Genomic DNA, 57,671 nt, shown 5'->3' on the forward strand with positions numbered 1-57,671 from the left:
AGTAGTCATATTATATCATAAATTTTGCGCAGCTATTCAGCGCATATAAAGTTCCGTAAGGAACTTTTAAGATGAGCACATTAGTGCTCATTATACCTGCATATATCAGTTGGAATGGTTTTGAATATTTCGGACATAAGTCTGTTATTGATTGCTAATAAGTGGTGTAATATATTATAATTCAGGTAATTATTATATCGGCAGAGGAGATGTGCTGTGAAAGTACTATTTTTTCAATGGGATGCATTTATGCAGAAGGGCATAGAGGCAGCATTAAAGGAACTTAATATAGAATATGATACATTTTATTACACGATGAAAGACTGGGATAATGACAGTGAACTTGAGAGTAGTCTTGACAGATATATAGCGGTGTCCAAGAATGTATACGACTGTGTGTTTTCAGTTAATTTCTCGCCGGTTATCTCGGACTTGTGTAATAGATTAAAGCTTCCTTATATTTCGTGGGTGTATGACTGCCCTATCAATATAAGAAGGACAGAGGTATTAAAGAATAAGTGTAATACAATTTATTTCTTTGACAGAATACAGGCACAGCATTATATGGAAAATGGAGTAGCAGGGGCGAAGCATTTGCCGCTGGCGGCTGATATAGATACATTTCGGCCGGCTTTAGCTAAAGATGATAATTATGCGTGTGATGTTGCATTTGTTGGAAAATTGTATAAATCGGACTATTCTTATATAAGTAATTATCAGGATGTATATATGAAAGGTTATCTTGAAGGTATTGTTGAAACACAGCAAAAGCTGTATGGAGGATATATTATAGATGACTGCATTAATGATAATATAATGAAGCATATTAATGAGAATTTTGCCAATGTATCCAATGGCAGTTATTCGGTTATTAAGCCGGAGGTTACATATGCACTGGCAACAGAGGTTACAAGCAGGGAGAGGGTTATGGCACTTGCACTTTTGCAGAACAGGTGCAATGTTAATCTATATTCTACAGATGTGGATGAAAGATTAAATAATGTCAATAATAGGGGATATATTGATTATTATTCCCAGATGCCCAAAGCATTTTATAATGCAAAGATTAACCTTAATATATCGCTTAAGATAATACAGTCAGGAATTCCACTGCGTGTGCTTGACGTACTTGCCTGCAAGGGATTTCTTATAACTAACTACCAGGCAGAGATAATGGAATATTTTACGCCGGGAAAAGATCTTGTGGTATATGAGGATATTAAAGACCTTATAGCGAAAGTACAGTATTATCTTGATAATGAAGATGAAAGATTATGGATTGCGGATAATGGCTATAAAAAGGTTAAAGAGAACTTTAAGGTGAAAGACAGAATTGATAGTATATTAAGAAATTAGATATACATTTTTGCATATGTGCATTGTTTGTGCTTGCGGCTTATGTCACCTAAAGAGTATAATATCAATGTGACACCAATATTATGCGATTGGAGAAATTATATGGATAAGATTAATTCATTTTATAAGATGTTAAAATACAATGCTGAGAAGTATCCGGATAAAGAGGCGATTATATATGACACGATGACGGTTACTTATCAGAAGCTTTTTGAGGACTCATATAAGAAAGCACTTCATCTTATGAGGTTTGAGGGCAGCAGGATTGCAATATATGGACCAGCTTCATACAGATGGATAGTTAATATGTTTGGAACAATCCTTGCTGGTAAGGACGTTATGCTTGTTGATTTTTTTCTTCCCCAGAATACAAGAAATGATATATTAAAGAAGGTTGGTGTTGATTATATTTTATCATCTACTAACCAGTATATACTTGCAGACAATGAGGCAATTATAATAACTGATGCGGAGAAGGATGAGGTAAATGGCCTTATATATAATGAAGAAAATGTAAAAGAGGGCAATATTCTTATGCTTACAGCCGTTCCACAGGAGTGTGACAAGGCGGTTGTGCTTACAGTTTCCAATATACTTAATACAGTAAGTGCAGTTAATGAATGTTGTATGTGTGCACCAGAGGATAAGGTGCTTGCACAGATTGCACTTCATCATATATTTGGATATATATACAGTCTTATATGGCCAATCCATAATGGTGCGTGTGTATGTATTGGAAGAGGCTTAAGACATATAGATGCAGATACTTATTATTACAATCCTACAATCCTGCCTGGAACACCATCTATGATTGAATATCTGAAGAGAATAAAAGCACTTAATGAAAATCTTAAGACTATAATTATAGGAGGTGCAAGCTGTCCGTTCAGATTATTTGAGGCGTTAAAGGACAGGGATTTGAAGGTATACAATGTATTTGGAATGACAGAGGTGTCAGGATGTATTGGAATTAATGATACTATGGATGGCACTTACAAGATATTTGCTAGTTCTAAGGTTGCAATTGAAGCTGATGGTGAGATTGTGGTAAGTGGTGACTGCGTTATGAAAGGTTACGATAAAGATGAGGCATATACTAAGCGTGTCATCAGGGGCGGAGTATATCATACAGGTGATATAGGAAGAATTAATGATAAAGGGCGTCTTGTACTTTTAAAACGTAACCCTGAGATTATTCTTCTTCCAACAGGAGAGAAGATAAGCAGGACGGTTACAATAAGGCAGATTAGTGCACTGGATGGAGTTGCAGAAAGCTATGTTACTTTATATGATGACAAGCTTACAGCAGTTATTGTGCCAATAGATAAAGATGTAAGAGAAGAAAGATTTGTGAGGCTTATTAATAAATATAACGAAAAGAAGGGTTACCGTTGGGAAATCCAGAAGACAATCATAAGCAAAGCACCACTTCCAAGAATGGATAATGGAGATATTGACCAGAATTCAATAGAAACACTTATTGCTAATGAAAAGTAAGGTGTTAAGTAAATGCGGTGAGTGCCGATATATTTATTAGACTAATTAAGGATGAGAGGTAATGTCATGGAGGATATGAAGAAAGAACAGTTAGAAGTATTAAATGAAGCAAAAGGATATTGCACAAATGTACTTCACTGTATAGATACAGTTGTTCCAGAACTTAAAGGCGACAAGAAGGATGATACAGATGAGTATCTTAGAATGACTGTTGACGGAGTTAATGTAGCTCTTGAGATGTATAATGCAACAAGAGATTTAACAGCAGGTGTGCAGCCGGCAGTAGATGAGGCTGATGGTAATAATGCTGTTAAAGAGTTATCAGCTGCATTAAAGTTAAGTGATGATTCAGCTAAGGCTGATGCTCTTGTAAAGGTAAGAGCATTCATTGCACAGTTTAAGGACTGTGCTGAGGCTGTCTGCAAGTAATAGAATATATTGATGGATTATGTATTGATAGATTAATCCAGTTCAATACGCCCTGATATATAATATATGTAATTTAATAAAAGATAAAACCCCTGTTATAGAAGAAAACAGCAGATAATGAATTGTTGTTTTCTTCTATAACAGGGGTTATTTATATGTTCTTCCAGATATGGTTTCTATCAACACATTTTGTCCTATAACAATTTTTGTCAAACACGGTTGCTGTAAACACATCTTGTCTTATAAGTCTAAATATATCCGTTAAACATCATTCCGGTATAAGCCGAAAGGTTATAAGGATCAGGGAATGACCTTAATGGATTCTTGTATGCAATAATCTTATTGTTGACATAGTCCATAGGGTTGAGTGCAATATTCTCAGCCTTTTCTTTAATGGAATTCTTAAACGAATTAAGGCTTTCATAAATGTGGCTTAAGGCGTCTTTATTATCAGCGTTAATAATAACTTCCTTGTCAGCACTTATAGTTCCGTCTTTATTAAGCGAAAGTCCGCTGTCTGCAAGCTGCTTCTTGTATGAGCGTGCAATTGATGCGATTTCATTCTGGAGCTTTTCTGTTCCCTGAAAATGATTATTATTCTCATCATTAGTAACAGAGATAAGGTTGTTGTAACCAGCTACAAGTTCGTTAAGACTTTCCACAATAGAGTCTGCATCTGCCTTGAGGCTTATTGTTACAGGTTCTTCGGTTACCTTTGATAATTTGACATCATAGGCTTTGTTGATTGTTATTGAATTGCTCATAGATGAGCGTTCATCACCATCAACATCAAATATGGCGTTGGATGGATATTGTGTAACCCTGTCAAGTCCAAGAGTATCAATGAGCAGCTGGTTGTTAGCATCATCTGACTTTATGGAGAATATAACAGGAGTTGTTCCATTAATGCCGGTTGATTCTGATTCAATATTAATAGCTGTATTGCCTAGACTATCTTCCTTGATATTAGCTGTAAGTCCGATGTTGGAGCGGTTGATAAGTCTTGCAATCTTGTTCTGTATATTATTAGTTGTCTCGGAGTTGTCCACTTTAAACTGGAACTCATATATAACATCATTGATTGATAAATCAAAAGAATATTCGCCAGGTTTTATATGCTTTGAACGTGGCTGTAGGTAGTTACCTGTATTAAGCTGTGAACAGGCTAACTGTTTAACATTTATATCAAAGCTTTCATCATCTGATGCTGCACCAAAGTCGGTAATGTAACTGGCATTGACGGCAGAAGCATTGCTTGATACAGCAGACTTCTTAAATGTCATTGTACCATCAGCACCGTCAGATAAATCCTCAGTAATATTCTCTAACGCTCTTGCATGTTCTTTTAAATCAATGGCGTATTTCTGGGCAGCAGTTGATAAGTCTAATTTGTACACAGGAGTCTGGCTGTTAATCTTAACAACCTTGCTATATGTGTTCTTAAGCTGAGTTCTTGTATGTGAGTCATACTTGGAATTAGATTTGTTCCCGTACTGGGATAAATAATAGCTGTATACACTACTAATCATAACAGTCACCTCCCTGTCTGTATGTATAATTGGTATAATGTGTATCGTCACAAAATATTTAATATATTACTATAATTACATATAAAACACATAAATATATAACTTTAACTGTCATCAGTTGCAGATACAGTAACTCCATTTGCTATATCCATAAACTTTATTATATTTTATAAGGAATGGCTTGATTTTGCAATATACATATAGTAGAATGTTTAAGGTTTTTTGAAAATATTTATATAAATAATGTATAAATTATAAAAATCTGGTTGACGAAATATCAAAAAATATGTTATATTAGGCTGGCTATGGAAGCGGTCTTTTTTTTATGCCCGAAACTTACCCAACAGTTCAGGTATTAAAGAAAAACCAATTGGTGTTAATAACACCTGCAAAATAAATAATTGGAGGTGGAAGTTGTGCGAGTAAAGATAACATTGGCATGTACTGAGTGTAAACAGCGCAATTACAACATGACTAAGGAAAAGAAAGCTCATCCGGACAGAATGGAAACAAAGAAATATTGCAAGTTCTGTAAGTCACACACATTACACAAGGAAACAAAGTAATTGGTATCAGTGAGGTATTAAGATGAGTGAAGCTGTTAAGACAAAAAAACAGAAAAAGAGCTGGTTCAAGGGCTTAAAGGCAGAGTTCTCTAAGATTATTTGGCCAGACCAGAAGTCACTTACAAAGGAAACCATCGCTGTATTGGTTGTATCCGTATTATTAGGTGTAATTATTTCAGTTGTGGACTTGATTGTTCGCTTTGGAATTGAATTCATTGTAAAGTAAGGAAAAGGTGATCAGATGGACGAAGCAAAATGGTATGTTGCCCATACTTATTCAGGATATGAGAATAAGGTTAAGGCTAATATCGAGAAAACTGTTGAAAACAGAAATCTTCAGGACCAGATTTTTGAAGTTCTTGTTCCGCTTGAAACAGTAGTGGAAGTTAAGGACGGCAAGAAGAAGACGGTTCAGAGGAAGACGTTTCCTGGATATGTCTTTGTAAAGATGGTGATGAATGATGACAGCTGGTATGTTGTCAGAAACACCAGGGGCGTAACAGGGTTTGTTGGTCCTGGATCTAAACCAGTACCATTATCTCCAGCTGAGATAAGATCATTCGGAATCAGCTCTGATGATGAAGAAGCTAAGCCAGTAGTTGAGTTTGCTGGTAAGGTAGGCGATCAAATCAAGATTCTTTCAGGTGCCTGGGAGGATACAGTAGGAGAAATTGTCAGCATTAATGAAGGCAAGCAGTGTGTTACAATTAATGTTGAGATGTTCGGTCGTGAAACACCGGTCGAGATTGATTTCACAGACGTGAAATTACTGTAAGATTTAGGTCTTACAAGAAGTGGGAGGCTTTAAAGCCGCCATAAACCACATTATATTTAGGAGGTGCCACAATGGCAAAGAAAGTAACAGGTTATATTAAATTACAGATTCCTGCCGGCAAGGCTACACCAGCTCCACCAGTTGGTCCAGCACTTGGTCAGCATGGTGTTAACATTGTAGAATTTACAAAGCAGTTTAATGCAAAGACAGCAGATCAGGGCGACTTAATTATCCCTGTAGTAATCACAGTTTATGCTGATAGAAGTTTCAGCTTCATCACAAAGACTCCACCTGCTGCAGTTCTTCTTAAGAAGGCTTGCAATATTAAGTCAGGTTCAGGCGTGCCTAACAAGAATAAGGTTGCTACAATTAAGAGAGCAGAAGTTCAGAAGATTGCTGAACTTAAGATGCCAGACTTAAATGCAGCTACAATCGAAGCAGCTACTTCAATGATCGAAGGTACTGCTAAGAGTATGGGTATTGTTGTAGAAGACTAATTCTATAACGAGGCTTTGAATAAAGATTGCTAAAGGTCTTTAAAGACATTTAGACAAGATTTTATTTTATAATTTGTTGATTTTCATAGAAGAACATGTGGCTGAGAATTAATCTCGGGATTGTTCAATATGTGGGAGGAAAGATGAAATCCTTCCGATAATACCACTAGGAGGTTTATATAATGAAAAGAGGAAAGAAATACGTTGAGGCAGCCAAGAACATTGACCGCCAGACATTATATGAAGCAACTGAAGCTGTTTCTTTAGTTAAGAAGAGTGCAGTTGCAAAGTTCGACGAGACAATTGAAGCTCATATCAGAACAGGTTGTGATGGACGTCACGCTGAGCAGCAGATCAGAGGAGCTGTTGTTCTTCCACACGGAACAGGTAAGACTGTAAAGGTATTAGTATTTGCTAAGGGTGCTAAGGCTGAAGAAGCTGAAGCAGCAGGAGCAGATTTCGTTGGTGGCGAGGAATTAATTCCTAAGATCCAGAATGATAACTGGTTTGATTTTGATGTAGTAGTTGCTACACCTGATATGATGGGCGTTGTTGGTCGTTTAGGACGTGTACTCGGACCTAAGGGCTTAATGCCAAACCCTAAGGCTGGTACAGTTACAATGGATGTAACAAAAGCTGTTAATGATATCAAGGCTGGTAAGATCGAATACAGACTTGATAAGACAAATATCATTCATGTGCCAATTGGTAAGGCTTCATTTACAGAGGAGCAGTTATCAGACAACTTCCAGGCTATTATGGATGCAATCGTTAAGGCTAAACCAACTTCACTTAAGGGACAGTATTTAAAGAGTGTTGTTCTTACAGCTACTATGGGTCCTGGTGTAAAGGTTAGCACAGCTAAGTACGTTGGTTAATTATAATTAATTAATCATATGTAAGCTGATGAATGGATTAGCTTATTGCAGGATTTGGGTTATACAACGCAATATTACGAAGAATTAATATATTCTTTGTGAATAACGGTTGACAACCAATATATTATGATAGTATACTATCAATGTTTGTGTTACTATCTGGTTGATTTGGATATAGATTTATAATCTTTATCAGATTGATGCGATGGTTTCATAATATAATTAAAGTGAAAGTGATTTCACATTTTGCCTAAGACAGCAGGTCCCGAAAGGGTTAAAGGTAATACGCCTACCGAGGACAGACTTAATGCGTAAAGCATTGATTATCAGTTTATTCAGTCCTTCTGTCTTATAGATAGAAGGACTTTTTTGTTAGAGCAATGAAGCATAATACTTAAAGTGTTATGGTTGTTGTTGAATGAGCCTGATACATGTACGTCTGGGCAGAATATTATCTGGCGACAGATATAATCTAACAGGAGGTAAATATTCATGGCAAAAGTAGAACTTAAGCAGCCTATCGTAGACGAAATCAAAGCAAGCTTAGAAGGCGCTCAGGGCGTTGTGGTAGTTGACTACCGTGGCTTAACTGTTGAGCAGGATACACAGCTTCGTAAGCAGTTAAGAGAAGCTGGTGTCGTTTACAAGGTTTATAAGAATACTTTAGTAAAGAGAGCAATTGCAGGTACAGAGTTCGAGCCAATGGCAGAAGTTCTTGAAGGACCTAACGCTATTGCAATCTGCAAGGAAGATGCTACAGCTCCAGCAAGAGTTTTAGCTAACTTTGCTAAGACAGCAGATGCGCTTGAACTTAAGTGTGGTGTTGTTGAAGGTACTTACTATGATGCTACTGGAATCGCAGCTATTGCTAACATTCCTTCAAGAGATGAACTTCTTGCTAAGTTCCTTGGAAGCATCCAGTCACCTATTACAAACTTTGCTCGTGTTATTAAGCAGATTGCTGAGAAGAACGAAGAGGTTGCATAATTACGCGGCATAATCAGTATGATTATTGACGGACAGGTGTGACTATGTCAGCCTGCCACGAAACTTAATTAAAAGACTATTAAAAAGGAGATTATAATAATGACTACTCAGGAAATTATCGAAGTTATTAAAGGTTTATCAGTATTAGAATTAAATGATTTAGTTAAAGCATGTGAAGAAGAATTTGGTGTTTCTGCAGCAGCAGGTGTTGTTGTAGCAGCAGGTGCAGCAGCAGGTGCAGCAGCTGAAGAAAAGACAGAATTTGACGTAGAACTTACAGAAGCTGGTGCTAACAAGGTTAAGGTTATCAAGGTTGTTCGTGAAATCACAGGTCTTGGATTAAAGGAAGCTAAGGAAGTTGTTGATGGCGCTCCTAAGGTTGTTAAGGAAGGTGCTTCTAAGGAAGAAGCTGAAGAAATCCAGAAGAAGCTTGAAGCTGAAGGTGCTAAGGTTACTCTTAAGTAATTCAGATTGTCAGTTTGATACTTGCTTGACATATATATGCCGTATGGCATAGCATATATGAACAGAATTTTTAATATATTGCGGTATGCTGAATAATCACTTGATTTTTTAAAGCATATTTGGTATATTATATAAAATATGAAAAAGTTCCAGTTGTTGTATTGACAGCTGGAACTTTTTTTGTTACTATGAATAATGCACTATTATGGTATGGTGTGCATAGTATTTGCACGCATATCGATAATGTAATAAATTAATGTAAAGTAAAGAAAACTAAGGGGTGAAACGTCAATGGAGAAAAACAGAATACGTCCAGTAAAGTCAGGCAAATCGATGCGTATGAGTTACTCAAGACAGAAAGAAGTTCTTGAGATGCCTAACCTTATTGAAGTACAAAAAGATTCTTACCAGTGGTTTTTAAATGAAGGCTTAAAGGAAGTCTTTAGCGACATCTCTCCAATTGCAGATTATAACGGAAGGCTCAGTCTTGAATTCGTTGATTTTGCATTATGTGAGGAAGAGAGAAAGTACTCTATAGAAGAGTGCAAGGAAAGGGATGCTACATATGCAGCTCCACTTAAGGTACGTGTAAGACTTCATAATAAAGAGAGCGAAGATATAAGCGAACATGAAATCTTTATGGGTGACCTTCCTTTAATGACTAAGACCGGTACATTTGTGATTAATGGTGCAGAACGAGTTATTGTCAGCCAGCTGGTACGTTCACCTGGTATTTATTATGATATACAGAAGGATAAGTATGGAAAGATATTCCTCTACAGTTCAACAGTAATTCCTAACAGAGGTGCGTGGTTAGAGTATGAAACAGATGCTAACGATGTATTCTATGTTAAGGTTGATCGTAATAAGAAAGTACCTATTACAGTTCTTATAAGAGCACTTGGTTTTGGTACTAACGCAGAGATTCTTGACATATTTGGTGAAGAGCCTAAGCTTCTTGCAACAATGGAGAAGGATACATCTACTAACTATCAGGAAGGTGTACTTGAACTTTATAAGAAGTTAAGACCAGGAGAACCATTATCAGTAGAGAGTGCAGAAGCACTTATTTCTGGTATGTTCTTTGATCCTAGAAGATATGACCTTGCAAGAGTAGGCCGTTATAAATTTAATAAGAAGCTTTCATTCAGAAACAGAATTGCAGGACACATTCTTGCAGAAGACGTTGTAGATGGCAATGGTGAAATTCTTGCTAATGCTGGTGATAAGCTTACAAGAGAAACAGCTGAGAAGATTCAGAATGCAGCTGTTTCAGCGGTATTTATTGCTGCTGAATTAAAGGGTGCAGAAGGTGCGGTTACTAAGAGAACAGTTAAGGTTCTTTCTAATCTTGCTGTAGATATCACTAAGTGGGTAGATATCACAACAGAAGAAGCTAAGGAATTAGGAATTAACGAAGCTGTTTATTATCCGGTCCTTGCACAGATTTTAGCTGATAATGAGTCACTTGATGATATCAAGGATGCTATTGCTAAGAATACAGCAGACCTTATGCCGAAGCATATTACAGTAGAAGACATTCTTGCTTCTATTAATTATAATATGCATCTTGAGTATGGCATTGGATACAAGGATGATATCGATCACCTTGGTAACAGAAGAATAAGAGCTGTTGGTGAATTATTACAGAACCAGTTCAGAATTGGTATTTCAAGAATGGAAAGAGTTGTTCGTGAAAGAATGTCAACTCAGGACTTAAGCGGTATTTCACCACAGTCATTAATTAATATCAAGCCTGTAACAGCAGCTATCAAGGAATTCTTTGGTAGTTCACAGCTTTCTCAGTTTATGGATCAGAATAACCCATTATCTGAGATTACACATAAGAGACGTCTTTCAGCACTTGGTCCTGGTGGTCTTTCGAGAGATCGTGCAGGTTTCGAGGTTCGAGATGTACATTATACACACTATGGTAGAATGTGTCCTATCGAAACACCTGAAGGTCCTAATATCGGTCTTATTAACTCACTTGCTTCATATGCAAGAATTAATGAGTACGGATTTGTCGAAGCACCTTATCGTATAATCGATAAGACAGACCCTAAGAATCCTAGAGTTACAGATGAAGTACATTACTTCACAGCAGATGAGGAAGATGATTTCCATGTAGCACAGGCTAATGCAGAGATAGATGAGAATGGTTACTTCGTTAAGAATACAGTATCAGGACGTTACAGAGAAGAAACATCAGAATTCGATAAGAGTATGATTGATCTTATGGACGTATCTCCTAAGATGGTGTTCTCAGTGGCTACATCTATGATACCTTTCCTTCAGAATGATGACTGTACACGTGCCCTTATGGGTTCTAACATGCAGCGTCAGGCGGTGCCTCTTCTTATGACAGAAGCACCAGTAATCGGTACAGGTATAGAGAATAAGACAGCATGTGACTCAGGTGTATGTGTAGTTGCAGAAGAAGATGGTGTTGTACTTTCATCAGAATCTAACAGAATTCTTGTAAAAGAGACAAGTGGAAAGGTTCACGAGTACAAGCTTACAAAGTTCTCAAGAAGTAACCAGAGTAACTGCTATAACCAGAGACCTATCGTATTTAAGGGTGATGAGGTTAAGGCAGGAGATGTTATCGCAGATGGTCCTTCAACATCTAATGGTGAGATTGCCCTTGGTAAGAACCCTCTTATCGGTTTTATGACTTGGGAAGGTTACAACTACGAGGATGCTGTACTTCTTAGTGAGAGATTAGTAAGAGATGATGTTTATACATCAATTCATATAGAAGAATATGATACAGAAGCAAGAGATACTAAGTTAGGACCAGAAGAAATCACAAGAGATTTACCTTCTACAGGTTCAGATGCAGTTAAGGATCTTGATGAAGATGGTATCATCCGTATCGGTGCTGAGGTAAGAGCCGGTGATATCCTTGTTGGTAAGGTTACTCCAAAGGGTGAGACAGAGCTTACAGCAGAAGAAAGACTTCTTAGAGCTATCTTTGGTGAGAAGGCAAGAGAAGTAAGAGATACATCACTTAAAGTTCCACACGGTGCTTATGGTATCGTTGTAGGCGTTAAGGTATTTACAAGAGAAAATGGAGATGAATTAGCTCCAGGTGTTAACAAGAATGTCCGTATCTATATCGCACAGAAGAGAAAGATTTCTGTAGGTGATAAGATGGCTGGTCGTCACGGTAACAAGGGTGTCGTTTCAAGAGTTCTTCCAGTAGAAGATATGCCATTTCTTCCTAATGGCCGTCCACTTGATATTGTACTTAATCCTCTTGGTGTGCCTTCGCGTATGAATATTGGACAGGTGCTTGAAATTCACTTAAGCCTTGCTGCCAAAGTATTAGGTTTTAACGTAGCGACACCTATCTTTGATGGAGCTAACGAGAATGATATTATGGATACACTTGATATGGCCAATGCTTATGCTAATCATCCATTTGATGATGAAGAGCTTGCACGCGAAAAGGCAGATGCAGAAGCTAATGGTGAAGAATATCCTGCTGATATGACAACATTTACTGCTGAATACAAGGATCTTTTAAGAGATGACGTATTCCAGTTCCTTTCAGATAACAGAGCTCACAGAGCTGAATGGAAGGGCGTTCCAATCGGAAGAGATGGTAAAGTAAGACTTCGCGATGGTAGAACAGGTGAATACTTCGATAGTCCGGTTACTATCGGTTTCATGCACTACTTAAAGCTCCATCACCTTGTTGATGATAAGATCCATGCTCGTTCAACTGGTCCTTACTCACTTGTAACTCAGCAGCCACTTGGTGGTAAAGCCCAGTTTGGTGGACAGAGATTCGGAGAAATGGAAGTATGGGCTCTTGAAGCTTATGGTGCATCTTATACACTTCAGGAAATCCTTACTGTTAAATCTGATGATGTTGTTGGTCGAGTTAAGACATATGAAGCTATTATTAAGGGTGAGAACATTCCTGAACCAGGAATTCCTGAATCATTCAAGGTTCTCCTTAAGGAACTTCAGTCACTTGCTCTTGATGTAAGAGTTCTTGATCAGGACAATAACGAAGTTAAGCTTCTTGAAAGTTCAGAATATGAAGTTACAGATTTCAAGAAGGTTCTTGATGATGGTGGTTATAAGAGAAGTAGCCGTGATGAAGAAAATGAATTAAAGAACGCAGGTTATCACGCAGAAAAGCAGGGTGATGACGGTGAGGCAACCATAGAAGAACTCGGATCAGAATATGACGATTTCGATTATGACAGCTTAGATGATGACTATGATGATTACGGTGACGGAAATATAGAAGAATAATAGAAGGGAGCACTATAATGGCAGAAGAGATTAAGTCAAATAAATCAATGAAATTTGATAAAATTCAGATAAAGCTTGCTTCTCCTGAGAGTATTTTAGAGTGGTCTCACGGCGAGGTAACTAAGCCTGAGACTATCAATTACAGAACTTTAAAGCCAGAAAGAGATGGTCTGTTCTGTGAAAGAATATTCGGACCTAGCAAAGACTGGGAGTGTCATTGCGGTAAGTATAAGAAGATTAAAGATAAAGGCATCGTATGTGATAAGTGTGGTGTTGAGGTTACTAAGGCAAGTGTACGTAGAGATCGTATGGGTCATATCCACCTTGCTGCTCCAGTTTCACATATCTGGTATTTCAAGGGAATACCTAGCCGTATGGACCTTATCCTTGATATAGGTCCTAAGAATCTTGAGAAGGTACTTTACTTCGCTTCTTATATCGTAATTGATCCAGGCGAAACAGATATACCATTCAAGAAGATTCTTACAGAAACTGAGTACAGAGATCTTTATGATCAGTATGGTAATACATTCAGAGTTGGAATGGGTGCTGAGGCTATTTTAGAGCTTCTTCACAACGTCAACCTTGAAGAAGAAGTAGCTAAGCTCAAGGAAGAGCTTGCTACTACTACTTCACAGAAGGCTGCAAGACTTATTAAGAGAATTGAAGTTATGGATGCGTTCATTGCTGCTGGTACTAAGCCAGAATGGATGATTCTTACAGAAATTCCAGTTATCCCTCCAGATTTAAGACCTATGGTTCAGTTAGAGGGTGGACGTTTTGCAACATCTGATCTTAATGATCTTTATAGAAGAATTATCAACAGAAATAACCGTCTTGCAAGACTTATTGATCTTGGAGCACCAGAAATCATTGTTCGTAACGAGAAGAGAATGCTTCAGGAAGCTGTTGATGCACTTATAGATAATGGACGTAGAAATGGCCGTCCTGTAACAGGACCTGGTAACAGAGCTCTCAAGTCTTTATCAGACTTATTAAAGGGTAAGCAGGGACGTTTCAGACAGAACCTTCTTGGTAAGCGAGTTGACTACTCAGGACGTTCAGTTATCGTTGTTGGACCAGAACTTAAGATTTATCAGTGTGGTCTTCCTAAGGAAATGGCTATTGAGTTATTCAAGCCATTTGTTATGAGAGAATTAGTAAGGCGTGGTCTTGCTGAGAACATAAAGAAAGCCAAGAAGAGCGTAGAGCATCTTGAGACAGAAGTATGGGATGTACTTGAAGATGTTATCAAAGAGCATCCAGTTATGCTTAACCGTGCTCCTACACTTCACAGACTTGGTATTCAGGCATTTGAGCCAATCCTTGTAGAAGGTAAGGCTATTAAGCTTCATCCACTTGTTTGTACAGCTTTCAATGCCGATTTCGATGGTGACCAGATGGCGGTACATCTTCCATTGTCTGTAGAAGCTCAGGCAGAGTGTAGATTTATGCTTCTTTCACCTAACAACTTACTTAAGCCATCTGATGGTGGCCCTGTTGCTGTTCCTTCACAGGATATGGTACTTGGTATCTACTACCTTACACAGGAAAGACCTGGTGTTAAGGGGGAAGGTAAGATATTCAAGAGTGTTAATGAAGCGCTTCTTGCTTATGAGAATGGAATTATAACACTTCATTCTAAGATTAAAGTTAAGATGACTAAGACTAATGCAGCTGGAGAAGAGATTTCAGGTGTTGTAGAGTCTACACTTGGTAGATTTATTTTCAATGAAATACTTCCTCAGGATTTAGGATATGTAGATAGAAGCAAGGAAGAGAATTTACTTCTTCCAGAAGTTGATTTCCATGTAGGAAAGAAACAGTTAAAGGATATTTTACAGCACGTTATCAATACGCATGGTACAACAAGAACTGCTGAAGTTCTTGATGATATTAAGGCTATGGGTTACAAGTATTCTACTAGAGCGGCTATGACAGTTTCTATTTCGGAGATGACAGTGCCACCGGTTAAGAAGCAGCTTATAGCTGATGCTGAAAAGAAGGTTGAACAGATTAACATTAACTACAACAGAGGTCGTTCAACTGATGAAGAAAGATATAAGAATGTTATCAGAGTATGGCAGGAAACAGATAAGACATTGCTTGATGCACTTCTTTCTGGTCTTGATAAGTATAATAACATCTTTATGATGGCTGACTCTGGTGCCCGTGGTTCTAACCAGCAGATTAAGCAGCTTGCAGGTATGCGTGGTCTTATGGCAGATACTTCAGGTCATACAATCGAACTTCCAATCAAGTCTAACTTCCGTGAAGGTCTTGATGTACTGGAATACTTCATTTCAGCCCATGGTGCTCGTAAGGGTCTTTCAGATACAGCCCTTAGAACAGCCGATTCAGGTTACCTTACAAGACGTCTTGTAGATGTTTCTCAGGATCTTATTATAAGAGAGACTGATTGCAGCGTTGGTAAGATAATACCTGGTATGTATGTTTATTCATTTGTTAACGATAGAGCTACTAATTCAAGTGATGCCAAGGAAGATATTCTTGAGCCATTACAGGAACGTATTACTGGAAGATATCTTGCAGAAGATATCAAAGACCCGGCTACAGGAGAGATTATCGTTGCAGCTAACCACCTTGTAACTCCTAAGAGAGCTGCAGCTATCATTAAGACTGGTGTAACACAGGTTAAGATAAGAACTATTCTTACTTGCCGTTCACATATCGGTGTATGTGCTAAGTGTTATGGTTCTAACCTTGCAACAGGTCAGGCAGTTCAGATTGGTGAAGCAGTTGGTATTATCGCTGCCCAGTCTATCGGTGAGCCTGGTACACAGCTTACTATGAGAACTTTCCATACTGGTGGTGTTGCCGGTGATAACATTACTCAGGGTCTTCCTAGAGTAGAGGAACTTTTCGAGGCAAGAAAGCCAAAGAGCCTTGCAGTCCTTGCAGAATTCGGTGGTGTTGTTAGCTTCTCTAAGACAGAGAAGAAGACAGATATTGTAATTACTGATGATGAGGGTAACTCAAAAGCTTATCCTGTATCAAGAGATACAAGGGTTAAGGTTCAGGAAGGACAGGTTGTTGTTAAGGGTGAAGAAATCACAGAAGGTTCAGAGAATCCACATGATATCGTTAGAATCCTTGGTGTAAGAGCTGTTCAGGATTATATGCTTCGTGAAGTTCAGAAGGTTTATCGTATTCAGGGTGTTGATATTAATGATAAGCATATTGAACTTATTGTTAGACAGATGCTTAAGAAGATAGTTATTGAATCTGCTGGTGATTCAGATTTCTTACCTGGTTCACAGGTTGATACTCTTGAATTCACAGAGGTTAACGAAAAGCTTGAAGAAGAAGGTAAGAGAAAAGCAACTGGTACACCAATTATTCTTGGTATTACTAAGGCATCACTTGCTACTAATTCATTCCTTTCAGCTGCTTCATTCCAGGAGACAACAAAGGTTCTTACTGATGCAGCTATTAATGGTAAGGTTGACCCACTTATCGGTCTTAAAGAAAATGTTATCATTGGTAAGCTTATACCTGCTGGTACAGGTATGAAGAGATACCAGAATGTTGAACTTGACACAGCAGCAGCTTATGATGAGATTGAAGAGTCAGATGATGAAGTGTTAAGCTTTACTGAGGATTCAGATGAAACACTTGATTTTACAGAAAATGTAGATACATTAGATGCTGATGTCGAAGTTAGCGATGATGCTGATGTAACAGAAGATACAGAAGCGTAAGATAATAAATATAGAAGCCGTTATCCTTAGGAAAGCGGCTTCTTTTTTGTTTTATAAAATATCAATAACAAGGACAGCATAGTAATGTGATATTTTAGTAATATTTCTAATAATAAATTTTTGAAAAACTCTTGACGAATTTATTCTAAAAATATATACTAAATAAGCGTGCGAATAAGCAAGTTCTTATTTATGTACGCTGATTATATAAATGAGCAGTTTAATATGACAGGCTCACGCATTTTTCTTAGTGATTATACTAAGTGCAACCATTCATTATTCTAATTCCGGGAGGTGAAAAAGGAATGCCAACATTTAACCAGTTAGTAAGACAGGGAAGAAAGTCAACAGTTAAGAAGTCTACAGCACCAGCTCTTCAGAAGGGATATAACTCACTTCAGAAGAAGGCTACAGACGTATCTGCACCACAGAAGAGAGGTGTTTGTACAGCTGTTAAGACTGCAACACCTAAGAAGCCTAACTCAGCTCTTAGAAAGATCGCCAGAGTACGTCTTTCTAATGGAATCGAAGTTACTTCATATATTCCAGGTGAGGGCCACAATCTTCAGGAACATAGCGTTGTTCTTATCAGAGGTGGTAGAGTTAAGGATTTACCAGGTACAAGATATCATATCATCAGAGGTACACTTGATACAGCAGGTGTAGCAAAGAGAAGACAGGCACGTTCTAAGTACGGTGCTAAGAGACCTAAGGATGCTAAATAATTCATAAAGAATTAAGCATCATAAGTCTGTGATTGATTTACATGGTAAGTCAGAATATTTGCAGATTATTGCATACAATAATTTACGAACAATTAAATTAATTAGTGCCGGAGTTAGATTAATCCGAAGGTTGCAGGTTTAAGATATACGGCGCGAACACAATTTAATTTGTGAGTACCGATGAATTAATGAAACGTCGTGATGTGTCAGGCTGATGAAGCTGTAAGGCGTTCATTAGTGCTAACAATGACGACAATACAATGTTAAGGAGGGAAGAACCGTGCCACGTAAAGGACATACTCAGAAGAGAGATGTATTAGCAGATCCTATTTACAATAACAAGGTGGTTACTAAGCTTATCAACAACATTATGCTTGATGGTAAGAGAGGAGTAGCACAGAAGATTGTATACGGAGCATTTGACAGAGTCGCAGCTAAGACTGAAAGACCTGCTTTAGAAGTATTCGAAGAGGCTATGAACAATATTATGCCAGTTCTCGAAGTAAAGGCTAGACGTATCGGTGGAGCAACATACCAGGTACCTATCGAAGTTAAGCCAGATAGAAGACAGGCTTTAGCTCTTCGTTGGATGACAACATTCTCAAGAGCAAGAGGCGAGAAGACTATGGAAGAAAGACTCGCTAATGAGATTCTTGATGCAGCTAATAACACAGGTGCATCTGTAAAGAGAAAAGAAGATATGCACAAGATGGCAGAAGCAAACAAGGCTTTTGCTCATTACAGATTCTAATAATAATTATAGGAGGTTTTATCCATGGCTGGAAGAGAATATCCATTGGAGAGAACCAGAAATATCGGAATTATGGCTCATATTGATGCTGGTAAGACAACATTAACAGAGCGTATCCTTTATTATACTGGTGTTAACCACAAGATTGGTGATACTCATGAAGGTACTGCTACTATGGACTGGATGGCCCAGGAGCAGGAAAGAGGTATCACAATCACTTCAGCTGCTACAACATGTCACTGGACACCTGAAAAAGAAGGTAAGCCAGATAAGACACAGCCAGAGTACCGTATTAATATTATTGATACTCCTGGTCACGTTGATTTCACAGTTGAAGTTGAGCGTTCACTTAGAGTACTTGATGGTGCTGTAGGTGTATTCGATGCACAGAACGGTGTTGAACCACAGTCAGAGAACGTATGGCGTCAGGCTGATAAGTACAACGTACCACGTATGGCATTTATGAACAAGATGGATAAGATGGGTGCAGATTTCTTCGGATCATGCAACCAGCTTATTACTAAGCTTGGAAAGAACCCTGTACTTGTACAGATTCCTATCGGTAAGGAAGACGAGTTCAAGGGTATCATCGACTTATTTGAAATGAAGGCTTATATCTTCAATGGCGATAAGGGTGATGATATTGAAGTTGGTGAAATTCCAGCTGATTTAAAGGATCAGGCAGAAGAATACCACGATAAGCTTATCGAGCAGTGTGCTGAACTTGATGAAGACCTTATGGAGAAGTTCTTTAATGATGAAGAGCTTACAGTTCCAGAATTAAAGGCAGCTTTAAGAAAGGGTACTATCGAAGGTACAGCTATTCCTTGTCTTTGCGGTACAGCTTACAAGAACAAGGGTGTTCAGAAGCTTCTTGATGCAGTTATCGAATATATGCCAGCTCCTACAGATATCCCAGATATCACAGGTGTTGATGAAGACGGTAATGAAGTGACTAGAAAGTCATCTGATGATGAACCTTTCTCAGCTCTTGCATTCAAGATTATGACAGATCCATTCGTTGGTAAGTTAGCATTCTTCAGAGTTTACTCAGGTACATTAAACGGTGGTTCATATGTACTTAATGCTAATAAGAACAAGAAGGAAAGAGTTGGACGTATTCTTCAGATGCACGCCAACCAGAGAAAAGAAATAGATAAGGTTTACTCAGGAGATATCGCTGCTGCAGTAGGTCTTAAGATAACAGTTACAGGTGATACAATCTGTGATGAGCAGCATCCAGTTATCTTAGAGTCTATGGAATTCCCAGAGCCAGTTATCGAACTTGCTATTGAGCCAAAGACTAAGAATGACCAGGGTAAGATGGGTGAAGCTTTAGCAAAGCTTGCTGAAGAAGATCCTACATTCCGTGCTCATACAGATCAGGAAACAGGTCAGACAATCATCGCTGGTATGGGTGAGCTTCACCTTGATATCATCGTTGACAGACTTCTTCGTGAATTCAAGGTAGAAGCTAATGTAGGTGCACCTCAGGTTGCTTACAGAGAATGCTTTACAAAGCCAGTTGATATCGATAGCAAATATGCTAAGCAGTCAGGTGGACGTGGTCAGTATGGTCACTGTAAAGTACGTTTCTCACCACTTGAAGCTAACGTTGATAAGTTTGATGTTGAGACAAAGAATACAGTATTAATTAATGAACCTCCAGTTCTCTTCTGTGAGTCTTCAGTAGTTGGTGGTGCTATTCCTAAGGAATACATTCCTTCAGTTGCTGATGGTATCAGAGAAGCTGCTAACTCAGGTATCTTAGCTGGATTCCCAGTTCTCGGACTTAGAGCAGATATCTATGATGGATCTTACCATGAAGTCGATTCATCAGAAATGGCATTCCACATTGCTGGTTCTATGGCATTTAAGGATGCTATGGCTAAGGCAGCTCCAGCACTTCTTGAGCCTATTATGAAGGTTGAAGTTACAATGCCAGAAGAATATATGGGTGATGTTATCGGTGATATCAACTCACGTAGAGGACGTATTGAAGGTATGGAAGACATCAGTGGTGGTAAGATGGTTAAGGCTTTCGTTCCACTTTCAGAGATGTTCGGATATGCTACAGACCTTCGTTCTAAGACACAGGGTCGTGGTAACTACTCTATGTTCTTCGATAAGTATGAGCAGGCTCCAAAGTCTGTTCAGGACAAGGTTATCGCTTCAAGAGCTAAATAATTAGTTATTAAGTGATAGATGATAGTTAGAAGTGTCTGGCTGATGTCAGATGACTTAATAATTATCTTGATTATATAATGTACTGCGGAATACGTGTTACTGTATTTCGCAGTGGTATATATCAGGCAGATTTGTGTATATAATAAATATGTAAATTTGCCGTATAATTCAGATAAAAGTATTGGTTTACTATGCTTTTACTCAAAATATAGTTGAAATATTCTTTAAAAGATAATATAATAGATTTCAGCTATGAGAAGTCTGCTTGCAGACAAATATTCTATTTAATTAATTAGGAGGATTTTAAACAATGGCAAAGGCTAAATTTGAAAGAACAAAACCACATTGCAACATTGGTACAATTGGACACGTAGATCACGGTAAGACAACTCTTACAGCTGCTATCACAAAGACTCTTCATGAGAGACTTGGTACAGGTGAAGCTGTTGCATTTGAAAATATTGATAAGGCTCCAGAAGAAAGAGAAAGAGGTATCACAATCTCTACAGCTCACGTTGAGTACGAAACAGAGAAGAGACACTATGCACACGTTGACTGCCCAGGCCATGCTGATTATGTAAAGAACATGATTACTGGTGCTGCTCAGATGGATGCTGCTATCCTCGTTGTTGCTGCTACTGATGGTGTTATGGCTCAGACAAGAGAGCATATCCTTCTTGCTCGTCAGGTTGGCGTTCCTTACGTAGTAGTATTCATGAACAAGTGTGATATGGTTGATGATCCAGAACTTCTTGAATTAGTTGATATGGAAATCAGAGAACTTCTTAACGAATATGATTTCCCAGGCGATGATACACCAATCATCCAGGGTTCAGCTCTTAAGGCTCTTGAAGATCCAAACAGCGAATGGGGTGATAAGATTCTTGAACTTATGCACACAATCGATGAGTATGTTCCAGATCCACAGAGAGATACAGATAAGCCATTCCTTATGCCTATCGAAGATATCTTCTCTATCACAGGTCGTGGTACAGTTGCTACTGGTAGAGTAGAAAGAGGTGTTCTTAAGGTTAACGAGGAAGTTGAAATCGTTGGTATCCACGAAGACATCCGTAAGGTTGTTGTAACTGGTATCGAAATGTTCAGAAAGCTCCTTGATGAAGCAGAACCAGGTGATAACATTGGTGCTCTTCTTAGAGGTGTTCAGAGAGATGAGATCCAGAGAGGACAGGTTCTTTGTAAGCCAGGTTCAATCACACCACACCACAAGTTTACAGCTCAGGTTTACGTATTAACAAAGGACGAAGGTGGACGTCATACTCCATTCTTCAACAACTACAGACCACAGTTCTACTTCAGAACAACTGATGTTACTGGTGTTTGCGAACTTCCAGCTGGTACAGAAATGTGCATGCCTGGTGATAACGTAGAAATGACAGTTGAACTTATCCATAACGTAGCTATGGAGCAGGGTCTTCGTTTCGCTATCCGTGAGGGTGGTAGAACAGTTGGTTCTGGTGCTGTTGCTACAATCATTGAATAATTGTTATTTAATACAGTAATTTTAAGGGTTTCCGAGATTTTTCGGAAGCCCTTTTTTTGTTCTGAAATAAATGAAAAAATAGCAAAATAAGTTTAATAGCGGTGACTAAACGATGTCATAAAACAAATAATCTTTAAACAAAATTGAAACAAATAATATTCTATTTTGTAAATACTATGTCTTCTTCGGCATAGATCCTAATAAGCGATGATTACTCTATAAATTTAATTTTGTCATTTTTGATACAAGAAAGGATTGCTGTTACAGCATCAGACTCATTTATAAAATCTACAGTTTATCGATAGTAGGTCTTATATATAATATGGTTGGTTGTTAATAGAGTATTTCAACAGGAAATCACACAGGTGCTATTGTCAATTTACGAGGAACAAGTTAGAAAAAATTTATCATAATAAATAAGTGAAAGTAAAATTATTAAATATTTTTTTAATGTTTATAAGACTATATAAATGATATGATGTGAGTGTCAAAAGTGAATTTTGTCACTCACCGTTGTATCGGGATTGCTACATTGCTATGCAATTCACACATACGTCATAATATAACAGACAAAAAAAGAAGCAACTGTAAAACAAGTTGGTAGATAAAATACAAAATAGAATAATAGATTAAAGGGGTAAAAAGGTATGACTGCTAAAGAACTTATGAAACAATGTGAAGCTGAAGAGAAAGAATTGAAATTCAGAGAGTTTTCATCAGAAACAGCACTTGCAATTGGGATGGCACTTATAGAAGAAGCGAAAAAACGTGACAATAAAATATGTATAGATATTGCAATAGCCGGAAGAAGATTGTTTCATTATTCCAGTGATGGTAATGCTGTAAGTAATGATATTATGATTGAGCGTAAGAAAAAGACGGCGATGCATACTGGACATAGTTCATTATGGGCACACTATATGCTTGAGGATTGCGGTATGAATATTAAAGAAAAATGGGCTTTAGAACCATCAGAGTATGCACAGGTAGGAGGCGCGTTTCCAATAAGACTTGAGAATTGCCAGACAGTAATAGGTACAATAACATGCTCTGGTTTTAATCATGAACAGGATCATAGTATTATTATAGATGTTTGTAGAAAACTGAAAAGAGAAAGTGTTTTGTAAATTAATTGATATTATTTATTTTCAGGAGGTATGAAGCTTATATGGGTAAGTATCATTTTATAATAATAGGCTCAGGCTGGCGTTCACTTTATTATGTCAGAATAGCAAAAGCAATGCCGGATATATTACGTCTTGATGCGATGTATTGCAGGACACAGGAAAAAGCAGATAAGATGGCAGAAGAATTCAGTATACACACTACAACTTCTATAGAAGAGTGTGTAGGTTATAAACCGGATTTTGCTGTTGTAGCAGTGAATAAAACAAGTATCTGTGATGTTTCAATAGAATGGATGGATAGAGGAATAACTGTTCTATCTGAGACACCAGCAGCATTGGATATGGATTCGCTTAAAAAGTTATACAGATATCATATGTCTGATGATAAAACAGATAAGAAACAGGTTGTTGCTGAACAATACAGGGAATATCCATATAATAAAGCACGGATTAATCTTGTTAATAGTGGTGTACTTGGCGATATCAGTTGTCTGAATATATCCATTGCACACGAATATCACGGTTTCAGTCTTATAAGAGCATATCTTGGTATAAAACCGGATGAAAACTACACGGTGTCAGGTAAAATATATGAATTTCCGACAACTCAGACACTTACGAGATATGACAAATTTACAGATGGCAGAACAGCTCCTAAAAAAAGATGTGTAGCAGTATTTGAGTTTGAGAGCGGAAAGGTTGCATGGTATGATTTTGACTCTGAGCAGTACCGCTCACCTATCAGAAAGAATATGATAAAGGTGCAGGGTGTCAGAGGGGAACTTATTAACAATGAGCTGTATTATCTTGATGATAAAAATGAAGGACAGTATCAAAAGATTGTGACAGATGTGAATGCAACGCACACCAAAGATACTAATCCTAACTTGTCTATCGTTCGTGAAATAGAGAAAATAATGTGTGGTGAAAATGTATTGTATGAACCGGAATTAGGGATGCGTGGTTTGTCAGAAGATGAAACTGCAATAGCAGGTCTTATGATAGGAACAGCAAAGTATAGCAGAGGTGAGGCAGAATCACCATATAGCATGGAAGATGCATTTGCAGATGCGTATGCGGCAATATTGCTTGATGAAGCAGTAAGGACAAGTAATAAGGTAAGTAGCTGTATTGAAAAGATATGTATAGCTAAAAATAAATAAATATTTTAATAATATATTATGAATTCAGAAAATATTTGTTAAAGAAGTAGAAAGGAATATTACATATTATGTCAGATAAAATATTAAGAGCAGCTCTTATAGGTGTTGGAAATATGGGAAAAAAATATGTACAGATGATAGTATCAGGTGAGGTATCCAATATAAAACTAACAGCAGTAGTTATACGAAGAGATGAACTTATGGAATGGGGAGAGACTCTTGTAAATACTGATGGTGAATATGTGAAAATATTCAGAAGTGCAGATGATATGTTTAAAGCAGAAGATGTAGATACATTATTTGATGCAGTAATTATAGCAACTCCTCATAAAACGCATGCTAAGCTTGCGATACAGGCATTTTCGCTAGGAAAGGATGTCTTGTGCGATAAGCCGGCAGCATCAGATATAGGAGAAGCACTTACTATGAATGAAGCAGCTAAAAAGAGTGGAAGAATATATGGTATGGTGTTTCATCAGAGATTATATCCTAAGTATATGAAGATTAAGAGTATGATTGATGCAGGTGAGCTGGGAGAACTAAGAAGGGTGAATCTTATTAATTCAAGATATTTAAGAACATCATATTATCATCATTCTGGCGCATGGAGAAGTAGTTTTACAGGTGAAGGCGGCGGCGCACTTATTAACCAGGGACAGCATATTCTTGATATGTTCCAGTATCTTTTTGGTATGCCGCAGAGAATGTTTGCACTTATACCATTTGGCAAATATAATGATTTTGCAGTAGATGATGAAGATACTATTATTATGGATTATGATAATGGCATGACGGCTTCATTTGTACTGACAACAGGAGAAGCGTGTCATGAAGAAAGACTGGAAATAATAGGAACAAAAGCAAAGCTGCTGCTTGAAGATAATACACTTACTATAACAAGACATCAGGATGTAGAAGAGTATATAAAAACGGAGATGGTTAATTCAAGGGAAAATATGCAATATGTGAAAGAAACAATTGAGTTTCCAAAGGCACCAGAGCCATATACAGAGCTGCTTAAAAGATTTGCCAGAGCTTCCTTAGAACATGATGATACATATCTTGTGTCGAAAGGTGAGGAAGGAATCAATTCCCTGATGTTGTGTGCAGGAGCTTATTATTCAGCATGTAATGGTATCCAGGTTAAGCTTCCGGTTGACGCGGAGGATTATAGCAGACTTATGGAAGAACTGATTATGAAGGAAAAGAGCATAAAGAATAATATATAAAAAATAATACAAGAAAAATAATATAAAAAACATAGTATAAAATGCTGCCACATAAAATGGCAGCATTTTAATTGGTAATTAATATTCAGAACCGCACCATCTTCCAGAAGCTCCGCAAGGAAGCACAAGTCCGTTAGCGGATACAGGAAGTCCGACTTCATTAGAACTACAGTAGCCGTCAAAATCTTTAAGTTCTGTGCTTAACATATAAGTAAGAACTGCTGGCTGAAGTCCTGTTGTATAGGAGTTGATAAGGAAGAATAATGGCTTGTCAGAAAGAAGCTTTGCACACAGCTTAACAAGTGGGTGTATAGCTTCTTCTATTTTCCATATCTCGCCCTTAGGACCTCTGCCATATGATGGAGGGTCCATAATAATAGCATCGTAGTGATTGCCACGTCTTATTTCTCTTTCAACAAATTTAACACAGTCATCGACTATCCAGCGGATAGGCTTGTCAATAAGTCCTGATGATGTGGCATTTTCTTTGGCCCACGCAATTATTCCCTTAGAGGCATCAACGTGTGTAACATAAGCACCAGCGGCTACACAGGCAAGAGTAGCACCACCAGTGTAGGCAAACAAGTTAAGAACCTTTATCTGTCTGTCAGGTTCATTATCTTTAGCTTTCTTTATAATTTCAGAGAACCAGTCCCAGTTGGCTGCTTGCTCAGGGAATATTCCTGTGTGCTTAAAGCTGAATGGCTTTAAGTTAAATGTAAGAGGAACATCAACAGAAGGACTTTCGTATTTTATTGTCCAGCTTTGTGGCAGGTCGAAGAATTCCCATTCGCCGCCTCCCTTAGAACTTCTGTGATAATGTCCATTCATATGTTTCCATCTGTTGTCGTTCTTAGGAGTGTCCCATATAACCTGTGGGTCTGGGCGGACAAGAATGTAATCGCCCCAGCGTTCAAGCTTTTCTCCACAGGATGTATCTATAACTTCATAATCTTTCCAATTATCTGCAACAAACATATTGTAATTAAGTCCTTTCTTGTTTAAGCATATATATTAAGTATATAACAGATTGTATGGTTGGGGCAATCAAAAAGTACAGCGATTAGGATATAATTAACGTATGGTAGTGTATAATAATCATTTAATACAGTGATTAGGATATAATTAATGTGCGGCGGTATGTAATATGTTAAATGTATAGTTGTGCATATATTGCGTAACTTGAAAAATATACCATTTTACTGTAACATATAACAGACAAAAAATATAAATTGTTATATGGTATTAGTGTTAAAAGTAACTATTGATAATTGCATAATATATATAAGGAAAGGAAAATGCACATTTGAAAAATATATCTTTTAAAACAGCAAAGAATGATATTATAGCAGGAATTATTGTGGCGTTAGTGTCAATACCAATATCTATGGGGTATGCCCAGATAGCAGGGCTTCCAGCGGCATATGGACTGTATGGTTCGCTTATACCAGTGCTTATATATGCTTTTACAACAACATCACCACAGTTCGTATTTGGTGTAGATGCAACGCCGGCGGTGCTTGTAGGTGGTACGTTATCGGCACTTGGCGTTACTTCAGGCTCTGAGGAAGCGATGAAGCTTGTGCCGGTCATTACATTTGTTGTTGCAATATGGCTCTTGATATTCAGTCTTATTAAAGCAGGACGAATAGTTAATTACATATCAACGCCGGTTATGGGAGGTTTTATAAGTGGAATTGGTATTACAATAATACTTATGCAGGTTCCAAAGCTGTTTGGTGGTTCTGCAGGTACAGGAGAACTTATTGAACTGGGTATCCACATATGGGGACAGCTTCAATATTTTAATGTGTTATCGGCAGTTCTTGGATTTGGAACAGTTGTAATTATACTTGTTGCAAAGAAATATATTCCGAAGTTTCCAATGTCAGTTGTGCTTATGGTGCTTGGTGCAATGGCAACAGCATTTTTACACATTGACAGATTAGGGGTTAAGCTTCTGCCTCACGTTGATTCGGGATTTCCGAAGCTTATGGTACCCGATTTTACATTATTAAAGACAGATACATCAGATATAATTATACTTGGACTTACCTGTGCACTTGTTATTATGGCACAGACACTGCTTGCCACTAATAACTATGCTAACAGATATGGATATAAGGTTGATAATAACAGAGAGGTGCTTGCTTATTCTTTAGCCAATATAGCTTCTTCGGTATCAGGAAGCTGCCCTCTTAACGGAAGCGTATCAAGAACAGGTATAGCTGACCAGTTTGGCTGTAAATCACAGCTTATGTCAGTTACAGCTTCAATTACAATGCTTGTTGTCGTGCTTTTTGCAACACCTGTGCTTGAATATCTTCCTGTGCCTATTCTTACAGGAATTGTCGTTGCTGCACTTATCGGAATAGTTGAATATAAGCTTGCTGATAAACTTAGAAAAGTCAACAGGGCGGAGTTCTTTATATTTCTTGCAGCTATGTTTGGCGTATTATTATTTGGAACTATATATGGCGTTATTATAGGTGTTATTCTTTCATTTATAGCGGTAATAATAAGGGCAGTTGTTCCTCCAAGATCATTTCTTGGCTGTATACCAGGACACGAGGGCTTCTATAATCTTAACCGTAACAAGAACGCTTTGCAGATAGAACACACGTTATTATATAGATTTAGTGGTAATCTTTTCTTTGCAAATGTGTCTACATTTTTGCAGGATATAGAAAATGCCATAAATGATGATACAAAGATTATAATAGTTGATGCGAGCGGTATCGGAAGCATAGATATAACAGCAGCAGACAGGCTTGTATCATTTAATAAAATATTAAAGGGCAAAGGAATACACTTTTATATAACTGAGCACGTTGACCATGTAAATGATCAGTTAAGGCAGTTGGGTGCTGGCTGTCTTGTTGAGGAAGGTGTCACAAGAAGAACAATATCGCTTGCTTTAAGAGATGCTGGTGTTGACAGGCCATATCCGCTTGTTGGCAGTCCTGAGCAGGTTGCTGTACACGAGGATTTTATTGAGGATAACGAAAGGCTTGCAGAGATAGAGTGGGCATTTGGCAAGGACGCCGCAGAATGGCTTGATAAATATGCCGTACAGGTTACAGATGACATTACAAGCAGTATTGATGTGGGGGCATCTGAGCTTGCAGAAAATGTTCTTGATAAGGCGGAAAGCAAGAATGCCTGGGGTAGAATTGGCTTATTTGATGAAGATGAACTTCTTGAGAGAGTTGAAATGCACTTATCTGAGCTTGCACAGAACAGCAATGCAGAAGAGTTAGAGGAGCATATTGAACAGAGAAGATTAAGGCTTGAGGCTAAGATTGCGAAGTTAAATCCGGATGCGTTAAAGCATTTAAGGGAACATAGAAAAGAAGTGTTACAGAGATTTAAAGAGAACAATCCAGAAGCGTATGCTCATATGATACAGCATAGAAAGGAACATATAAGCAGGCTGGAGAAAGAAAAGCCGGAGCTTGCTGCTAAGATGAAGGAATTCTATAAGCTTGATGATTAAACTGTCATATATCATTATATATAAGGGAAGGTTTTAATTGTGAATATATTAAATGTTGAAAAAGTGAGCAAAGCATTTGGTGAGAAAGTGCTTCTTGACAATGTCACACTTGGGATTAATAAGGGTGACAAGATCGGAATTATAGGAGTTAATGGAACTGGAAAGTCTACACTGCTTAAAATAATTGCCGGCATTGAAGAACCTGATGAGGGTAATATTATAAAAGGAAGAAAAGTTACTGTTACATATCTTGCACAGTCACCAGATTATATTAAAGATGAAAATGTACTTTCATATGTGCTTCGTGGCAAAGATTCATCGAATGAGCCAAAGGCGAAGGAAATACTTAATAAGCTGGGCATAGATGTATATGATGCTCCTATGGACAAGCTATCTGGTGGACAGAAAAAGAGGGTTGCATTGGCAAAAGTGTTAGTTGAACCTACAGAGGTACTTATACTTGATGAGCCGACTAATCATCTGGATAATGATATGGTTGTGTGGCTTGAGCGGTATATCAAGGCATTTAAGGGTGAACTTCTTATGGTAACGCACGACAGGTATTTCCTTGACAATGTAACTAACAAGATAGTTGAGATAGACCACGCAGATCTTTACAGTTATGACTCTAATTATTCAGGATTCCTTGAATTAAAGACTGAAAGAGAACAGATGGAAAGAGCTACAGAGGCTAAAAGACAGAACACATTAAGAAGAGAACTTGAGTGGATAAGGAGAGGCTGTCAGGCACGTTCAACCAAGCAGCAGGCAAGAATAGATCGTTTTGAAGATATGAAAGAAGCTTCAAGACAGGCAAGAGCTAAGTTTGACAAAAGCCTTATGGATATGAGCTCTGTAAGCAGACGTCTTGGAAGAAAGACAATAGAACTTAACAATATAACTAAAGCTTATAATGGACATACATACATTAATGATTTTACATACATTTTCTTAAGGGATGACCGAATAGGTATAATTGGAAGCAATGGCTGTGGCAAGTCTACACTTATGAAGATAATAACAGGACAGATACAGCCTGACAGTGGAAGTGTTGAGATAGGCGATACAGTTCATATAGGCTATTTTATGCAGGAGAATGAGCCTCTTGATGAGAATCAGACAGTGCTTGAGTTCGTAAGAAGCATAGGCGAGTATGTGCAGACGGTTGATGGAAAAGCAACAGCAAGCCAGATGTGTGAGAAGTTCCTGTTCCCGCCTAAGCAGCAGTGGACACCAATAAGAAAGCTGTCTGGAGGAGAAAAGAGAAGACTGTATCTTTTAAGTGTGCTTATGAGTGCACCTAATGTACTCATACTTGATGAACCAACCAATGACCTGGATATTGAAACGCTTGAAGTATTAGAGGATTATCTTGATGGGTTTGCAGGGATTGTAATTACTGTTTCTCACGATAGATATTTTCTTGACAGGACGGTTGATAGAATATTTGCATTTGAGGCTGGAGGCCACCTTACACAGTATGAAGGAGGTTATTCAGACTATAAAGAAAAATGTGTTTCTTCTATATATAATGCGTCAGAAAATGGAGTTTCAAAAAGTAATTTATCATTAGGCAGTAATAGTGTAGTGGCAGGTGTAGATGTAACAGCAGGAGGCACGGCAGCAGGAAGAGTATCAGGTGGCGATACGGATAGTGTGCAGAAGGCTGTATCTGGCAGTAAGACACTTACAAGCAAGGAATATAATAAGTCAAGAAGCGAACGTCTTAAGTTTACTTATAAGGAACAGAAAGAGTACGAAACTATTGATGATGATATAGCGGCATTGGAAAATGATATAGAAAGAATAGATGCAGAGATGTCTAAGTGTGCAACTGATTACGGAAAGCTTAATGACTTATCTAAGGAGAAGGCTGAAAAAGAACAACAGCTTGAGGAAAAGATGGACAGGTGGGTATATCTTAATGACCTTGCGGAAAGAATTGCAAATCAGTAAAAGGTGTGTGTAAATAAAGCAGAAATGTTTATAAATATTCATTAAATAATGCATATTGTGGATAAATAACAACTAAAATGGATAATAATTAAACCAGAAAAATATTACATGATTGTACTAAAAAAAAAACAATAAAATAATATTTTTCTGGTTGATTTTATAGTAGGGGTAGTGTATATTAATACTTGCTGTGACATTGATAGCGTAGAAGCGTGAGGTTGCTATCCGTGAGGGTAGGTTTTCCGTGGAGCGAATGTCAAGGCCGGTAAGTCCGGCGAAGAATCTGGCGACAAGTCACTGTACCTAATATCATCTGCAAGATGCAGAAATGACACGTTGGTTAATCGGGATATACCAATAGCGGTTTCTCGATACGCGTGGGAGTGTGTACAGTCACCGCTTGTCGTGCTTAAACAATAAAGTGCGAAGGAGGCGACTTTTTTTATGGCAAATCAGGTAATAAGAATTACACTGAAAGCTTATGATCATCAGTTAATCGATCAGTCAGCTAAGAAAATCATCGAAACTGCTAAGAAGACAGGAGCAAATGTGAGTGGTCCAGTACCTCTTCCAACAAAGAAGGAAGTAGTTACAATCCTTAGAGCTGTTCACAAGTATAAGGATTCAAGAGAACAGTTTGAACAGAGAACTCATAAGAGACTCATCGATGTATTATCACCATCTCAGAAGACTGTAGATGCATTATCTAAATTAGAAATGCCAGCTGGTGTATTCATCAACCTTAAGGTAATGAACTAATCATTACACAATTTTTCATTATTATTTAAGAGCAATAATCCTAAGGGTTTAATATAGAAGTAACGATACACGAAAGTGTAGCACAGTGGTGCGGGTTCCACTTATATTAGCTGTTCTAGGATGACAGGATGCGCTGTGCAAGCGTTATATATCGGGCGTTGAAACCGAAAGGAAGCCGCAGGTTTTTCTTTCAGATGAATATGCTCGAGCGAGCATATTCATCTTGTCCGCTGTAGATTAAACAGGAGGAATATCAATGAAGAAGGCAATTTTAGCTACAAAAGTCGGAATGACTCAAATCTTCAATGAAGACGGTGTTTTAACACCTGTAACTGTTCTTCAGGCTGGTCCTTGTGTTGTAACACAAGTTAAGACAGTAGAGAACGACGGTTACGATGCAGTTCAGGTTGGTTTTGCTGACATTAGAGAAAAGTTAGTAAACAAGCCTGTTAAAGGACATTTTGATAAGGCAGAGGTTCCTTACAAGAGATTCTTAAGAGAATTCAAGTTTGAAAATGCTTCAGAATACTCAGTAAAGGATGAAATCAAAGCTGATATCTTCGCAGCAGGCGATAAGGTAGATGCAACTGCTATTTCAAAGGGTAAAGGTTTCCAGGGCGCAATCAAGAGATTAGGCCAGTCAAGAGGACCTATGGCTCATGGTTCTAAGTTCCACAGACATCAGGGTTCAAACGGATCAGCAACAACACCTGGTAGAGTATTCAAGGGAAAAGGAATGCCTGGACATATGGGTTCTAAGAGAATCACAATCCAGAATCTTGAAGTAGTAAGAGTTGATGTTGAAAACAACGTAATCTTAGTTAAGGGTGCTGTACCTGGACCTAAGAAATCATTAGTAACACTGAAAGAAACAGTAAAGGCTAGCAAGTAGTTTTTACTAAGGAAGGAGGACCACACAGATGGCAAACGTATCTGTTTACAATATTGAAGGCAAGGAAGTTGGCTCAATCGAATTAAACGATGCAGTATTTGGTGTTGAAGTTAATGAACATCTTGTACACATGGCAGTAGTTAACCAGCTTGCAAATAATCGTCAGGGAACACAGAGCGCTAAGACACGTTCAGAAGTTTCTGGTGGCGGAAGAAAACCTTGGAGACAGAAGGGAACTGGTCATGCAAGACAGGGTTCTACAAGAGCTCCACAGTGGACAGGCGGCGGTATCGTATTTGCACCAAAGCCAAGAGATTATTCATTCAAGATGAATAAGAAGGAAAAGAGAATCGCTCTTCTCTCTGCATTATCTTCAAAGGTTGCAGAAAGCAAGATCGTTGTACTTGATGAGTTCAAGTTAGATGAAATCAAGACAAAGAAGTTCGTAGAAGTTATGAACAACTTAAAGGTTGAAAACGCATTAGTAGTTCTTGAAGGAGAGAACAAGAACGTAGTTCTTTCAGGAAGAAACATTCCTTCAGTTAAGGTTACAGCTACTAACGAAATCAACACATATGACGTACTTAAGTACACAACATTAGTTGTTACTAAGGCCGCTGTAGAGAAATTAGAGGAGGTGTATGCATAATGGCAAACGTACAGTATTATGATGTAATCCTCAAACCAGTTATAACAGAAAAGTCTATGGCTGATATGGCAGACAAGAAGTATACATTCTTAGTTCATACAGATGCTAACAAGACTATGATTAAAGAAGCTGTTGAAAAGATGTTCGAAGGAACAAAGGTTGCCAGCGTTAACACAATGAACAGCGTTGGCAAGAAGAAGAGAAGAGGAAGAACAGTTGGTACAACTGCTAAGACTAAGAAGGCAATTGTTCAGTTAACAGCTGATAGCAAAGATATCGAAATCTTTGAAGGACTTTAAGATTTAGCAACATTTAATAGTGTAGAAAACAATATTACACAAGCTCGAAAGGAGAGAATATAATGGGAATTAGAACTTATAACCCATATACACCTTCCAGAAGAAACATGACTGGATCAGATTTCTCAGAAATCACAAAGACAACTCCTGAGAAATCATTACTCGCTAAGAAGAGTAAGACTGCTGGCCGTAACAACCAGGGTAAGATCACTGTTAGACATCATGGTGGTGGAAACAGACAGAAATATAGATTAATAGATTTCAAGAGAAATAAAGAAGGCGTTCCTGCAAAGGTTATCGGTATCGAGTACGATCCTAACAGAACAGCTAATATCGCACTTATCTGCTACGCAGATGGTGAGAAATCATATATCCTTGCTCCACAGGGATTAACAGATGGCATGACAGTACAGAATGGTGCTGGTGCTGAAGTAAGAGTTGGTAACTGCTTACCACTTACAGAGATTCCTGTAGGTACACAGGTACACAACATTGAGTTATATCCAGGTAAGGGTGGACAGCTTGTTCGTTCTGCTGGTAACTCAGCTCAGTTAATGGCTAAGGAAGGCAAGTATGCAACATTAAGACTTCCTTCTGGCGAAATGAGAATGGTACCAATTATCTGCCGCGCAACAATCGGTGTTGTAGGTAATGGAGATCACAACCTTATTAATCTTGGTAAGGCTGGACGTAAGAGACATATGGGTATCAGACCTACAGTTCGTGGTTCTGTTATGAACCCTAACGACCATCCACACGGTGGTGGTGAAGGTAGAGCACCAGTTGGTCGTCCAAGCCCAATGACACCTTGGGGTAAGCCTGCTATGGGTCTTAAGACTCGTAAGAAGAAAAAAGCTTCTAACAAGCTTATCGTAAGAAGAAGAGATGGAAAGGCTATTAAGTAATTAATAGTACATTTTAATTAACATTTAACTAAGATTTGATAGATTATAAGGAGGTTTCAACCTATGGCTCGTTCACTTAAAAAAGGACCATTCGCGGACGAAAGCTTACTTAAGAAGGTAGATGCATTAAACGCATCAAACGACAAGCAGGTTATTAAGACATGGTCACGTCGTTCAACAATTTTCCCTTCATTCGTAGGCCATACAATTGCAGTTCATGACGGAAGAAAGCATGTTCCTGTATATGTTACAGAGGATATGGTTGGTCATAAGCTCGGTGAGTTCGTTGCTACAAGAACTTACAGAGGACACGGCAAAGACGAAAAGAAGAGTAGATAATTTGTATTATTTGAAAGGAGGTTTAATCGATGGCTAAAGGACATAGATCCCAGATTAAACGTGAAAGAAACGCTGTTAAGGACACAAGACCAAGCGCAAAGTTATCTTACGCAAGAGTATCTGTTCAGAAGGCTTGTTTCGTATTAGATGCTATTAGAGGCAAGAGCCTTGAAGAAGCACTTGGTATCGTTATGTACAACCCAAGATATGCTTCATCACTTATAGAGAAGTTATTAAAGTCAGCTGCTGCTAATGCAGAGAACAATAACGGTATGGACCCAAGCAAGTTATATGTAGAAGAATGCTACGCTAACAAGGGACCAACAATGAAGAGAGTCCATCCAAGAGCACAGGGTAGAGCTTATAGAATCGAAAAGAGAATGAGCCATATCACTGTAATATTAAATGAAAGATAATTGCATTTCCTAAAGAATAGAAAGGAGATTTTATGGGACAGAAAGTTAATCCTCATGGTTTAAGAGTCGGCGTTATCAAAGACTGGGACTCTAAGTGGTATGCAGAAGAAACTTTTGCAGATAACCTTGTAGAAGATTATAACATTAGAAAATTCCTTAAGAATAAGTTATATGCTGCAGGAATTTCAAAGATTGAAACAGAAAGAGCTTCAGATAGATTAAAGATTATCATTCACACAGCTAAGCCAGGTGTTGTTATTGGTAAGGGTGGTGCTGAAATAGAAGCACTCAAGAAGCAGGTTGAAAAGCTTACAAGTGCTAAGAGACTTAGCATTGATATTAAAGAAGTTAAGAGACCAGATAAGGATGCTCAGTTAGTAGCTGAGAACATCGCACAGCAGTTAGAGAATCGTATCTCTTTCAGAAGAGCTATGAAGTCTTGCATGGGAAGAACAATGAAGCAGGGTGCTAAGGGTATTAAGACATCTTGTTCAGGTCGTCTCGGCGGTGCTGATATGGCTCGTACAGAGTTCTATAGCGAAGGTACAATTCCTCTTCAGACACTTCGTGCAGATATCGATTACGGATTTGCAGAAGCTAACACAACTTATGGTAAAGTTGGTGTTAAGGTATGGATCTATGAAGGTGAGGTACTTCCAACAAAGACTAACAAGGAAGGGAGCGATAAGTAATGTTACTACCTAAGAGAGTTAAACATCGTAGACAGTTCCGTGGTTCTATGGCAGGTAAGGCAACAAGAGGTAACAGAATCACTAATGGTGAATATGGTATCGTTGCAACAGAACCATGCTGGATCAAGTCAAACCAGATAGAAGCAGCCCGTGTAGCTATGACAAGATACATTAAGCGTGGCGGTAAAGTATTTATAAAGATTTTCCCAGATAAGCCGGTAACAGGTAAGCCTATCGGTGTTCGTATGGGTAAAGGTAAAGGTAACTTAGAGTGCTGGGTAGCAGTAGTTAAACCTGGACGTGTTATGTTCGAGATTTCAGGTGTACCTGAAGAAACAGCAAGAGAAGCATTACGTCTTGCAACTCATAAACTTCCTTGCAAGTGCAAGATCGTTTCACGTGCAGACTTAGAAGGCGGTGATAACAGTGAAAATTAATAAGTATGTAGAAGATTTAAAGGCAAAATCAGCTGCAGAATTGAATGAAGAATTAGTAGCTGCTAAGAAGGAACTTTTCAATTTAAGATTCCAGAACGCAACAAATCAGTTAGATAACACTAGCAGAATTAAAGAAGTTAGAAAGAACATTGCTAGAATTCAGACTGTAATTGCTCAGAAGAATGCTTAAATTACATTTATAAATGTGTAAGTATTTCCTAAGAAAGGAGAATAACTGTGGAAGAGAGAAATTTAAGAAAAACTCGTACAGGTAAAGTTATCAGCAATAAGATGGATAAGACAATTGTTGTTGCTGTAGAAGATAACGTTAAGCATCCACTTTACAACAAGATTGTAAAGAGAACATACAAGTTAAAGGCTCACGATGAGAACAACGAATGTTTAATCGGTGACGTTGTTAAGGTAATGGAAACTAGACCTTTATCTAAGGATAAGAGATGGAGATTAGTTGAAATTATCAGCAGAGCTAAATAATTTTAACAATTTAGAATTAGAATTGATATTACTGAAAGGGGTAGTATTATGGTACAACAGGAAACCAGACTTAAGGTTGCCGATAACACAGGTGCTAAAGAAATTCTTTGCATCAGAGTTATGGGTGGATCTACAAGAAGATATGCAAATATCGGTGATGTGATTGTCGCTACTGTTAAAGAAGCAACACCAGGCGGCGTTGTTAAAAAGGGCGATGTTGTTAAGGCCGTTGTTGTTCGTTCTGTAAAGGGCGCACGTCGTAAAGATGGCTCATACATTAAATTTGATGAAAATGCTGCTGTAATCATCAAGGATGATCAGACTCCTAAGGGAACTCGTATCTTTGGACCAGTAGCTAGAGAGTTAAGAGAAAAGAAGTTTATGAAGATCGTTTCTCTTGCTCCAGAAGTATTATAGGAGGTACCACAATGTCAGCTGTAAGAATTAAAAAAGGTGATACTGTTAAGGTAATCGCAGGTAAAGACAAGGGCAAGACAGGCAAGGTTATGTCTGTAAATGCTAAGAACCATACAGCATTAGTTGAGGGCGTTAACATGGTAACAAAGCATGCTAAGCCAAGTGCAGCTAATCAGCAGGGTGGAATTCTCCACCAGGAAGCACCAATCGATATCTCTAACATCGCTTATGTAGTTAAGGGTGATAAGACATCTAAGATTGGTTATGACTTCAAGGATGGTAAGAAAGTTCGTGTTGCTAAGGCAACTGGCGAAGTTATCGATTAATAAAGGAAGGAGGCAATAATTTTGAGTAGACTTAGAGATTTATACGAAAACGAAATCACTAAAAAAATGACAGATAAGTTCGGTTACAAGAACCCAATGATGGTTCCAAAGATCGACAAGATCGTAATAAATATGGGTGTTGGTGAAGCTAAAGAAAATTCAAAGCTTCTCGATGCAGCAGTTAAAGAACTCGAGACTATTTCAGGTCAGAAGGTAGTTCTTACAAGAGCTAAGAATTCAATTGCTAACTTCAAGTTAAGAGAAGGTCAGGCAATCGGATGCAAGGTTACACTTCGTGGTGAGAAGATGTACGAATTCCTTGACAGACTTGTTAATCTTGCATTACCAAGAGTTCGTGACTTCAGAGGCGTAAGCGCTGAATCATTTGATGGAAGAGGTAACTATGCTTTAGGTATCAAAGAGCAGATTATCTTCCCAGAAATCGAATACGATAAGATTGACAAAGTAAGAGGTATGGATGTTATTATTGCAACAACAGCTCATACAGATGAAGAGGCACGTGAATTACTTAGAATGTTCAACATGCCTTTCAAGAATTAATTATAGGAGGTAAATTTTAATGGCTAAGACTTCAATGAAGGTTAAGCAGCAGAGAGCACCTAAGTTCTCTACAAGAGCTTATACACGTTGTACAATATGTGGTCGTCCACATTCTGTTTTAAGAAAGTACGGAATCTGCAGAATTTGCTTCCGTGAATTAGCTTACAAGGGTCAGATCCCAGGAGTTAAGAAGGCATCTTGGTAAGATGAATTGATAATTACAATATGTAATTAATCAACAGTGGTTTGCCACTATTACCTTGATATATATGCATTAACATAGTTATACGGCGTACTGCCGTATGCTATATATGCATGAACAATTGACGTAGTCCCGGTAAGGGAAACCAGTGAATTATTTAAGGAGGAACATTTAAAATGACAGATCCAATTGCAGATATGCTTACAAGAATTCGTAATGCAAACACAGCAAAGCACGACACAGTTGATATCCCATCTTCAAAGATGAAGCTTTCTATAGCTAAGATTCTTTTAGATGAAGGTTATATCAAGTCTTATGAGCTTGTTGAGAATGGTAATTTCAACGACATCCGTGTTACATTAAAGTACGGTGCTGATAAGAATGAAAAGATTATCTCAGGTCTCCAGAGAATTTCTAAGCCAGGTCTTAGAGTTTATGCTAGCAAGGATGAACTTCCAAGAGTTCTCGGTGGTCTTGGTGTTGCAATTATCTCAACAAACAAAGGTGTTGTAACAGATAAGGAAGCTAGAAAGCTGGGCGTTGGTGGAGAAGTTCTCTGCTTCGTTTGGTAATTTATAATAGATACTCACTCACAAAGAAAACACGTTCCTATTTTTAAAGTGTTTTCTTAATCAAAATTAGGAGGTGCACGGCATGTCACGTATAGGAAGAATGCCTATCGCTGTCCCAGCAGGTGTTACTGTTGAGATCGCAGAAAATAACAAAGTGACTGTAAAGGGTCCTAAGGGTACACTTGAAAGAGTTTTACCTGCTGAGATGGACATTAAGATGGAAGGTTCAGAAATCGTTGTTTCTAGACCTAACGACTTAAAGAAGATGAAGTCATTACACGGATTAACAAGAACATTAATTCATAATATGGTAATCGGTGTTACAGAAGGATATGAGAAGAAGCTTGAAATCAACGGTGTTGGTTACAGAGCTCAGAAGCAGGGTAAGAAGCTTGTATTAGCTTTAGGTTACTCTCATCCAGTCGAAATGGAAGATCCAGAAGGAATCGAAACAACTGTTGATGGTACTAACGTTATCATCGTAAAAGGTATTAGTAAAGAAAAAGTTGGCCAGTACGCAGCTGAAATCAGAGCTAAGAGAGCTCCAGAGCCATATAAGGGCAAGGGTATCAAGTACTCTGATGAAGTTATTAGACGTAAGGTTGGTAAGACTGGTAAGAAATAATTAAAGGAGTGAATACAAAATGGTTAGTAAGAAGTCAAGAACAGTAGTTCGTGAAAATAAACATAGAAAATTACGTAATCGTTTCAGCGGTACAGCAGAAAGACCACGTTTAGCTGTATTTAGAAGCAATAATCATATGTACGCTCAGATTATTGACGACACAGTTGGTAAGACACTTGTTTCTGCTTCAACACTTGATAAGGACGTAAAGGCAGAACTTGAAAAGACTAATAACGTTGAAGCTGCTACAGTAGTTGGTACAGTAGTTGCTAAGAAGGCATTAGAAAAAGGTATTACAACTGTCGTTTATGATAGAGGCGGATTTGTATATGAAGGTAAAGTAAAGGCATTAGCAGAGGCAGCAAGAGAAGCTGGCCTTGAATTCTAAGCGGAAGGGAGAAACAAACAGTATGAAACGTACAATAATTGATGCTAGCAATTTAGAATTAAGAGATAATGTAGTATCAATCAAGCGTGTAACAAAGGTTGTAAAGGGCGGACGTAACATGCGTTTTGCAGCTTTAGTTGTTGTTGGTGACGGCAACGGACATGTTGGCGCTGGTGTTGGTAAGGCAGCTGAAGTTCCTGAAGCTATCCGTAAGGGAAAAGAAGATGCCATTAAGCATTTAGTAGAAGTTCCTATGGACGAGAATTCATCAGTTCCACATGACTTCATCGGAAAGTTCGGAGGAGCAACAGTTCTTCTTAAGAAGGCTCCAGAAGGTACTGGTATCATCGCAGGTGGTCCAGCTCGTTCAGTACTTGAGCTTGCAGGTATTAAGAATATCCGTACAAAGTCACTTGGTTCTAATAACAAGCAGAATGCTGTATTAGCAACAATAGAAGGTCTTAAGTCTATGAAGACTCCAGAAGAAGTTGCAAGACTTCGTGGAAAGTCTGTTAGCGAGATCCTTGGCTAATTAACAAATAAACATTGATATAGTCGTTATTGACAGATGGAGGTTAAAATGGCTGATAAGAAGTTAAGAATAACTTTAGTTAAGTCTCCAATCAGTGCTGTTCCAAAGCATAGAAGAACTGTTGAAGCTATGGGTCTTACAAAGATGCATAAGACAGTAGAACTTCCAGACAATGCTGCAACAAGAGGACAGATTCAGCAGATTGGTTATATGTTAAAGGTAGAAGAAATTTAATTAATAAATCGGATAAGGAGGTGCAAAGATGGATTTATCTAATTTAAGCCCAGCAGAGGGCTCAGTAATGAGTGATAATTTCAGAAGAGGTCGTGGACATGGCTCAGGTAACGGCAAGACTGCTGGTAAGGGTCATAAGGGACAGAAAGCTCGTTCAGGAGCACCAAGACCAGGTTTCGAAGGTGGCCAGATGCCATTATATAGAAGAATTCCTAAGAGAGGTTTCACTAACAGAAACCGTAAGGAATTTGTTGCTATTAACATCAGCACATTAGAAAGATTTGATAATGGTGCAGAAGTTACAGTTGATACATTAATTGAATCAGGTATCGTTAAGAATCCTAAGGATGGTATCAAGATTCTTGCTAACGGTGAACTCACAAAGAAACTCAACGTTAAGGCTAACGCTTTCAGTGCTTCTGCAAAGGAAAAGATCGAAGCTCTTGGTGGTTCTTGCGAGGTGATCTAATATGTTAAAGACACTTGTAGGCGCTTTTAAGAACAAAGACATAAGAAAAAAGATTTTATATACTCTTATGATTCTTGTTATTGTTAGAGTAGGAAGTTTGCTTCCTATTCCAGGAGTAGATACAGAGTATTTCAGTAGCTTACTTAGTGGAATTAATACTGGTGATTTGAGCTATCTTAGCGCATTTACAGGAGGTTCATTCGAAAGAATGTCCCTCTTTGCGTTAAGCATAACGCCATATATTACTTCATCTATTATTATGCAGCTTCTTGCTATTGCAATTCCTAAGTTAGAGGAAATGCAAAAAGAAGGTGAAGATGGTAGAAAGAAGATTGCAGCAATTACAAGATATGTAACAATTGCTCTTGCTCTTATAGAGAGTATAGCTATGGCTGTAGGTTTTGGTAGATCTGGACTTATCAAGGGATATCAGGGCTTTAGTACATTACATTATATTGTAAGCATAATCGTAGTTGTTGCAGCACTTACAGCAGGTTCTGCAATGCTTATGTGGCTTGGTGAAAGAATTACTGAAAATGGTGTTGGTAATGGTATATCAATTGTACTTTTAATTAACATTATTTCTGGTATGCCAAGTGATTTTGCTACATTGTATAGCACATTTGTTGCACCTAGAACTATTGCAAAGGGTGTATTAGCAGCTGCAATTATTATTGCAATTCTTGTTGTAATGGTAGTTTTAGTATGCTTCTTACAGGATGGAGAGAGAAGAATTCCTGTTCAGTATTCACAGAAGGTTAGTGGCAGAAAGACATTTGGCGGACAGTCAACTAATATACCTTTAAAGGTTAATACTGCAGGTGTAATGCCTGTTATTTTCGCATCATCACTTATGCAGTTCCCTGTAATTATTGCACAGTTATTTGGAAAGTCATACGAATGGACCAGATATTTAAGCTCTTCATACTGGTGCAGAATATCAGCACCTAAGTATTCTATCGGGTTAATATTGTATATTGTATTGCTTATAATATTTGCATACTTCTATACATCAATTACATTTAATCCAATTGAAGTAGCTGATAACTTAAAGAAAGCTGGTGGAGTTATCCCTGGTATAACACCTGGTAAGTCTACTAGTGATTATCTTAATAATATATTAAACTACATCGTATTCGTAGGTGCAGTTGGATTACTCATCATCGCATTAATACCTATTATGTGTACAGGGTTCTTTAATGCAAGCGTTTCATTTGGTGGAACATCAGTAATCATCATCGTTGGTGTTGTACTTGAAACATTAAAGCAGATTGAATCGCAGATGGTTAATCGTTATTATAAAGGATTCTTAAGCGAATAGCTTATAAGTATTAGATGACTTGCCTGACAGTAATGTTGGGCGAGTCCTTTGTATATAAAAAAGAAATGAGGTAAACATATGAAGATTATTATGTTAGGAGCTCCTGGAGCTGGTAAGGGAACACAGGCAAAGAAAATAGCTGAAAAATACTCAATTCCTCATATTTCAACAGGAGATATTTTCAGAGCAAATATCAAGAATAATACAGAACTTGGCAAGAAAGCTAAGACATATATGGACAAGGGTGAGCTTGTACCAGACGAATTAGTTGTAGACCTTATAATGGATAGATTTAAGGAAGCTGACTGTGTTAATGGATATGTATTAGATGGTTTCCCAAGAACAATACCTCAGGCAGAAGCACTTGATAAGGCACTTGCTGCTAATAATGAAACAGTAGACTACGCTATTAACGTAGAAGTTCCAGACGAAAATATTATCAATAGAATGTCAGGAAGAAGAGCTTGCGTTGGTTGTGGTGCAACATACCATATCGAGTTCAATCCTACTAAGGTTGAAGGCATATGTGATGCTTGTGGTGAAAAGCTTATATTAAGAGATGATGATAAGCCAGAAACAGTTAAGAACAGGTTATCTGTATATCATGAGCAGACACAGCCATTGATTGATTACTATTCAAAGAAGGGTGTATTAGCTGAGGTTGATGGTACACAGTCAATGGAAAATGTATTTAATGCAATTGTTGATGTTTTAGGAAAGTAGGCTGAATATGTCTGTAACAGTTAAATCACAACGCGAAATCGAATTAATGAGAGAAGCTGGCAAGATACTTGGAACAGTCCTTAATGAACTTGAAAAGGAATGTAAACCGGGTGTTACAACTTATCATATTAATAAGATTGGTGAGGAAATGATAAAAAGCTACGGATGTATTCCTTCATTTAAGGGATATCAGGGGTATCCAGCCGCAATATGTGTATCAGTTAATGACGAGATAGTACACGGAATTCCATCAAAGAAGCGTGTACTAAAAGAAGGTGACATAGTAAGCCTTGATGCAGGAGTGATACACAAGGGTTATCATTCTGATGCCGCAAGAACTTACGGTATTGGAAAGATAAGCGATGAAGCGGCTAAATTGATAGAAGTGACAAGACAAAGTTTCTTCGAGGGTATTAAATATGCCAAAGAAGGATGCCACTTATATGAAATCTCCAATGCAATTGCACAATATAATGAGTCGTTTGGATATGGAGTTATCAGAGATCTTGTAGGTCACGGAATAGGAACAGAACTTCACGAAGAACCAGAGATACCTAATTTCAGACAGGACAGAAGAGGTATCAGGCTTTATGAGGGGATGACACTTGCGATTGAACCTATGGTATCAGCAGGCGATTATAAAGTCAGATGGTTAGATGATAACTGGACAGCATCAACATTTGACCATTCATTATCAGCACATTATGAGAATACTGTGCTTGTAACGAAAGCTGGACCAGAAATACTATCATTAGTAGAATAACTGATAATGGAGGGCAGGATTTGAATAATTATATAGGATATTTTGCTACATCATTAGCAGGACACGATAAGGGATTAACATATGTTATTACAGGTGTTGATAATGAATATGTATATGTAACTGATGGCAGGCTCAGGCAGGTTGATGAGCCTAAAAAGAAAAAGTTAAAACATATTCAGCTTATCAAAATATGTGACGATACAATAAAAGACAAGATAAGTCGTAATATTAAGCTGACCAATGAAGATATTAAACTTGCAATTAAGAAGTATAATAACCGGTAAAGCAAACAGAGATTTAATAATAAGGAGGCAAATATGTCAAAGGCAGATGTAATAGAAATCGAAGGAAAAGTTGTTGAGAAGTTACCTAATGCATTTTTTAAGGTTGAACTTGAGAATGGACATCAGATACTTGCAACTATCAGTGGAAAGTTAAGAATGAACTTTATCAGAATTCTTCCAGGCGATAAGGTAACAATAGAGCTTTCTCCATATGACCTTACTAAGGGAAGAATTATCTGGAGAGATAAGTAATTATTTCAAAAAACATCTAAAAATATATAATATTTTTGTGCAAATTTTTTTGTTTTAAATTGCAATTTTAACTTGCATTTAAAAATATGACTATGCTATAATAGTCAACGAACTTGTCTGAAAGGAGGCTTTTGCAGTGAAGGTTAGATCATCAGTTAAACCAATTTGTGAAAAATGCAAAGTCATTAAGAGAAAGGGTAGAATCATGATTATTTGTGAGAACCCTAAGCACAAGCAGAGACAGGGTTAATCCTTATGGAGAGAAGTAGCTGATACTTCTCATGTTTGTGCGTTATGATATCGATATCACTAGTTGATGTCATAACATTGATGTTTGTTCTATTAATCACTATGATAGACAGACAATGTAGTTTTGCGGCTGCAGCGATGAACCACCCGGCTAAGTTGTAAGGTGGACATTGCTATTTTATATAGTAGTTGTTATGGCAACGCACACATTTCAGACGGCAGGCAACTGACGGGCTGCGTATGTATAATCACTACACGGTAATTTATTAATAACATATATATTTGATTAACGGAGGTTAAAGAACACATGGCTCGTATTTCAGGTGTAGACTTACCAAGAGAAAAACGTATCGAAATCGGACTTACTTATGTTTATGGTATTGGACGAGTTAGAGCAACTAAGATTCTTGCAGAGGCTGGTGTTAATCCAGATACTCGTGTTAAGGATTTAACAGATGAAGAAGTTGCAAAGATCGCTAAAGTTATAGATGCAGATCCAGAGCATTTAGTAGAAGGTGACTTAAGAAGAGAAGTTGCCATGAACATCAAGAGATTAAAGGAAATCGGATGTTATAGAGGAATTCGTCATAGAAAGGGTCTTCCAGTTAGAGGTCAGAAGACTAAGACTAATGCAAGAACTTGCAAGGGACCTAAGAAGACAGTAGCTAATAAGAAGAAATAATAATTGTTAAATTGTTAAACTCACAGGAGGTTATTTATCATGGCTCAGAAAGTTACAAAAAAAGTGACAAAGAAGCGTGTTAAGAAGAACGTTGAAAGAGGACAGGCACATATTCAGTCATCTTTCAATAATACAATCGTTACTTTAACAGATGCAGAAGGTAATGCTTTATCTTGGGCATCAGCAGGTGGACTCGGATTCAGAGGATCTAAGAAGTCTACTCCATATGCAGCACAGATGGCAGCAGAGACAGCAACAAAGGCTGCTTTAGTTCACGGATTAAAGTCTGTAGACGTTATGGTTAAGGGACCAGGTTCAGGTAGAGAGGCAGCTATTCGTGCCCTTTCAGCTTGTGGTCTCGAAGTTACAAGTATTAAGGATGTTACACCAGTTCCACATAACGGTTGTCGTCCACCAAAGCGTAGAAGAGTTTAATTTAGGGAGGTAAGATTACAATGGCAGTTAATAGAACACCTGTGCTCAAGAGATGTAGATCTCTTGATTTAGATCCTTTATATTTAGGAATAGATAAGAAGTCTAGAAGAAAGGCTAAGAATGCTGGAAGAAAGATCAGCGAATACGGATTACAGCTTCGCGAAAAGCAGAAGGCTAAGTTCATCTATGGCGTATTAGAGAAGCCTTTCAGAAATTATTATAAGAAGGCTGAGAAGCAGAAGGGTATGACTGGTGAGAACCTTATGATTACTCTTGAACTCAGACTTGATAATGTTATCTTCAGATTAGGTTTTGCTAGAACAAGAAAAGAAGCAAGACAGATCGTAGACCACAAGCATGTACTTGTTAATGGCAAGTGTGTAAACATCCCTTCATACTTAGTTAAGGCTGGAGATGTTATTGAAATCAGAGAAAAGTCAAAGTCTTGTGCTAGATACAAGGAAGTACTTGAAGCTACTAACGGAAGATTAGTTCCAGAGTGGTTAGAGTCTGACAAGGAAGCACTTAAGGGTACTGTTAAGTCATTACCTACAAGAGAAGCTATTGACGTTCCTGTAAACGAGATGCTTATCGTCGAGTTATATTCTAAGTAATCCATTAATTAAATGTTTAGACGTTTCAGTTTGCAGGTTGCTTGTGGACAGATACGTTTATATAAGACAACAGAATGCTATATATGCGTTCTGTTGTCTTATGGATAGAAGGAATAAACTTATTAAAACCCATAAAAGGAGGGGCTATACATGGTTGATGCAGATTTTAATTTCAAGATGCCAAAGATTGAGATGACTGAGCAGTCAGAAGATGGAAAGTATGGTAGATTTGTCGTTGAACCGCTCGAAAGAGGTTATGGACTTACTCTTGGTAATTCTTTAAGAAGAATTATGCTTTCTTCATTAGTTGGTACAGCAGTAAGCAGTATCAAGATTGAGGGCGTTCTTCATGAATTCAGCTCAATTCCTGGTGTTAAGGAAGATGTTACTGAGATAGTGATGAACATCAAGCAGTTATCAATCAAGAACAATGGTAATTCCGTTGAGCCTAAGGAAGCTCATATTGAGTTCGTAGGCGAGGGTGTAGTTAGAGCATCTGATATTCAGGTAGACCCTGATATAGAGATTATTAACCCAGATCTTGTTATTGCACATCTTAATGGTGCAGACAGCAAGTTAATTATGGAACTTACAATCACTAACGGACGTGGTTATGTAAGTTCAGAAAGAAATAAAAAAGAAGACCAGCCAGTTGGCGTTATCGCTGTAGATTCAATCTACACACCAGTAGAGAGAGTTAATATGGCTGTTCAGAATACACGAGTAGGTCAGGATACAGATTTTGACAAGCTTACACTTGATATATTTACTAATGGAACAATAGCTCCAGATGAGGCATTAAGCCTTGCAGCTAAGGTTCTTAGTGAGCATCTTAAGGGCTTCATTAACCTTTCAGAGAATGCTGCTAACGCAGAGATTATGGTTGAACAGCAGGTTGATGAGTCAACTAAGGTTCTTTCAATGAGTATTGAAGACCTTGAATTATCAGTTCGTTCATCTAACTGTCTTAGAAGAGCAGGTATCAACACTGTTGAAGAACTCTGCAATAAGACACCAGATGATATGATTAAGGTTAGAAACCTTGGTAAGAAGTCTTTAGATGAGGTGCTTTTAAAGCTTAAGCAGTTAAATTTACATCTTAGATCTAGTGAAGACTAAAAATTAAAGCGTAATATTAGAGTTTGTAGAAAAAACATCTATACAGTAAGACCATATGCGCGTGTATAGACGTTACAAATGGAGGTTAAATCAATGGCAAAGTATAGAAAGCTTGGTAGAACATCAAGCCAGAGAAAGGCTTTATTAAGAAGCCAGGTAACAGCTTTAATCGAGAATGGTAAGATTGTTACAACAGAAGCAAGAGCTAAGGAAGTTCGTAAGCAGGCTGAAAAGCTTATTACACTTGCAGTTAAGGAAAAGGACAACTACGAAACAGTTACAGTATCTGCTAAGGTTGCAAAGAAGGATGCTGATGGCAAGAGAGTTAAGGAAGTTGTTGATGGCAAGAAGGTTACTGTATATGAAACAGTAGAGAAGGAAATCAAGAAGGATCTCCCTTCAAAGCTTCACGCTAGAAAGCAGATGGATAAGGTTCTTTACAAGGTGACAGAAGTTCCTGCTGATGCTGCTGGAAAGAAGAAGAATACTAAGACTGTTGACCTTACTAATAAGTTATTTGACGAAATCGCACCTAAGTATGCTGACCGTAAGGGTGGCTACACAAGAATCGTTAAGATTGGCTTAAGAAAAGGTGATGCAGCAATGGAAGTTCTTCTTGAATTAGTATAATTACATCATTGCGTATTATTAGCGGATATGGGGTAACTCATATCCGCTTTTTTAAGGTTGAATTACATATTAGAAAGTTTTGTATTTTTTCACGTTATTTCAATGAATTTAGTATATAAAATTGATTTTTATAAAGTTATATAGTAATATGCAATTATTTGAAAGAAAGAATAAAAATGTATCATTACAGGGGAATTATCTGTGAAGATATAATATCAGCAAGTATGTCCGGAAATGTCTGGAATACTGGAACAGGAGACTGTTATGGGAATAGTAGAAGCGAAGAATTTGACATTTGAATATATAAGACGAGACGAAGAGGGTAATGTTGAGGGGATAACTACAGCAGTTGATAATGTAAATATAGATATTAAAGCAGGAGATTTTGTTGCAGTGCTTGGACATAATGGTTCAGGCAAATCAACATTTGCCAAGCATCTTAATGCCCTTGTTATGCCGACAGAGGGAACAGTGTATGTTGATGGAATGGATACTAAGGACAGCGGCAATACACTTTCAATAAGACAGACAGCAGGAATGGTATTTCAGAATCCGGATAATCAGATAGTTGGTACACTTGTAGATGAAGAGGTAGGATTTGGACCAGAGAATATAGGAGTTCCAACAGAAGAAATATGGGAAAGAGTAGAAAAAAGCCTTAAGGCGGTTGGAATGTATCAGTTTCGTAGTGCTTCTCCTAATAAGCTTTCAGGTGGACAGAAACAGCGTGTCGCAATAGCAGGCATAGTAGCTATGAAACCTAAATGTATCGTGTTAGACGAGCCTACAGCAATGCTTGATCCTCTTGGAAGAAAAGAAGTATTAAATGTTCTTCACGAGCTTAACAGAAAAGAAAATGTTACTATAATACTTATAACGCATTATATGGAAGAAGTAATAGATGCAGATTATGTGTATGTAATGGATGGTGGAAAGCTTGTAATGGACGGAACTCCAAGGCAGATATTCACACAGGTTGAGATGTTAAAGAGTATGAGGCTCGATGTGCCACAAGTGACGGAACTTGCTTATGAATTAAAAAAGGCAGGTCTTCCTATTAAAGATGGCATAATAAGAAATGAAGAATTAGTGGAAGAATTAAAAAGACTGGATAAATAAAAATGATGTTACTGCCAGTGGGCAGAATGTACATTAGAATGGAGAGTGCAATGTCAATAATTGTTGATAAAATCAGTTATGTATACGAAGCAGGAACAGGCTTTGAAAGACGAGCTCTGGACAATGTGTCGTGTGCAATTAATGACGGAGAATTTGTAGGTCTTATAGGACATACGGGTTCTGGTAAGTCCACATTTATCCAGCACCTTAATGGGCTGCTTAAGGCGACAGAGGGACATATATATTTTAATGGACAAGATATATATGATGCTGGATTTAATATGAAAGAATTAAGAAGCAAGGTCGGACTGGTATTCCAGTATCCAGAACACCAGCTTTTTGAAACAGACATATTTAAAGATGTGTGCTTTGGACCTAAGAATTTAGGTTTATCAAGACAGGAATACGAGCTTAGAGCCTTTGAGAGCTTAAGACTTGTCGGGCTTGATGAGAATCTTTATTATCAGTCGCCATTTGATTTGTCAGGCGGACAGAAGAGGAGAGTTGCAATAGCTGGCGTGCTTGCTATGAAGCCGGAGGTTCTTATATTAGACGAACCAACAGCAGGACTTGACCCTAAAGGAAGGGATGACATTTTAGACTGCCTTAAATACTTAAGGGAAGAAACTGGAATTACTGTAATCCTGGTATCTCACAGTATGGAAGATGTAGCCAAATATGTTGACAGAATTATGGTTATGGATGATGGCGTATTAAAATATGATGATACACCACAAAATGTATTCAGACATTACAGACAGTTAGAGCAGATAGGACTTGCAGCACCACAGGTTACTTATATAATGAATGACCTTATAAGGGCCGGAATAAATGTAAATCCAGATGCAATAACAATTGCGGAAGCAAAAGAAAGTATTCTGTCACATTTTAAGCATAATGCAAAGGCGTAGCGGTAATATTAACAGGCAGGAATGGAGATTGTATGATTAGAGATATAACAATTGGACAATATTATAAAGCTGATTCTGTCATTCACAGATTAGACCCAAGAGTTAAGCTTATGGGTACTCTTATCTTTATAATTTCGTTGTTTATGGGAATGAATATATGGATATATGCTGTTGTCACGGTAGCATTGGCGGTAGTTATTAAAATGTCCAGAATTCCTCTCAAATTTATGGTTAGAGGACTTAAATCAATAGTAATACTGATTATTATAAGTGCGGTGTTTAACCTGTTTCTGACACCGGGAGACGTGCTTATACAGATATGGAAGCTGACAATAACTTATCAGGGTCTTAAAATGGCTATATTTATGGTTGTAAGGCTTATATATCTTATTGTAGGCACATCATTGATGACACTTACTACAACGCCTAATAACTTAACAGATGGTCTTGAGAAGGGGCTTGGATTTCTTAAAGTTATCAAAGTACCAGTTCACGAGATAGCGATGATGATGTCGATAGCATTAAGATTCATACCAATTCTTATAGAAGAAACTGATAAGATTATGAAAGCACAGATGGCAAGAGGTGCGGATTTTGAGAATGGAAGTCTTATAAAGAGAGCCAAAGCAATGGTTCCAATACTTGTTCCATTATTTGTGTCAGCCTTCAGAAGAGCCAATGAGCTTGCAATGGCTATGGAAGCAAGATGTTATCACGGTTCAGAGGGCAGGACAAAGATGAAGCCTTTAAAATATGAAAAGAGAGACAGAATTGCCTATATCAGTATGGTTCTGTACCTTGGAGTGATTATCATTGTCAAGATTATAGCTGCATAGTAAGTCGCTAAAAGGGGCTGTAGCACGAAGCATTATTTATATAGTAGGAAGTCAGGAAATGTTGTATTAACCTACGTATTATATAGATTATGTCTGAGGTGGCAGTCCCTTTTATGTTAAGAAGTGAGGAATTAGAGAGAAGTGTGCAGAAAGATTAATGACAAGTATGTAAAGAGATTAGAGAGAAGTACGCGGAAAGATTAATGACAAGTATATGAAGATATTAATAGGAAGTGTATGTATCTATTAATAATAAGTGTGTAAAAAAATTAAGGAGGAGTGAATGAAAAGAATAAGATTAAGGGTTGCATATGATGGTACGAATTATTCGGGCTGGCAGATACAGCCTAATGCACCGACAATTGAGAAAAAGCTTGATGAAGCTATATACGCACTTACAGGTGAAAATGTCCATGTAACAGGTGCAAGCAGAACCGATGCAGGAGTTCACGCATTAGGAAATGTCGCTGTATTTGATACAGCTTCAAACATACCGGCAGACAAGTTCACATATGCACTTAACAGGTACCTTCCTGAAGATATAATAATACAGCAGTCAGATGAGGTAGAATCTGATTTTCATCCAAGACACTGTGATACAAGAAAGACATACTGCTACAGGATACTAAATACGGAGTTCGGACTTCCTAAGAAACGTAACTATACATGGAATGTACCAGGGAATATTGATATTGCTAAAATGCAGGAGGCGGCAGCGTATCTTGTAGGAGAACACGATTTTAAAAGCTTCTGTTGTGTGCGTACACAGACAGAAACAACCGTAAGGACAATATATTCGCTTGATGTAGATAGAAAAGGTGATGAAATATTAATAACAGTTACAGGTAATGGCTTCTTATATAATATGGTAAGAATAATAGCAGGAACGCTTATACAGGTCGGAAAAGGGAAATTTAATCCAGAGTATGTAAAGGAAATGCTTGATGCAAAGGACAGGACACAGGCAGGCCAGACAGCACCACCGCAGGGACTTACGCTTATGAGAATAGAGTATCTGTAATTCTTGATATTTGTAATTGTGATAATCTAATACATAGTTTATATTTTTAACTCAGGCTGTTGATAAATATATTGCAGAATAAAATCTTTGTGGATAATTTCCTCAAAATTATATGGTAAAAATACATTTTCTGATTGACACACAAGGCTGTGTGTTATATAATTCTTTAATGTGACGTGATAAGTGCGCCTTGACATAAGTTAATCAGAATTAGGTGTTTCACCATATGCCCCGGAGAAGCATTTAATATATATTAACATTTATTTAATTAGAACAATTAATTATGCATTTAAGCAATATTTAGGAGGAAAACTAATGAGTACTTATATGGCTAGTGCATCTAACATCGAAAGAAAATGGTATGTTGTAGATGCTGCAGATTATACATTAGGTCGTTTAGCATCACAGGTTGCTGCTGTATTAAGAGGTAAGAATAAGCCTACTTATACACCATTCCTTGACTGTGGTGACAATGTTATCGTAATCAACGCTGAAAAGATTAAGGTTACAGGTAAGAAGTTAGATCAGAAGATTTACTACAATCACTCAGATTATGTAGGTGGTATGAAAGAAACAACTCTTAAGGAGATGATGGAAAAGCATCCAGAAAGAGTTATTGAACTTGCTGTTAAGGGTATGCTTCCAAAGGGACCTTTAGGAAGACAGATGTACACAAAGCTTCATGTATATGCAGGTCCAGATCATGAACAGGCAGCTCAGAAGCCAGAAGTTTTAAAGTTTTAATTAAAGGACATATCATAAGGAGGAATTAACAGTGGCTAAGAAAGCAAACGGAAAGTTCTACGGAACAGGTAGAAGAAAAAGCAGTATTGCTAGAGTATATTTAGTACCAGGTAATGGTAATATTACAATAAATAAGAGATCACTTGATGAATATTTCGGTCTTGAAACACTTAAGGTTGTAGTTAAACAGCCATTAGTTCTTACAGAGACAGCTGACAAGTATGATGTAATCGTTAACGTACACGGTGGCGGATACACAGGTCAGGCTGGTGCTATCAGACACGGTATCTCAAGAGCTCTTCTTCAGGTTGATTCAGAAGAATACCGTCCATCACTTAAGAAGGCTGGTTTCTTAACAAGAGATCCAAGAATGAAGGAAAGAAAGAAGTACGGTTTAAAGGCAGCTCGTCGTGCTCCTCAGTTCTCAAAGAGATAATATTTACAATCCAAAGCGTCTTATGGCGTTTCAGAAAAGTATATTACACCTCGGAATTTCGGTTCCGGGGTGTTTTTTTATATAAAATGTGATAGAATATATTATAATAGTTAAGTATTAAGTGTAATTAAAAAGCTATTTTCGTATTAATTAGAATGGAGAGATATTTATATGACAACTGTAAGCACAAAGAGTGGTAGAATTATAAAAGTTGTATCCAGAGAAGAAGAGAAGAGTACATTGACTGAATCAGACAGTGAAATGGACGAAAGAGCGGTTGAAGCTGTTAAGGCAGCGATAAATAAAGCTAAGATTTGTAAAAAACCTATAGCAGGTTATGATAAAGAAAAAAAGCGTGCTTATGTAGAGTATGCGAATGGGGAAAGAAAGTATGCAGAATAGAAAACCGATGATTCTTGTATTAGCAGGACCAAATGGCTCGGGGAAAAGTACAATAACCACTTTTTTTGATAAAGTTGGTAAGTATACTAATGCTGATGATGTTGTTGCGACTACAGGAATGAATAATATGGAAGCTGCTGTTTTGGTTGACAGGATGAGATATGAATCAATTGCCAAGAAAGAAGATTTTACATTTGAAACAGTCTTGTCATCTGAACATAAGTTAAACATTTTAAGAAAAGCAAAAGAAGAGGGATATTTTATAAAATGTGTATTTGTGTTGACAGTTGACCCACAAATTAATATTGCCAGAATAGAATCTCGTGTGGCAGCAGGTGGACATAATGTTGATAGCAGTAAAGTTATTGAAAGATATTATAAATCAATTAATAACATAAAAGAGTTACTTGATATATGCGATATTATGCATGTTTATGATAATACCAAATCACCAGAAAGAATTATTCGTAAGCATAAAGAAGAACTATCAATATATCCAAATGAATATTGGAGTGAACAGGATATATTAGGATTGATGGAATAATGTTGTTGTTATCTTATCTTGGAATACCAATACAATTTATTACACACCAGAATTTCGGTTCTGGTGTGTTTTTTGACATTAATTACATTAACCCTTCATCTGCATCCTATACTTAAGCGGTGAAACAAGGAATTCTTTTTTAAATGAATAACTAAAGTAGCTGGTACTTTTAAATCCGCATTCATATGCAATTTGATCTATTGGTTTGTCAGTATTTGACAGTAAAACTATAGCATGTTCTAATCTTACCTTAGATAAATATCTTGAAAAAGCTTCTCCTGTATTTTGTTTGAATAGCCTTGAAAAATGAGAGCTGGAAAAGCTAAATAATTTACAAATATTATCCACATTTATATCAGTCATATAATTAGAGTCTATATATCTCATAACATCATTGATATTTTTGTTTATTTTCTTGCCCTGACTGCCGTTTATATCATGAGATAACTCATGCTCAATAATAAATATAATTAAGTATGTAAGCAATGCCTTTAATTTAGAATCTGAGTATGGTGAATTAATATTATACTCAGTCAGCATCTTTTCAAAAATATTCCGGACAACTTGCTGGTCTTCCTGATTCAGAATGTGGTATTTTTCAGCGTAGAATCTGTTAAATGCAACAGCAGATATTTCTGACTTTATATAATCAGCTATATCAAATGAATATTTAATAAGTATGCTGTTATGCGTTTCATTGCTGGTATAAATGCTCATGTACGGTAGAGAAGCACAAAGCAAAACAAGGATAGCCAGCCCTGCCACTATTCCGAAGTCAGGGGAACGCAATAGAAAAATTCATAGCTGTATGCTATACTTAATTAGCATTTGAACATATCAAGCTGACACAGCAATCTCTTTACTTGCCGTTAATGCGCGTCTACCAATAGTCCGCACAAAGCAAGAGTAGCGTAAAGGTATAAAAATTTCAAACTTCTTTGTAACGAAATTCCGTTTTCTCCGTCTAACCCATGAAGCTGAAGGAGGTGATGACAAGTATGGACTATGAAAAGCTCTATAAAGCCTACTATTTACAGGTATACTCGTATACTATTTCTCTTGCCAAAAATCGTGAGATAGCAGAGGAAATCACGCAGAACACATTCTATAAGGCTGTTTCTACAACATCACAATTCAAAGGTAAGTCAGATGAATTGACATGGCTCTGCTCCATAGCAAAAAACCTTTACCATGATGAAATGCGAAGCCGTCAGCGAGTAGCTGATGTGAGTGAAATCAATGACTTGCCATCAAATGAAAATGTTGAGAACTCAGTTGCAGATTCTGACATGGCGTTCCGCATACACCTCGTTCTTCACCGTTTGGAAGAACCATACAAAGAAGTCTTTCAGCTTCGCGTATTCGGGGAACTATCTTTTTCACAAATCGCTGCAATTTTTGGAAAAACAGAATCATGGGCGAGAGTTACTTATCATCGTGCAAAGCTAAAAATTCAAGAAAGGATGGATGAAAAGCATGAGTAAACAATGCGATATTGTTCGAGATATTCTTCCGCTGTATGTTGACGGTGCTTGCAGCGAAGCAAGCGCAGAGATGGTAAAAGAGCATTTGAACGCCTGTGCTGACTGTAACGCAATTTATCAGAAATTGCTTTCTCACACGAGCGAAGATGTTCTTCACGAAGAAAGCGAAAGCGTTATTATGCGCCATGAGGCAAAAGAAAAGCAGAGAGGCAGAAAAAAGATAACGATTGCTGTTCTTGTTTCCATCGCTCTTTGTATCATTGCAATTTTTACAGCTCTCTTTCTGTTACCTATAAACATTGCTTATGAGCCTGTCAAAATCGACTTCCCATTTGAGGTTGAAGATGTCGAAAACGTTGAAATGTACCACTATGACGGAGTGCCTGCATCAGCAGAAAAGAAAGTAGTTGTTGCTGAAAATGATATAAAGACCCTGTATGATAAGTTCAATGGCTTATCCCTAAAAGACAAAACGACTGAGGAAACTGCCGGAGCAGATGTGACCAGCTTTAGATTTAACCTCTCAGATGGAACAAGCTACGATTTGATTTACGCCTGCTATGGGGTTAAAAACGGCGAATTGAAGTCAGCAGCAGGCGGTTTTAAGTATTTCACAAGTGCGGATATCGGCTCTTATTGGAACAATTTGAATACGGAACTTGAGGCAATTCCTATCAATGAGAGTGAATTGCCGTGAGCAGATAGCAAACCCAGCCGAGCCTGTCAACGGTCAAGATGAACGGCGCAAATGCGCCGCCGTTGACAGCCCCGCCCGTCTTTGCTGTTCGGTAATCAAGAGGGCGACAGCACAAGATGCTGCCGCCCTCTGCCATTATTCAGAAAGGGGGATTTTCCATGACCGAACACGAAAAGTATCAAGAACATATCCGGCATACACACGATGCCTTTTGCAAGACTGTTATTCGCCACGCTGCCATAGACGCAGCCCGGAGCATACGGAGCCGCCGCAAGCGGGAAATCTCGCTTGAATATCTGATAGAAGAAAAACACTATCCATTCAGTACCACAGATAAATACTTTGCGGAGCAATCCGGCATGACCAGCTATCCGCTTTTCGTCTGTGGTCAGATGGTGCTTTTGGAAAGTCCAGAGCTTGCCGCAGCCCTGTCCGCACTATCACAGATGGAACAGGAAATCATTTTCTTGTACTACTTCCAACGATTGACGCATAGGGAGATTGGACGGAGATATGGACGGGCTGGCAACACAACCGGGCGGCGTATTCAGATGATTTTACGGCGGCTACGGGCAGAGTTGGAGGGTTTGTCCTATGAGCCAGCTACTTCCCTATGAGACAATCGTTAAGGCAAGCGAGGGCGACCCGGAAGCTGTTGCCGCCGTCCTATCCCATTATGCGGGATATGTCCGCTCTTGTGCGAAAATGGACGGACAGATTAACACGGATATGCAGGAGCATATCGTCAGGCAACTGATAGAAAGCCTGTTGAAGTTCCGCTTTGACCGCTAAACAGAAAAGTTGTATAATTAGAGCCTGACAAATTAAACTTCAATGAGGGTAGAGCAAATGGAACAGATTATCAATTATAGAGACATACCCACAGATAAAAGGATTGACATATTAAATGCTCTTGAGCGAATAGGTTTTTTTCCGGCATACGGCGGCGTGAGAACAATGCAGCAAATTATGGAAAAGTCAGTTCCAGGTTCAGGCCCACAATTCTATTTCGTTTTCCGTGAAAATGAGTTGATAGGGTACAATTTTCTCATTGGGGACACTAAGAAATATAAAGCGTTCCCATG

At 37.9% G+C, this 57,671-nt stretch carries 69 protein-coding genes and 1 other annotated feature (1 of these 70 running past the window's edge); of the genes, 66 read left to right on the forward strand and 3 right to left on the reverse strand.

Annotated elements, in window-relative coordinates:
- Positions 1-216 precede the first annotated feature (216 nt).
- The 3 genes from BM157_RS06515 (at position 217) to BM157_RS06525 (ending at position 3,282) form a co-directional block, all read left to right on the forward strand.
- On the forward strand, positions 217-1,356 hold the full coding sequence (locus BM157_RS06515; RefSeq protein WP_090140410.1) for a CgeB family protein: 1,140 nt from the start codon (positions 217-219) through the stop codon (positions 1,354-1,356).
- 102 nt (positions 1,357-1,458) lie between these two features.
- On the forward strand, positions 1,459-2,853 hold the full coding sequence (locus tag BM157_RS06520; RefSeq protein WP_318255843.1) for a class I adenylate-forming enzyme family protein: 1,395 nt from the start codon (positions 1,459-1,461) through the stop codon (positions 2,851-2,853).
- A 66-nt stretch (positions 2,854-2,919) separates the two neighbouring features.
- Complete coding sequence (locus BM157_RS06525) at positions 2,920-3,282, forward strand: hypothetical protein (protein WP_055177086.1); 363 nt, start codon at positions 2,920-2,922, stop codon at positions 3,280-3,282.
- A gap of 248 nt (positions 3,283-3,530) precedes the next feature.
- Here BM157_RS06525 and BM157_RS06530 read toward each other — a convergent pair whose 3' ends face one another.
- Positions 3,531-4,811, reverse strand: a complete 1,281-nt coding sequence (locus BM157_RS06530) for a hypothetical protein (RefSeq protein WP_318255844.1) — start codon at positions 4,809-4,811, stop codon at positions 3,531-3,533.
- Positions 4,812-5,227: 416 nt separating this feature from the next.
- On the opposite strand from BM157_RS06530, the gene rpmG reads away from it, so the two are divergent.
- The 16 genes from rpmG (at position 5,228) to BM157_RS06610 (ending at position 25,659) form a co-directional block, all read left to right on the forward strand.
- On the forward strand, positions 5,228-5,377 hold the full coding sequence (gene rpmG, locus BM157_RS06535; protein ID WP_012738549.1) for a 50S ribosomal protein L33: 150 nt from the start codon (positions 5,228-5,230) through the stop codon (positions 5,375-5,377).
- A gap of 22 nt (positions 5,378-5,399) precedes the next feature.
- Complete coding sequence (gene secE / locus BM157_RS06540) at positions 5,400-5,603, forward strand: preprotein translocase subunit SecE (protein ID WP_022205588.1); 204 nt, start codon at positions 5,400-5,402, stop codon at positions 5,601-5,603.
- A 15-nt stretch (positions 5,604-5,618) separates the two neighbouring features.
- A complete protein-coding gene (gene nusG / locus BM157_RS06545) occupies positions 5,619-6,152 on the forward strand; it encodes a transcription termination/antitermination protein NusG (protein WP_022501279.1) in 534 nt (177 codons plus the stop codon).
- Positions 6,153-6,223: 71 nt separating this feature from the next.
- On the forward strand, positions 6,224-6,649 hold the full coding sequence (gene rplK, locus BM157_RS06550; protein WP_022501278.1) for a 50S ribosomal protein L11: 426 nt from the start codon (positions 6,224-6,226) through the stop codon (positions 6,647-6,649).
- Positions 6,650-6,831: 182 nt separating this feature from the next.
- Positions 6,832-7,527, forward strand: coding sequence for a 50S ribosomal protein L1 (gene rplA / locus BM157_RS06555; protein WP_022501277.1), 696 nt, complete (start codon positions 6,832-6,834; stop codon positions 7,525-7,527).
- Positions 7,528-7,758: 231 nt separating this feature from the next.
- Positions 7,759-7,907, forward strand: a sequence feature (ribosomal protein L10 leader region).
- Positions 7,908-8,019: 112 nt separating this feature from the next.
- Positions 8,020-8,514 (forward strand): 50S ribosomal protein L10, encoded by a 495-nt coding sequence (gene rplJ, locus BM157_RS06560; protein WP_022501276.1) that lies wholly within the window; start codon positions 8,020-8,022, stop codon positions 8,512-8,514.
- A 99-nt stretch (positions 8,515-8,613) separates the two neighbouring features.
- Positions 8,614-8,979 (forward strand): 50S ribosomal protein L7/L12, encoded by a 366-nt coding sequence (gene rplL, locus BM157_RS06565; protein ID WP_022501275.1) that lies wholly within the window; start codon positions 8,614-8,616, stop codon positions 8,977-8,979.
- Positions 8,980-9,270: 291 nt separating this feature from the next.
- Positions 9,271-13,251: a DNA-directed RNA polymerase subunit beta gene (gene rpoB / locus BM157_RS06570; protein WP_090140419.1), complete on the forward strand. Its 3,981-nt coding sequence runs from the start codon at positions 9,271-9,273 to the stop codon at positions 13,249-13,251.
- A 17-nt stretch (positions 13,252-13,268) separates the two neighbouring features.
- Complete coding sequence (gene rpoC / locus BM157_RS06575) at positions 13,269-16,973, forward strand: DNA-directed RNA polymerase subunit beta' (protein ID WP_090140421.1); 3,705 nt, start codon at positions 13,269-13,271, stop codon at positions 16,971-16,973.
- Between the two features lie 305 nt (positions 16,974-17,278).
- Positions 17,279-17,698, forward strand: coding sequence for a 30S ribosomal protein S12 (gene rpsL / locus BM157_RS06580; RefSeq protein ID WP_022501573.1), 420 nt, complete (start codon positions 17,279-17,281; stop codon positions 17,696-17,698).
- 280 nt (positions 17,699-17,978) lie between these two features.
- The gene (gene rpsG, locus BM157_RS06585; RefSeq protein WP_055177101.1) at positions 17,979-18,449 is read left to right on the forward strand and encodes a 30S ribosomal protein S7; all 471 of its coding nucleotides are present in this window, start codon (positions 17,979-17,981) and stop codon (positions 18,447-18,449) included.
- Between the two features lie 24 nt (positions 18,450-18,473).
- Positions 18,474-20,636, forward strand: coding sequence for an elongation factor G (fusA, locus tag BM157_RS06590; protein WP_055177104.1), 2,163 nt, complete (start codon positions 18,474-18,476; stop codon positions 20,634-20,636).
- Positions 20,637-20,946: 310 nt separating this feature from the next.
- A complete protein-coding gene (gene tuf, locus BM157_RS06595; RefSeq protein ID WP_055177107.1) occupies positions 20,947-22,140 on the forward strand; it encodes an elongation factor Tu in 1,194 nt (397 codons plus the stop codon).
- 647 nt (positions 22,141-22,787) lie between these two features.
- On the forward strand, positions 22,788-23,267 hold the full coding sequence (locus BM157_RS06600) for a heme-binding protein (RefSeq protein WP_090140424.1): 480 nt from the start codon (positions 22,788-22,790) through the stop codon (positions 23,265-23,267).
- Positions 23,268-23,308: 41 nt separating this feature from the next.
- Positions 23,309-24,430, forward strand: a complete 1,122-nt coding sequence (locus BM157_RS06605; RefSeq protein ID WP_090140426.1) for a Gfo/Idh/MocA family protein — start codon at positions 23,309-23,311, stop codon at positions 24,428-24,430.
- A 68-nt stretch (positions 24,431-24,498) separates the two neighbouring features.
- Positions 24,499-25,659 (forward strand): Gfo/Idh/MocA family protein, encoded by a 1,161-nt coding sequence (locus BM157_RS06610; protein ID WP_090140428.1) that lies wholly within the window; start codon positions 24,499-24,501, stop codon positions 25,657-25,659.
- 78 nt (positions 25,660-25,737) lie between these two features.
- Here the strand turns inward: BM157_RS06610 and BM157_RS06615 are convergent, their stop codons facing one another.
- Positions 25,738-26,637 carry a class I SAM-dependent methyltransferase gene (locus BM157_RS06615; RefSeq protein WP_090140430.1) on the reverse strand — a complete coding sequence of 300 codons (900 nt, stop codon included), beginning with the start codon at positions 26,635-26,637 and terminating at the stop codon, positions 25,738-25,740.
- A 328-nt stretch (positions 26,638-26,965) separates the two neighbouring features.
- On the opposite strand from BM157_RS06615, the gene BM157_RS06620 reads away from it, so the two are divergent.
- The 42 genes from BM157_RS06620 to BM157_RS06825 all read left to right on the forward strand — a co-directional run bounded on the left by BM157_RS06620 (position 26,966) and on the right by BM157_RS06825 (position 54,405).
- Positions 26,966-29,155 carry a SulP family inorganic anion transporter gene (locus BM157_RS06620; RefSeq protein WP_318255845.1) on the forward strand — a complete coding sequence of 730 codons (2,190 nt, stop codon included), beginning with the start codon at positions 26,966-26,968 and terminating at the stop codon, positions 29,153-29,155.
- Positions 29,156-29,194: 39 nt separating this feature from the next.
- On the forward strand, positions 29,195-31,111 hold the full coding sequence (locus BM157_RS06625; protein WP_090140432.1) for an ABC-F family ATP-binding cassette domain-containing protein: 1,917 nt from the start codon (positions 29,195-29,197) through the stop codon (positions 31,109-31,111).
- Between the two features lie 444 nt (positions 31,112-31,555).
- Positions 31,556-31,870 (forward strand): 30S ribosomal protein S10, encoded by a 315-nt coding sequence (rpsJ, locus tag BM157_RS06630; protein ID WP_022203557.1) that lies wholly within the window; start codon positions 31,556-31,558, stop codon positions 31,868-31,870.
- Between the two features lie 256 nt (positions 31,871-32,126).
- Positions 32,127-32,762, forward strand: a complete 636-nt coding sequence (rplC, locus tag BM157_RS06635; protein WP_055177126.1) for a 50S ribosomal protein L3 — start codon at positions 32,127-32,129, stop codon at positions 32,760-32,762.
- A 28-nt stretch (positions 32,763-32,790) separates the two neighbouring features.
- Positions 32,791-33,411 (forward strand): 50S ribosomal protein L4, encoded by a 621-nt coding sequence (gene rplD / locus BM157_RS06640; RefSeq protein WP_055306849.1) that lies wholly within the window; start codon positions 32,791-32,793, stop codon positions 33,409-33,411.
- Positions 33,411-33,710 (forward strand): 50S ribosomal protein L23, encoded by a 300-nt coding sequence (gene rplW, locus BM157_RS06645; protein WP_055177131.1) that lies wholly within the window; start codon positions 33,411-33,413, stop codon positions 33,708-33,710. Before rplD ends, rplW begins: the two co-directional genes overlap by 1 nt.
- A 62-nt stretch (positions 33,711-33,772) precedes the next feature.
- The gene (rplB, locus tag BM157_RS06650) at positions 33,773-34,615 is read left to right on the forward strand and encodes a 50S ribosomal protein L2 (protein WP_055177134.1); all 843 of its coding nucleotides are present in this window, start codon (positions 33,773-33,775) and stop codon (positions 34,613-34,615) included.
- Between the two features lie 63 nt (positions 34,616-34,678).
- Entirely contained in the window at positions 34,679-34,954 is a 276-nt protein-coding gene (gene rpsS, locus BM157_RS06655; RefSeq protein ID WP_055177138.1) for a 30S ribosomal protein S19, read from the forward strand.
- A 29-nt stretch (positions 34,955-34,983) separates the two neighbouring features.
- Positions 34,984-35,370 carry a 50S ribosomal protein L22 gene (gene rplV / locus BM157_RS06660; RefSeq protein ID WP_055177141.1) on the forward strand — a complete coding sequence of 129 codons (387 nt, stop codon included), beginning with the start codon at positions 34,984-34,986 and terminating at the stop codon, positions 35,368-35,370.
- A gap of 32 nt (positions 35,371-35,402) precedes the next feature.
- On the forward strand, positions 35,403-36,062 hold the full coding sequence (rpsC, locus tag BM157_RS06665; protein ID WP_055177144.1) for a 30S ribosomal protein S3: 660 nt from the start codon (positions 35,403-35,405) through the stop codon (positions 36,060-36,062).
- Positions 36,062-36,499, forward strand: a complete 438-nt coding sequence (gene rplP / locus BM157_RS06670; RefSeq protein ID WP_055177147.1) for a 50S ribosomal protein L16 — start codon at positions 36,062-36,064, stop codon at positions 36,497-36,499. The genes rpsC and rplP overlap by 1 nt, the downstream gene beginning before the upstream one ends.
- Positions 36,489-36,689 carry a 50S ribosomal protein L29 gene (gene rpmC / locus BM157_RS06675; RefSeq protein WP_012738580.1) on the forward strand — a complete coding sequence of 67 codons (201 nt, stop codon included), beginning with the start codon at positions 36,489-36,491 and terminating at the stop codon, positions 36,687-36,689. The genes rplP and rpmC overlap by 11 nt, the downstream gene beginning before the upstream one ends.
- 47 nt (positions 36,690-36,736) lie before the next feature.
- The gene (gene rpsQ / locus BM157_RS06680; protein WP_022501133.1) at positions 36,737-36,994 is read left to right on the forward strand and encodes a 30S ribosomal protein S17; all 258 of its coding nucleotides are present in this window, start codon (positions 36,737-36,739) and stop codon (positions 36,992-36,994) included.
- Between the two features lie 48 nt (positions 36,995-37,042).
- Positions 37,043-37,411, forward strand: a complete 369-nt coding sequence (gene rplN, locus BM157_RS06685) for a 50S ribosomal protein L14 (RefSeq protein ID WP_022501132.1) — start codon at positions 37,043-37,045, stop codon at positions 37,409-37,411.
- Positions 37,412-37,422: 11 nt separating this feature from the next.
- Positions 37,423-37,737, forward strand: a complete 315-nt coding sequence (gene rplX / locus BM157_RS06690) for a 50S ribosomal protein L24 (RefSeq protein WP_022204434.1) — start codon at positions 37,423-37,425, stop codon at positions 37,735-37,737.
- A 21-nt stretch (positions 37,738-37,758) separates the two neighbouring features.
- Positions 37,759-38,298, forward strand: a complete 540-nt coding sequence (gene rplE, locus BM157_RS06695) for a 50S ribosomal protein L5 (RefSeq protein WP_022204433.1) — start codon at positions 37,759-37,761, stop codon at positions 38,296-38,298.
- A gap of 19 nt (positions 38,299-38,317) precedes the next feature.
- Complete coding sequence (locus BM157_RS06700) at positions 38,318-38,503, forward strand: type Z 30S ribosomal protein S14 (RefSeq protein WP_012738585.1); 186 nt, start codon at positions 38,318-38,320, stop codon at positions 38,501-38,503.
- Between the two features lie 173 nt (positions 38,504-38,676).
- Positions 38,677-39,072 (forward strand): 30S ribosomal protein S8, encoded by a 396-nt coding sequence (gene rpsH / locus BM157_RS06705; protein ID WP_022204432.1) that lies wholly within the window; start codon positions 38,677-38,679, stop codon positions 39,070-39,072.
- 82 nt (positions 39,073-39,154) lie between these two features.
- Entirely contained in the window at positions 39,155-39,697 is a 543-nt protein-coding gene (gene rplF, locus BM157_RS06710; RefSeq protein WP_022501131.1) for a 50S ribosomal protein L6, read from the forward strand.
- A 19-nt stretch (positions 39,698-39,716) separates the two neighbouring features.
- Positions 39,717-40,085 carry a 50S ribosomal protein L18 gene (gene rplR / locus BM157_RS06715; protein WP_022204430.1) on the forward strand — a complete coding sequence of 123 codons (369 nt, stop codon included), beginning with the start codon at positions 39,717-39,719 and terminating at the stop codon, positions 40,083-40,085.
- Between the two features lie 22 nt (positions 40,086-40,107).
- The gene (gene rpsE / locus BM157_RS06720) at positions 40,108-40,617 is read left to right on the forward strand and encodes a 30S ribosomal protein S5 (protein ID WP_022501130.1); all 510 of its coding nucleotides are present in this window, start codon (positions 40,108-40,110) and stop codon (positions 40,615-40,617) included.
- Positions 40,618-40,665: 48 nt separating this feature from the next.
- Entirely contained in the window at positions 40,666-40,851 is a 186-nt protein-coding gene (gene rpmD, locus BM157_RS06725) for a 50S ribosomal protein L30 (RefSeq protein ID WP_022204428.1), read from the forward strand.
- A 28-nt stretch (positions 40,852-40,879) separates the two neighbouring features.
- Complete coding sequence (gene rplO, locus BM157_RS06730; protein ID WP_022501129.1) at positions 40,880-41,320, forward strand: 50S ribosomal protein L15; 441 nt, start codon at positions 40,880-40,882, stop codon at positions 41,318-41,320.
- 1 nt (position 41,321) lies between these two features.
- A complete protein-coding gene (gene secY, locus BM157_RS06735) occupies positions 41,322-42,641 on the forward strand; it encodes a preprotein translocase subunit SecY (protein WP_022501128.1) in 1,320 nt (439 codons plus the stop codon).
- Between the two features lie 78 nt (positions 42,642-42,719).
- Positions 42,720-43,364, forward strand: a complete 645-nt coding sequence (locus tag BM157_RS06740) for an adenylate kinase (protein ID WP_055177150.1) — start codon at positions 42,720-42,722, stop codon at positions 43,362-43,364.
- A 7-nt stretch (positions 43,365-43,371) separates the two neighbouring features.
- Complete coding sequence (gene map, locus BM157_RS06745) at positions 43,372-44,127, forward strand: type I methionyl aminopeptidase (RefSeq protein ID WP_055177153.1); 756 nt, start codon at positions 43,372-43,374, stop codon at positions 44,125-44,127.
- Between the two features lie 20 nt (positions 44,128-44,147).
- Positions 44,148-44,411 carry a KOW domain-containing RNA-binding protein gene (locus BM157_RS06750; RefSeq protein ID WP_022501125.1) on the forward strand — a complete coding sequence of 88 codons (264 nt, stop codon included), beginning with the start codon at positions 44,148-44,150 and terminating at the stop codon, positions 44,409-44,411.
- Positions 44,412-44,444: 33 nt separating this feature from the next.
- Positions 44,445-44,663, forward strand: a complete 219-nt coding sequence (infA, locus tag BM157_RS06755; protein ID WP_012738595.1) for a translation initiation factor IF-1 — start codon at positions 44,445-44,447, stop codon at positions 44,661-44,663.
- 136 nt (positions 44,664-44,799) lie between these two features.
- Positions 44,800-44,913, forward strand: a complete 114-nt coding sequence (rpmJ, locus tag BM157_RS06760) for a 50S ribosomal protein L36 (RefSeq protein ID WP_082421663.1) — start codon at positions 44,800-44,802, stop codon at positions 44,911-44,913.
- Between the two features lie 306 nt (positions 44,914-45,219).
- Complete coding sequence (rpsM, locus tag BM157_RS06765) at positions 45,220-45,594, forward strand: 30S ribosomal protein S13 (protein WP_022204422.1); 375 nt, start codon at positions 45,220-45,222, stop codon at positions 45,592-45,594.
- Positions 45,595-45,633: 39 nt separating this feature from the next.
- Positions 45,634-46,029 (forward strand): 30S ribosomal protein S11, encoded by a 396-nt coding sequence (gene rpsK, locus BM157_RS06770; RefSeq protein ID WP_022432687.1) that lies wholly within the window; start codon positions 45,634-45,636, stop codon positions 46,027-46,029.
- A gap of 20 nt (positions 46,030-46,049) precedes the next feature.
- Positions 46,050-46,643, forward strand: coding sequence for a 30S ribosomal protein S4 (rpsD, locus tag BM157_RS06775; RefSeq protein WP_022501124.1), 594 nt, complete (start codon positions 46,050-46,052; stop codon positions 46,641-46,643).
- Positions 46,644-46,793: 150 nt separating this feature from the next.
- The gene (locus BM157_RS06780; RefSeq protein ID WP_022501123.1) at positions 46,794-47,762 is read left to right on the forward strand and encodes a DNA-directed RNA polymerase subunit alpha; all 969 of its coding nucleotides are present in this window, start codon (positions 46,794-46,796) and stop codon (positions 47,760-47,762) included.
- A 93-nt stretch (positions 47,763-47,855) separates the two neighbouring features.
- Positions 47,856-48,392, forward strand: a complete 537-nt coding sequence (locus tag BM157_RS06785; RefSeq protein WP_022501122.1) for a bL17 family ribosomal protein — start codon at positions 47,856-47,858, stop codon at positions 48,390-48,392.
- Positions 48,393-48,656: 264 nt separating this feature from the next.
- The gene (locus tag BM157_RS06790; RefSeq protein WP_022501121.1) at positions 48,657-49,511 is read left to right on the forward strand and encodes an energy-coupling factor transporter ATPase; all 855 of its coding nucleotides are present in this window, start codon (positions 48,657-48,659) and stop codon (positions 49,509-49,511) included.
- Positions 49,512-49,561: 50 nt separating this feature from the next.
- Positions 49,562-50,422 carry an energy-coupling factor transporter ATPase gene (locus BM157_RS06795; protein WP_055177325.1) on the forward strand — a complete coding sequence of 287 codons (861 nt, stop codon included), beginning with the start codon at positions 49,562-49,564 and terminating at the stop codon, positions 50,420-50,422.
- Between the two features lie 32 nt (positions 50,423-50,454).
- Positions 50,455-51,258: an energy-coupling factor transporter transmembrane component T family protein gene (locus tag BM157_RS06800; RefSeq protein ID WP_055177156.1), complete on the forward strand. Its 804-nt coding sequence runs from the start codon at positions 50,455-50,457 to the stop codon at positions 51,256-51,258.
- Positions 51,259-51,541: 283 nt separating this feature from the next.
- Positions 51,542-52,279: a tRNA pseudouridine(38-40) synthase TruA gene (gene truA / locus BM157_RS06805; RefSeq protein ID WP_055306846.1), complete on the forward strand. Its 738-nt coding sequence runs from the start codon at positions 51,542-51,544 to the stop codon at positions 52,277-52,279.
- A gap of 315 nt (positions 52,280-52,594) precedes the next feature.
- A complete protein-coding gene (rplM, locus tag BM157_RS06810) occupies positions 52,595-53,023 on the forward strand; it encodes a 50S ribosomal protein L13 (RefSeq protein WP_022501117.1) in 429 nt (142 codons plus the stop codon).
- Positions 53,024-53,054: 31 nt separating this feature from the next.
- The gene (rpsI, locus tag BM157_RS06815) at positions 53,055-53,459 is read left to right on the forward strand and encodes a 30S ribosomal protein S9 (RefSeq protein ID WP_022501116.1); all 405 of its coding nucleotides are present in this window, start codon (positions 53,055-53,057) and stop codon (positions 53,457-53,459) included.
- Positions 53,460-53,630: 171 nt separating this feature from the next.
- Positions 53,631-53,861 carry a hypothetical protein gene (locus tag BM157_RS06820; protein WP_055287312.1) on the forward strand — a complete coding sequence of 77 codons (231 nt, stop codon included), beginning with the start codon at positions 53,631-53,633 and terminating at the stop codon, positions 53,859-53,861.
- On the forward strand, positions 53,851-54,405 hold the full coding sequence (locus BM157_RS06825) for a zeta toxin family protein (RefSeq protein ID WP_090140434.1): 555 nt from the start codon (positions 53,851-53,853) through the stop codon (positions 54,403-54,405). The genes BM157_RS06820 and BM157_RS06825 overlap by 11 nt, the downstream gene beginning before the upstream one ends.
- 87 nt (positions 54,406-54,492) lie before the next feature.
- On the opposite strand, the gene BM157_RS06830 is transcribed toward BM157_RS06825, so the two are convergent.
- Positions 54,493-55,170, reverse strand: coding sequence for an AraC family transcriptional regulator (locus BM157_RS06830; protein WP_318255846.1), 678 nt, complete (start codon positions 55,168-55,170; stop codon positions 54,493-54,495).
- A gap of 233 nt (positions 55,171-55,403) precedes the next feature.
- On the opposite strand from BM157_RS06830, the gene BM157_RS06835 reads away from it, so the two are divergent.
- From BM157_RS06835 to BM157_RS06855, 5 genes are all read left to right on the forward strand, one after another.
- Positions 55,404-55,889 (forward strand): RNA polymerase sigma factor, encoded by a 486-nt coding sequence (locus tag BM157_RS06835; protein WP_008818014.1) that lies wholly within the window; start codon positions 55,404-55,406, stop codon positions 55,887-55,889.
- Positions 55,882-56,586 carry a zf-HC2 domain-containing protein gene (locus BM157_RS06840; RefSeq protein WP_090140471.1) on the forward strand — a complete coding sequence of 235 codons (705 nt, stop codon included), beginning with the start codon at positions 55,882-55,884 and terminating at the stop codon, positions 56,584-56,586. Before BM157_RS06835 ends, BM157_RS06840 begins: the two co-directional genes overlap by 8 nt.
- Before the next feature lie 158 nt (positions 56,587-56,744).
- Positions 56,745-57,203: an RNA polymerase sigma factor gene (locus tag BM157_RS06845; RefSeq protein ID WP_023921375.1), complete on the forward strand. Its 459-nt coding sequence runs from the start codon at positions 56,745-56,747 to the stop codon at positions 57,201-57,203.
- Positions 57,181-57,378 (forward strand): helix-turn-helix domain-containing protein, encoded by a 198-nt coding sequence (locus BM157_RS06850; protein WP_005921293.1) that lies wholly within the window; start codon positions 57,181-57,183, stop codon positions 57,376-57,378. The genes BM157_RS06845 and BM157_RS06850 overlap by 23 nt, the downstream gene beginning before the upstream one ends.
- A gap of 57 nt (positions 57,379-57,435) precedes the next feature.
- Positions 57,436-57,671 carry the 5' portion of a hypothetical protein gene (locus tag BM157_RS06855; RefSeq protein ID WP_287711283.1) on the forward strand. 175 nt of this gene lie beyond the right edge of the window, so only the first 236 of its 411 coding nucleotides appear in the window; its start codon is at positions 57,436-57,438; its stop codon lies off the right edge, out of view.

Origin of the sequence: [Lactobacillus] rogosae (genome assembly GCA_900112995.1) — a bacterium.
Taxonomy (GTDB): Bacteria; Bacillota; Clostridia; order Lachnospirales; family Lachnospiraceae; genus Lachnospira; species Lachnospira rogosae.

Coding starts and splice junctions, on each gene's coding strand:
- BM157_RS06520 (WP_318255843.1), top strand. CDS start 1,459: ATGGATAAGATTAATTCATTTTATAAGATGTTAAAATACAATGCTGAG.
- BM157_RS06525 (WP_055177086.1), top strand. CDS start 2,920: ATGGAGGATATGAAGAAAGAACAGTTAGAAGTATTAAATGAAGCAAAA.
- BM157_RS06530 (WP_318255844.1), bottom strand. CDS start 4,811: ATGATTAGTAGTGTATACAGCTATTATTTATCCCAGTACGGGAACAAA.
- secE (WP_022205588.1), top strand. CDS start 5,400: ATGAGTGAAGCTGTTAAGACAAAAAAACAGAAAAAGAGCTGGTTCAAG.
- nusG (WP_022501279.1), top strand. CDS start 5,619: ATGGACGAAGCAAAATGGTATGTTGCCCATACTTATTCAGGATATGAG.
- rplK (WP_022501278.1), top strand. CDS start 6,224: ATGGCAAAGAAAGTAACAGGTTATATTAAATTACAGATTCCTGCCGGC.
- rplA (WP_022501277.1), top strand. CDS start 6,832: ATGAAAAGAGGAAAGAAATACGTTGAGGCAGCCAAGAACATTGACCGC.
- rplJ (WP_022501276.1), top strand. CDS start 8,020: ATGGCAAAAGTAGAACTTAAGCAGCCTATCGTAGACGAAATCAAAGCA.
- rplL (WP_022501275.1), top strand. CDS start 8,614: ATGACTACTCAGGAAATTATCGAAGTTATTAAAGGTTTATCAGTATTA.
- rpoB (WP_090140419.1), top strand. CDS start 9,271: ATGGAGAAAAACAGAATACGTCCAGTAAAGTCAGGCAAATCGATGCGT.
- rpoC (WP_090140421.1), top strand. CDS start 13,269: ATGGCAGAAGAGATTAAGTCAAATAAATCAATGAAATTTGATAAAATT.
- rpsL (WP_022501573.1), top strand. CDS start 17,279: ATGCCAACATTTAACCAGTTAGTAAGACAGGGAAGAAAGTCAACAGTT.
- fusA (WP_055177104.1), top strand. CDS start 18,474: ATGGCTGGAAGAGAATATCCATTGGAGAGAACCAGAAATATCGGAATT.
- tuf (WP_055177107.1), top strand. CDS start 20,947: ATGGCAAAGGCTAAATTTGAAAGAACAAAACCACATTGCAACATTGGT.
- BM157_RS06600 (WP_090140424.1), top strand. CDS start 22,788: ATGACTGCTAAAGAACTTATGAAACAATGTGAAGCTGAAGAGAAAGAA.
- BM157_RS06605 (WP_090140426.1), top strand. CDS start 23,309: ATGGGTAAGTATCATTTTATAATAATAGGCTCAGGCTGGCGTTCACTT.
- BM157_RS06610 (WP_090140428.1), top strand. CDS start 24,499: ATGTCAGATAAAATATTAAGAGCAGCTCTTATAGGTGTTGGAAATATG.
- BM157_RS06615 (WP_090140430.1), bottom strand. CDS start 26,637: ATGTTTGTTGCAGATAATTGGAAAGATTATGAAGTTATAGATACATCC.
- rpsJ (WP_022203557.1), top strand. CDS start 31,556: ATGGCAAATCAGGTAATAAGAATTACACTGAAAGCTTATGATCATCAG.
- rplC (WP_055177126.1), top strand. CDS start 32,127: ATGAAGAAGGCAATTTTAGCTACAAAAGTCGGAATGACTCAAATCTTC.
- rplD (WP_055306849.1), top strand. CDS start 32,791: ATGGCAAACGTATCTGTTTACAATATTGAAGGCAAGGAAGTTGGCTCA.
- rplW (WP_055177131.1), top strand. CDS start 33,411: ATGGCAAACGTACAGTATTATGATGTAATCCTCAAACCAGTTATAACA.
- rplB (WP_055177134.1), top strand. CDS start 33,773: ATGGGAATTAGAACTTATAACCCATATACACCTTCCAGAAGAAACATG.
- rpsS (WP_055177138.1), top strand. CDS start 34,679: ATGGCTCGTTCACTTAAAAAAGGACCATTCGCGGACGAAAGCTTACTT.
- rplV (WP_055177141.1), top strand. CDS start 34,984: ATGGCTAAAGGACATAGATCCCAGATTAAACGTGAAAGAAACGCTGTT.
- rpsC (WP_055177144.1), top strand. CDS start 35,403: ATGGGACAGAAAGTTAATCCTCATGGTTTAAGAGTCGGCGTTATCAAA.
- rplP (WP_055177147.1), top strand. CDS start 36,062: ATGTTACTACCTAAGAGAGTTAAACATCGTAGACAGTTCCGTGGTTCT.
- rplN (WP_022501132.1), top strand. CDS start 37,043: ATGGTACAACAGGAAACCAGACTTAAGGTTGCCGATAACACAGGTGCT.
- rplX (WP_022204434.1), top strand. CDS start 37,423: ATGTCAGCTGTAAGAATTAAAAAAGGTGATACTGTTAAGGTAATCGCA.
- BM157_RS06700 (WP_012738585.1), top strand. CDS start 38,318: ATGGCTAAGACTTCAATGAAGGTTAAGCAGCAGAGAGCACCTAAGTTC.
- rpsH (WP_022204432.1), top strand. CDS start 38,677: ATGACAGATCCAATTGCAGATATGCTTACAAGAATTCGTAATGCAAAC.
- rplF (WP_022501131.1), top strand. CDS start 39,155: ATGTCACGTATAGGAAGAATGCCTATCGCTGTCCCAGCAGGTGTTACT.
- rplR (WP_022204430.1), top strand. CDS start 39,717: ATGGTTAGTAAGAAGTCAAGAACAGTAGTTCGTGAAAATAAACATAGA.
- rpsE (WP_022501130.1), top strand. CDS start 40,108: ATGAAACGTACAATAATTGATGCTAGCAATTTAGAATTAAGAGATAAT.
- rpmD (WP_022204428.1), top strand. CDS start 40,666: ATGGCTGATAAGAAGTTAAGAATAACTTTAGTTAAGTCTCCAATCAGT.
- rplO (WP_022501129.1), top strand. CDS start 40,880: ATGGATTTATCTAATTTAAGCCCAGCAGAGGGCTCAGTAATGAGTGAT.
- secY (WP_022501128.1), top strand. CDS start 41,322: ATGTTAAAGACACTTGTAGGCGCTTTTAAGAACAAAGACATAAGAAAA.
- BM157_RS06740 (WP_055177150.1), top strand. CDS start 42,720: ATGAAGATTATTATGTTAGGAGCTCCTGGAGCTGGTAAGGGAACACAG.
- map (WP_055177153.1), top strand. CDS start 43,372: ATGTCTGTAACAGTTAAATCACAACGCGAAATCGAATTAATGAGAGAA.
- infA (WP_012738595.1), top strand. CDS start 44,445: ATGTCAAAGGCAGATGTAATAGAAATCGAAGGAAAAGTTGTTGAGAAG.
- rpsM (WP_022204422.1), top strand. CDS start 45,220: ATGGCTCGTATTTCAGGTGTAGACTTACCAAGAGAAAAACGTATCGAA.
- rpsK (WP_022432687.1), top strand. CDS start 45,634: ATGGCTCAGAAAGTTACAAAAAAAGTGACAAAGAAGCGTGTTAAGAAG.
- rpsD (WP_022501124.1), top strand. CDS start 46,050: ATGGCAGTTAATAGAACACCTGTGCTCAAGAGATGTAGATCTCTTGAT.
- BM157_RS06780 (WP_022501123.1), top strand. CDS start 46,794: ATGGTTGATGCAGATTTTAATTTCAAGATGCCAAAGATTGAGATGACT.
- BM157_RS06785 (WP_022501122.1), top strand. CDS start 47,856: ATGGCAAAGTATAGAAAGCTTGGTAGAACATCAAGCCAGAGAAAGGCT.
- BM157_RS06790 (WP_022501121.1), top strand. CDS start 48,657: ATGGGAATAGTAGAAGCGAAGAATTTGACATTTGAATATATAAGACGA.
- BM157_RS06795 (WP_055177325.1), top strand. CDS start 49,562: ATGTCAATAATTGTTGATAAAATCAGTTATGTATACGAAGCAGGAACA.
- BM157_RS06800 (WP_055177156.1), top strand. CDS start 50,455: ATGATTAGAGATATAACAATTGGACAATATTATAAAGCTGATTCTGTC.
- truA (WP_055306846.1), top strand. CDS start 51,542: ATGAAAAGAATAAGATTAAGGGTTGCATATGATGGTACGAATTATTCG.
- rplM (WP_022501117.1), top strand. CDS start 52,595: ATGAGTACTTATATGGCTAGTGCATCTAACATCGAAAGAAAATGGTAT.
- BM157_RS06820 (WP_055287312.1), top strand. CDS start 53,631: ATGACAACTGTAAGCACAAAGAGTGGTAGAATTATAAAAGTTGTATCC.
- BM157_RS06825 (WP_090140434.1), top strand. CDS start 53,851: ATGCAGAATAGAAAACCGATGATTCTTGTATTAGCAGGACCAAATGGC.
- BM157_RS06835 (WP_008818014.1), top strand. CDS start 55,404: ATGGACTATGAAAAGCTCTATAAAGCCTACTATTTACAGGTATACTCG.
- BM157_RS06840 (WP_090140471.1), top strand. CDS start 55,882: ATGAGTAAACAATGCGATATTGTTCGAGATATTCTTCCGCTGTATGTT.
- BM157_RS06845 (WP_023921375.1), top strand. CDS start 56,745: ATGACCGAACACGAAAAGTATCAAGAACATATCCGGCATACACACGAT.
- BM157_RS06850 (WP_005921293.1), top strand. CDS start 57,181: ATGAGCCAGCTACTTCCCTATGAGACAATCGTTAAGGCAAGCGAGGGC.